Annotated in this window: 52 protein-coding genes and 1 pseudogene (1 of these 53 only partly in view); 20 read left to right on the forward strand and 33 right to left on the reverse strand. The window is 73.0% G+C overall.

The annotated features are described in order from the left end of the window. Positions 1-193 precede the first annotated feature (193 nt). Genes FE634_RS16275 through FE634_RS16300 form a run of 6 tightly spaced genes read left to right on the forward strand, consistent with a single transcriptional unit; the run spans position 194 to position 4949 of the window. Positions 194-841, forward strand: a complete 648-nt coding sequence (locus FE634_RS16275; RefSeq protein ID WP_138876497.1) for an amino acid synthesis family protein — start codon at positions 194-196, stop codon at positions 839-841. A 46-nt stretch (positions 842-887) separates the two neighbouring features. Continuing rightward, the gene (locus FE634_RS16280; RefSeq protein ID WP_148240774.1) at positions 888-1439 is read left to right on the forward strand and encodes an amino acid synthesis family protein; all 552 of its coding nucleotides are present in this window, start codon (positions 888-890) and stop codon (positions 1437-1439) included. Between the two features lie 7 nt (positions 1440-1446). Then, positions 1447-2184, forward strand: a complete 738-nt coding sequence (locus FE634_RS16285) for an alpha/beta fold hydrolase (RefSeq protein WP_148240775.1) — start codon at positions 1447-1449, stop codon at positions 2182-2184. After that, complete coding sequence (locus tag FE634_RS16290; protein ID WP_138876499.1) at positions 2177-3697, forward strand: aldehyde dehydrogenase; 1521 nt, start codon at positions 2177-2179, stop codon at positions 3695-3697. Before FE634_RS16285 ends, FE634_RS16290 begins: the two co-directional genes overlap by 8 nt. Continuing rightward, positions 3697-3909, forward strand: coding sequence for a tautomerase family protein (locus tag FE634_RS16295; protein WP_138876500.1), 213 nt, complete (start codon positions 3697-3699; stop codon positions 3907-3909). Before FE634_RS16290 ends, FE634_RS16295 begins: the two co-directional genes overlap by 1 nt. Beyond that, complete coding sequence (locus FE634_RS16300; protein WP_138876501.1) at positions 3906-4949, forward strand: LLM class flavin-dependent oxidoreductase; 1044 nt, start codon at positions 3906-3908, stop codon at positions 4947-4949. Before FE634_RS16295 ends, FE634_RS16300 begins: the two co-directional genes overlap by 4 nt. Positions 4950-5237: 288 nt before the next feature. Here the strand turns inward: FE634_RS16300 and FE634_RS16305 are convergent, their stop codons facing one another. Further along, complete coding sequence (locus tag FE634_RS16305) at positions 5238-5810, reverse strand: TetR/AcrR family transcriptional regulator (protein WP_148240776.1); 573 nt, start codon at positions 5808-5810, stop codon at positions 5238-5240. Between the two features lie 22 nt (positions 5811-5832). Here FE634_RS16305 and FE634_RS16310 point away from each other — a divergent pair, with 22 nt between their 5' ends. Next, entirely contained in the window at positions 5833-7074 is a 1242-nt protein-coding gene (locus tag FE634_RS16310) for an MFS transporter (protein ID WP_187366732.1), read from the forward strand. Between the two features lie 89 nt (positions 7075-7163). Then, positions 7164-7313 (forward strand): hypothetical protein, encoded by a 150-nt coding sequence (locus tag FE634_RS21165; protein WP_170981616.1) that lies wholly within the window; start codon positions 7164-7166, stop codon positions 7311-7313. 39 nt (positions 7314-7352) lie between these two features. Here the strand turns inward: FE634_RS21165 and FE634_RS16315 are convergent, their stop codons facing one another. Continuing rightward, complete coding sequence (locus FE634_RS16315; RefSeq protein WP_148240778.1) at positions 7353-8519, reverse strand: saccharopine dehydrogenase family protein; 1167 nt, start codon at positions 8517-8519, stop codon at positions 7353-7355. 122 nt (positions 8520-8641) lie between these two features. On the opposite strand from FE634_RS16315, the gene FE634_RS16320 reads away from it, so the two are divergent. Genes FE634_RS16320 through FE634_RS16330 form a run of 3 tightly spaced genes read left to right on the forward strand, consistent with a single transcriptional unit; the run spans position 8642 to position 11558 of the window. Beyond that, positions 8642-9235, forward strand: a complete 594-nt coding sequence (locus FE634_RS16320; RefSeq protein WP_137294324.1) for a SigE family RNA polymerase sigma factor — start codon at positions 8642-8644, stop codon at positions 9233-9235. Beyond that, positions 9232-11259, forward strand: a complete 2028-nt coding sequence (locus FE634_RS16325) for a beta-propeller domain-containing protein (RefSeq protein ID WP_148240779.1) — start codon at positions 9232-9234, stop codon at positions 11257-11259. The genes FE634_RS16320 and FE634_RS16325 overlap by 4 nt, the downstream gene beginning before the upstream one ends. A gap of 29 nt (positions 11260-11288) precedes the next feature. After that, positions 11289-11558 carry a DUF2277 domain-containing protein gene (locus FE634_RS16330; protein ID WP_138876506.1) on the forward strand — a complete coding sequence of 90 codons (270 nt, stop codon included), beginning with the start codon at positions 11289-11291 and terminating at the stop codon, positions 11556-11558. Between the two features lie 45 nt (positions 11559-11603). Here the strand turns inward: FE634_RS16330 and FE634_RS16335 are convergent, their stop codons facing one another. Beyond that, a complete protein-coding gene (locus FE634_RS16335; protein ID WP_148240780.1) occupies positions 11604-12485 on the reverse strand; it encodes a bile acid:sodium symporter family protein in 882 nt (293 codons plus the stop codon). A gap of 104 nt (positions 12486-12589) precedes the next feature. Here FE634_RS16335 and FE634_RS16340 point away from each other — a divergent pair, with 104 nt between their 5' ends. After that, positions 12590-13468: an NAD-dependent protein deacetylase gene (locus FE634_RS16340; protein ID WP_148240781.1), complete on the forward strand. Its 879-nt coding sequence runs from the start codon at positions 12590-12592 to the stop codon at positions 13466-13468. 72 nt (positions 13469-13540) lie between these two features. Here the strand turns inward: FE634_RS16340 and FE634_RS16345 are convergent, their stop codons facing one another. Then, positions 13541-14227 carry a metal-dependent transcriptional regulator gene (locus FE634_RS16345; RefSeq protein WP_137294329.1) on the reverse strand — a complete coding sequence of 229 codons (687 nt, stop codon included), beginning with the start codon at positions 14225-14227 and terminating at the stop codon, positions 13541-13543. Positions 14228-14288: 61 nt separating this feature from the next. Between FE634_RS16345 and FE634_RS16350 the strand changes: the two genes are divergently transcribed. Genes FE634_RS16350 through FE634_RS16360 form a run of 3 tightly spaced genes read left to right on the forward strand, consistent with a single transcriptional unit; the run spans position 14289 to position 18005 of the window. Beyond that, complete coding sequence (locus tag FE634_RS16350) at positions 14289-15629, forward strand: cryptochrome/photolyase family protein (protein WP_262347457.1); 1341 nt, start codon at positions 14289-14291, stop codon at positions 15627-15629. Positions 15630-15657: 28 nt separating this feature from the next. Beyond that, on the forward strand, positions 15658-16374 hold the full coding sequence (locus FE634_RS16355; RefSeq protein WP_222847602.1) for a hotdog family protein: 717 nt from the start codon (positions 15658-15660) through the stop codon (positions 16372-16374). Then, entirely contained in the window at positions 16371-18005 is a 1635-nt protein-coding gene (locus tag FE634_RS16360; RefSeq protein WP_262347458.1) for a glycoside hydrolase family 13 protein, read from the forward strand. The genes FE634_RS16355 and FE634_RS16360 overlap by 4 nt, the downstream gene beginning before the upstream one ends. Here the strand turns inward: FE634_RS16360 and FE634_RS16365 are convergent. From FE634_RS16365 to pdxH, 6 genes and pseudogenes are all read right to left on the reverse strand, one after another. Next, complete coding sequence (locus FE634_RS16365) at positions 17983-18435, reverse strand: MarR family winged helix-turn-helix transcriptional regulator (protein ID WP_138876508.1); 453 nt, start codon at positions 18433-18435, stop codon at positions 17983-17985. The genes FE634_RS16360 and FE634_RS16365 overlap by 23 nt on opposite strands. After that, a complete protein-coding gene (locus FE634_RS16370) occupies positions 18432-20081 on the reverse strand; it encodes an MDR family MFS transporter (protein ID WP_316043818.1) in 1650 nt (549 codons plus the stop codon). Before FE634_RS16370 ends, FE634_RS16365 begins: the two co-directional genes overlap by 4 nt. Before the next feature lie 384 nt (positions 20082-20465). Next, positions 20466-22415: pseudogene (locus FE634_RS16375) on the reverse strand (ABC transporter ATP-binding protein). After that, positions 22412-24154, reverse strand: a complete 1743-nt coding sequence (locus FE634_RS16380; protein ID WP_137294333.1) for an ABC transporter ATP-binding protein — start codon at positions 24152-24154, stop codon at positions 22412-22414. Before FE634_RS16380 ends, FE634_RS16375 begins: the two are co-directional and overlap by 4 nt. After that, complete coding sequence (locus FE634_RS16385) at positions 24148-24726, reverse strand: TetR/AcrR family transcriptional regulator (RefSeq protein WP_137294334.1); 579 nt, start codon at positions 24724-24726, stop codon at positions 24148-24150. The genes FE634_RS16380 and FE634_RS16385 overlap by 7 nt, the downstream gene beginning before the upstream one ends. Before the next feature lie 67 nt (positions 24727-24793). Continuing rightward, entirely contained in the window at positions 24794-25480 is a 687-nt protein-coding gene (pdxH, locus tag FE634_RS16390; RefSeq protein WP_138876509.1) for a pyridoxamine 5'-phosphate oxidase, read from the reverse strand. Positions 25481-25552: 72 nt separating this feature from the next. Here pdxH and FE634_RS16395 point away from each other — a divergent pair, with 72 nt between their 5' ends. Together FE634_RS16395 and FE634_RS16400 are read left to right on the forward strand one after the other, a co-directional pair. Next, on the forward strand, positions 25553-26656 hold the full coding sequence (locus tag FE634_RS16395; protein ID WP_138876510.1) for a citrate synthase 2: 1104 nt from the start codon (positions 25553-25555) through the stop codon (positions 26654-26656). Then, positions 26644-27219 carry a GNAT family N-acetyltransferase gene (locus tag FE634_RS16400; protein WP_222847603.1) on the forward strand — a complete coding sequence of 192 codons (576 nt, stop codon included), beginning with the start codon at positions 26644-26646 and terminating at the stop codon, positions 27217-27219. The genes FE634_RS16395 and FE634_RS16400 overlap by 13 nt, the downstream gene beginning before the upstream one ends. Before the next feature lie 56 nt (positions 27220-27275). Here the strand turns inward: FE634_RS16400 and FE634_RS16405 are convergent, their stop codons facing one another. Beyond that, a complete protein-coding gene (locus FE634_RS16405) occupies positions 27276-27857 on the reverse strand; it encodes a hypothetical protein (protein ID WP_137294337.1) in 582 nt (193 codons plus the stop codon). After that, complete coding sequence (locus tag FE634_RS16410; protein WP_137294338.1) at positions 27842-28351, reverse strand: GNAT family N-acetyltransferase; 510 nt, start codon at positions 28349-28351, stop codon at positions 27842-27844. The genes FE634_RS16405 and FE634_RS16410 overlap by 16 nt, the downstream gene beginning before the upstream one ends. A gap of 46 nt (positions 28352-28397) precedes the next feature. Here FE634_RS16410 and serC point away from each other — a divergent pair, with 46 nt between their 5' ends. Further along, positions 28398-29534: a phosphoserine transaminase gene (gene serC, locus FE634_RS16415; protein ID WP_187366733.1), complete on the forward strand. Its 1137-nt coding sequence runs from the start codon at positions 28398-28400 to the stop codon at positions 29532-29534. Between the two features lie 16 nt (positions 29535-29550). Here serC and FE634_RS16420 read toward each other — a convergent pair whose 3' ends face one another. The 6 genes from FE634_RS16420 to FE634_RS16445 form a co-directional block, all read right to left on the reverse strand. Then, positions 29551-30066 (reverse strand): O-acetyl-ADP-ribose deacetylase, encoded by a 516-nt coding sequence (locus FE634_RS16420; protein WP_138876511.1) that lies wholly within the window; start codon positions 30064-30066, stop codon positions 29551-29553. Further along, positions 30063-31076, reverse strand: a complete 1014-nt coding sequence (locus FE634_RS16425) for a DNA topoisomerase IB (RefSeq protein ID WP_137294341.1) — start codon at positions 31074-31076, stop codon at positions 30063-30065. Before FE634_RS16425 ends, FE634_RS16420 begins: the two co-directional genes overlap by 4 nt. A gap of 56 nt (positions 31077-31132) precedes the next feature. Continuing rightward, a complete protein-coding gene (locus FE634_RS16430) occupies positions 31133-31969 on the reverse strand; it encodes an SdiA-regulated/phytase-like domain-containing protein (RefSeq protein ID WP_138876512.1) in 837 nt (278 codons plus the stop codon). 9 nt (positions 31970-31978) lie between these two features. Then, a complete protein-coding gene (locus FE634_RS16435) occupies positions 31979-33031 on the reverse strand; it encodes an SMP-30/gluconolactonase/LRE family protein (protein ID WP_148240782.1) in 1053 nt (350 codons plus the stop codon). Positions 33032-33057: 26 nt separating this feature from the next. Next, the gene (locus FE634_RS16440) at positions 33058-34266 is read right to left on the reverse strand and encodes a class I SAM-dependent methyltransferase (protein ID WP_138876514.1); all 1209 of its coding nucleotides are present in this window, start codon (positions 34264-34266) and stop codon (positions 33058-33060) included. Between the two features lie 160 nt (positions 34267-34426). Next, entirely contained in the window at positions 34427-35704 is a 1278-nt protein-coding gene (locus tag FE634_RS16445) for a hydroxyacid-oxoacid transhydrogenase (protein ID WP_137294344.1), read from the reverse strand. A gap of 241 nt (positions 35705-35945) precedes the next feature. On the opposite strand from FE634_RS16445, the gene FE634_RS16450 reads away from it, so the two are divergent. Beyond that, positions 35946-36338 carry a hypothetical protein gene (locus tag FE634_RS16450; protein WP_138876515.1) on the forward strand — a complete coding sequence of 131 codons (393 nt, stop codon included), beginning with the start codon at positions 35946-35948 and terminating at the stop codon, positions 36336-36338. A 21-nt stretch (positions 36339-36359) separates the two neighbouring features. Here FE634_RS16450 and FE634_RS16455 read toward each other — a convergent pair whose 3' ends face one another. The 3 genes from FE634_RS16455 to FE634_RS16465 are packed head-to-tail and all read right to left on the reverse strand — an operon-like array spanning position 36360 to position 39300. Further along, on the reverse strand, positions 36360-37235 hold the full coding sequence (locus FE634_RS16455; protein WP_138876516.1) for an NUDIX domain-containing protein: 876 nt from the start codon (positions 37233-37235) through the stop codon (positions 36360-36362). Positions 37236-37244: 9 nt separating this feature from the next. Beyond that, positions 37245-38033: a lysophospholipid acyltransferase family protein gene (locus FE634_RS16460; protein WP_138876517.1), complete on the reverse strand. Its 789-nt coding sequence runs from the start codon at positions 38031-38033 to the stop codon at positions 37245-37247. Positions 38034-38052: 19 nt separating this feature from the next. After that, positions 38053-39300, reverse strand: coding sequence for a geranylgeranyl reductase family protein (locus FE634_RS16465; protein WP_137294348.1), 1248 nt, complete (start codon positions 39298-39300; stop codon positions 38053-38055). 164 nt (positions 39301-39464) lie between these two features. Between FE634_RS16465 and FE634_RS16470 the strand changes: the two genes are divergently transcribed. Further along, the gene (locus FE634_RS16470; RefSeq protein ID WP_138876518.1) at positions 39465-39758 is read left to right on the forward strand and encodes a glutaredoxin family protein; all 294 of its coding nucleotides are present in this window, start codon (positions 39465-39467) and stop codon (positions 39756-39758) included. A 10-nt stretch (positions 39759-39768) separates the two neighbouring features. On the opposite strand, the gene FE634_RS16475 is transcribed toward FE634_RS16470, so the two are convergent. From FE634_RS16475 to FE634_RS16530, 12 genes are all read right to left on the reverse strand, one after another. After that, positions 39769-40296 carry a DUF4232 domain-containing protein gene (locus FE634_RS16475; protein ID WP_187366734.1) on the reverse strand — a complete coding sequence of 176 codons (528 nt, stop codon included), beginning with the start codon at positions 40294-40296 and terminating at the stop codon, positions 39769-39771. Between the two features lie 186 nt (positions 40297-40482). Continuing rightward, the gene (locus FE634_RS16480; protein WP_137294351.1) at positions 40483-44370 is read right to left on the reverse strand and encodes a DNA-directed RNA polymerase subunit beta'; all 3888 of its coding nucleotides are present in this window, start codon (positions 44368-44370) and stop codon (positions 40483-40485) included. Between the two features lie 85 nt (positions 44371-44455). Continuing rightward, complete coding sequence (gene rpoB / locus FE634_RS16485; protein WP_148240783.1) at positions 44456-47983, reverse strand: DNA-directed RNA polymerase subunit beta; 3528 nt, start codon at positions 47981-47983, stop codon at positions 44456-44458. Positions 47984-48224: 241 nt separating this feature from the next. After that, the gene (locus tag FE634_RS16490; protein WP_138876520.1) at positions 48225-49118 is read right to left on the reverse strand and encodes a J domain-containing protein; all 894 of its coding nucleotides are present in this window, start codon (positions 49116-49118) and stop codon (positions 48225-48227) included. Beyond that, on the reverse strand, positions 49115-49819 hold the full coding sequence (locus tag FE634_RS16495) for a hypothetical protein (RefSeq protein ID WP_138876521.1): 705 nt from the start codon (positions 49817-49819) through the stop codon (positions 49115-49117). The genes FE634_RS16490 and FE634_RS16495 overlap by 4 nt, the downstream gene beginning before the upstream one ends. Next, on the reverse strand, positions 49816-51111 hold the full coding sequence (locus FE634_RS16500; RefSeq protein WP_148240784.1) for an MCE family protein: 1296 nt from the start codon (positions 51109-51111) through the stop codon (positions 49816-49818). The genes FE634_RS16495 and FE634_RS16500 overlap by 4 nt, the downstream gene beginning before the upstream one ends. Then, complete coding sequence (locus FE634_RS16505) at positions 51108-52547, reverse strand: MCE family protein (protein ID WP_222847604.1); 1440 nt, start codon at positions 52545-52547, stop codon at positions 51108-51110. The genes FE634_RS16500 and FE634_RS16505 overlap by 4 nt, the downstream gene beginning before the upstream one ends. Next, positions 52544-53737 carry an MCE family protein gene (locus tag FE634_RS16510; protein WP_148240785.1) on the reverse strand — a complete coding sequence of 398 codons (1194 nt, stop codon included), beginning with the start codon at positions 53735-53737 and terminating at the stop codon, positions 52544-52546. The genes FE634_RS16505 and FE634_RS16510 overlap by 4 nt, the downstream gene beginning before the upstream one ends. Beyond that, on the reverse strand, positions 53734-54732 hold the full coding sequence (locus FE634_RS16515) for an MCE family protein (RefSeq protein WP_138876522.1): 999 nt from the start codon (positions 54730-54732) through the stop codon (positions 53734-53736). Before FE634_RS16515 ends, FE634_RS16510 begins: the two co-directional genes overlap by 4 nt. Further along, positions 54729-55781 (reverse strand): MCE family protein, encoded by a 1053-nt coding sequence (locus tag FE634_RS16520; protein WP_222847605.1) that lies wholly within the window; start codon positions 55779-55781, stop codon positions 54729-54731. Before FE634_RS16520 ends, FE634_RS16515 begins: the two co-directional genes overlap by 4 nt. Then, positions 55778-57064 (reverse strand): MCE family protein, encoded by a 1287-nt coding sequence (locus FE634_RS16525; RefSeq protein ID WP_137294358.1) that lies wholly within the window; start codon positions 57062-57064, stop codon positions 55778-55780. Before FE634_RS16525 ends, FE634_RS16520 begins: the two co-directional genes overlap by 4 nt. Continuing rightward, positions 57064-57513, reverse strand: the 3' portion of a protein-coding gene (locus FE634_RS16530; protein WP_396954599.1) for an MlaE family ABC transporter permease. It continues 387 nt past the right edge of the window; only the last 450 of its 837 coding nucleotides appear in the window; the start codon falls outside the window, past its right edge; its stop codon occupies positions 57064-57066. The genes FE634_RS16525 and FE634_RS16530 overlap by 1 nt, the downstream gene beginning before the upstream one ends.

Genomic DNA, 57513 nt, shown 5'->3' on the forward strand with positions numbered 1-57513 from the left:
GCGCCTCCCTTCTGGACCTCTCACCTGTTACCGCAGGTCACGGGCGTCTATCGCGCGATTCGGTCGAGGAAACCCCTCCCCAGCCCCTCCTCTACGTCCCGCACGCCCGGTTTCGGACCCGACAGGGTTGACTGCCATACAACAGCCGCGTACGGTCCTGATGTATGCAAGACAACCGAGAGGGCGATGACTGATGACGCTGGACCTCCAGCCGGTCCCCACGCCGGCGCCGGCGGCGGCAGCGGGCGGGCGTGACCGCACCCCGTGGCTGCGCCGCACGACCGTCTACCGCGAGCTCGTGCTGCTCGAGAACGGCACCGCTCCGGCCCGCCCTGCGCTGCGCGCGACCGCGGCCGCCGTGGTGCGCAACCCCTGGGTCGGCACCGGTGCGGACCAGGACCTCGCCGCCGCGGTCGAGGAGATCGCACCGGTGCTCGCCCGCGAGCTCACCGACCGGCTCATCGACTGCCTCGGCGGGGTGGACGCCATCGAGGCGTTCGGCAAGGCTGCCCTGGTGGGCAGCGCCGGCGAGCTCGAGCACGCCGCCGCCCTCATCCACACGCCGTACTTCGGCAACCTGGTGCGCGAGTTCCTGGGCGGTGAGTCGATCATCTGCTTCGCCGACACCCGCGCCGAGGCCGGCGAGACGCTGGTCGTCCCCCTGTGGCACAAGACCCACGCGGCGACCCGCAGCCACTACCAGACCATCACCACGCGGGTCTCCGACGCGCCCCGCGCCGACGAGCTCGTCGTGGTGGCGGCCGCGTCCACCGGACCGCGCCCGCACGCCCGCATCGGCGACCGGCGCACCGACCCGTCGGTCTCCGCCGCCCAGCACTGACCACCCCACCGTCACCACCGACCCCAGCCGAGAGGGCACCCACCCCATGGACATCCGCAAGATCGTCACCATCGTCGACGAGGTCCACACCGAGGGCGGCCGGGCCGTCACCCCCGCCGCCCGGATCGCGGTGGTCGCCGCCGTGATCGGCAACCCCTGGGCCGGCCAGGGCTTCGTGGAGGACCTCGCACCCGGCATCGACGCCCACGCCTCCAACCTCGGCAAGCTGCTCGCCCCGCTGGTGCTCGAGGCGCTCGGCGCGCCGGCCGAGGCCTACGGCAAGGCCGCGGTCGTCGGGCTCGACGGCGAGGTCGAGCACGGCTCGGCGCTCATCCACACGCTCAAGTTCGGCGACCACTTCCGCATCGCGGCGTCCGCGACGACGCTGCTGCCGGCCGTGGAGAAGCGCGGCCCGGCCGGCGTGCTCTTCGACATCCCGCTCAAGCACATCACCGACGCCACGATCCGCTCGCACCACCAGTCCTTCGAGGTCCGGGTGCCCGACGCGCCGCACGCCGGCGAGATCGTCGTCGCGCTGGCCGCCGCCGCGCAGGGCCGGCCGCAGCAGCGGTTGGCCGCGCTCGCCACGGAGCAGTGAGCGACCCGTGGGCCGCCCTCGACCGGTCGTCGTCCTCCTGCACGGGGTCGGCCTCGACCACACCGTGTGGGACCGCGTCGTCCCCCTGCTCGAGCCGACCCACGACGTCGTCACCCCGGACCTGCCCGGCCACGGGTCGGGCCCGCGGGTCCCGGACGACGTCGACCTGGCCGGTCTGGCCGACCTCACCGCTGCCTCGGTCCCCGAGGGCGCCCACCTGGTCGGCTTCTCCCTCGGCGCGCTCGTCGCCCAGCACCTCGCGGCCCACCGGCCCGGCCTCGTCTCGTCGCTGGTCAGCGTGAGCTCGGTCTGCCGGCGCACCGAGGCCGAGCGGGACGCCGTCCTGGCCCGGCTGGAGTCCGCGGGCGCCGACCACCCCGGCAGCGTCGAGGCCTCGCTCGAGCGCTGGTACGCCGGCACCGACGTCGGCCCCGACACCGTCGACCGGACCCGCCGGGTGCTGCTGGCCAACGACCTCGCGCAGTACCTCGCCTGCTACCGCGTCTTCGCGACCGGTGACGCCGAGGTCTCCCCCGTGCTGGGCCGGATCGCCGTGCCCGCCGTCGCCGTCACCGGCAGCGACGACCCGGGCTCGACCCCCGACATGACCCACCGCCTCGCGGCGGCCGTGCCGGGCTGCCGGGCCGAGGTCGTGCCCGGTGTGCGCCACATGCTGCCGGTCCAGGCCCCCCGGGCGCTGGCCACCATCGTCAACGAGATCGTCGGAGGACGGATCCATGCCTGAGCACACGACATCCCCCAGCGCGCCGTCGTCCCCGACCCGGCGCCACCACCACATCGGCGGCGAGCAGGTCGAGCCGGCGTCCGGCGCGTGGTTCGAGAGCCACAACCCCGCGACCCGCGCGACGCTGTACCTCGCCGCCCGCGGCGACGCCACCGACGTCGACCGGGCGGTGCGGGCCGCGCGCACGGCCTTCGAGGACCCTCGCTGGCGCGACCTCAGCCAGACCCGCCGGGGGCACCTGCTGCGCCGGCTCGGCGACCTCGTCGCCGAGAACGCCGACGAGCTGGCCCACACCGAGAGCCTCGACAACGGCAAGCTGCTGCGCGAGATGCGCGGCCAGCTGGCCTCGCTCCCGGAGTACTACTGGTACTACGCCGGGCTCGCCGACAAGATCCAGGGCGACGTCATCCCGACGTCGGACCGCACGGTGCTCAACTACACGATGCGCGAGCCGCTGGGCGTGGTCGGCGCCATCACGCCGTGGAACTCGCCGCTCACGCTCACCACCAGCAAGCTCGCGCCCGCGCTCTGCGCCGGCAACACGATGGTGATCAAGCCCTCGGAGCACACCTCGGCCTCGGTGCTCCGGCTGGCCGAGCTGGTCGAGGAGGCCGGCTTCCCGCCGGGCACCGTCAACGTCGTCACCGGCTTCGGCGCCGAGGCCGGCCAGGCCCTGGTCGACCACCCCGACCTGGCCAAGATCTCCTTCACCGGCAGCACCGGCACCGGCTCGCGGATCGCCGCCAACGTCGCCGCCCGCTTCCTCGGCTCGACGCTCGAGCTCGGCGGCAAGTCGCCCAACATCGTCTTCGGCGACGCCGACGTCGACAACGCCGCGATGGGCGTCGTCGCCGGGATCTTCGCCGCCGCCGGCCAGACCTGCATCGCCGGCAGCCGGGTCTTCGCGCACCGCTCGGTCTACGACGAGCTGCTCGAGAAGGTCGCCGCCCGCGCCCGCACGATCAAGATCGGCGACCCGCTGGACGCCGCCACCGAGCTCGGCCCGCTCGCCTTCGGCGACCAGCGCGACAAGGTGGCCGGCTACGTCGACCTCGGCCGCAGCGAGGGCGCCCGGGTGCTCACCGGCGGCCGCGCCTCCGACGGCGGCGGCCTGGGCGGCTACTTCTACGAGCCGACCGTGCTGGTCGACGTCGACAACGACATGCAGGTGGTGCGCGAGGAGATCTTCGGGCCGGTGGCCGCGGTGATGCCGTTCGACCACGAGGACGAGGTCGTCGCGCTGGCCAACGACACCGAGTACGGCCTGGCCGCCGGCGTCTGGACCCGCGACCTCGGCCGCGCGCACCGGATGGCGAACCGCCTCGACGCCGGCACCATCTGGGTCAACACCTACCGCGCGATGTCGCCGATGTCGCCGCGCCAGGGCTTCAAGAACAGCGGCGTCGGCGTCGAGCACGGCCAGGAGACGATCAAGGAGTACACCCGCCTCAAGAGCGTGTGGATCAACACCTCCTCCGAGCCGGTGGCCGACCCGTTCGTGATGCGGTCCTGATGCCGCTCGTCGACGTCACCCTCACCGAGGGCCGCGACCCCGCGCAGGTCCGCGCGCTGATCCACGCCCTGCACGCCGCCGTCCACGACACCGTGGGCGCGCGGCCCGAGCACATCCGAGTCATCGTCCGTGAGGTGCCACGCACCCACTGGGCCACCGGCGACGTCACCGTCGCCGAGATGCACACCACCGCCACGAAGGAGCAGAAGTGAAGTTCTCGTTGTTCGCCCACATGGAGCGCTGGGACGACTCGGTCAGCCACACCCAGCTGTTCGAGAACCTGGCCGAGCTCACCCTGATCGCCGAGGCCGGCGGCTTCAGCACGGTGTGGGTGGGCGAGCACCACTCGATGGAGTACACCGTCTCGCCGAGCCCGATGCCGATCCTGGCCAACCTCGCGGCCCGCACCTCGACGATCCGGCTCGGTGCCGGCACCATCATCGCCCCGTTCTGGCACCCGCTGCGGGCCGCCGGGGAGTGCGCGCTGCTCGACGTCATCAGCGGCGGGCGGATGGAGGTCGGCCTGGCGCGCGGCGCCTACCAGTTCGAGTTCGACCGGATGGCCGGCGGGCTGCCCGCCACCGAGGGCGGCAAGGCGCTGCGCGAGCTGGTGCCCGCCGTCCGGGCGCTGTGGCAGGGCGACTACGCCCACGACGGCGAGATCTGGCAGTTCCCGACGTCGACGAGCGTGCCGAAGCCGGTGCAGCAGCCGACGCCGCCGATGTGGATCGCGGCCCGCGACCCCGACTCCCACGACTTCGCCGTCCGCTCCGGCTGCAACGTCATGGTCACCCCGCTGATGAAGGGCGACGAGGAGGTCGAGGACCTGCACCGCAAGTTCCGGACCGCCTGCGAGGCGCACCCCGAGGTGCCCCGCCCGCGGCTGATGGTGCTGCGGCACACCCACGTGCACGCCGCCGACGACCCGGACGGCTGGCGTCCCGCCGCCGAGGGGATCAACCGGTTCTACCGCACCTTCGACGCCTGGTTCGGCAACAGGACGACGCCGGTCGACGGCTTCCTCGACCCCAGCCCCGAGTCGAAGTTCGCCGAGCGCCCCGAGTTCACCCCCGACTCGCTGCACCGCACCGCGATGATCGGCACTCCCGGCGAGGTCATCGACCGGCTGCGCCGCTACGAGGCCCTCGGCGTCGACGAGTACAGCTTCTGGGCCGACAACTCGCTCTCGCACGAGGAGAAGAAGGCCTCGCTCGAGCTGTTCGTCAACGAGGTCGTCCCGGCGTTCGCCTGACGCCGCCGTCACCGCCCGGACCGCCCGCCGACCCGTCGCTGATCACTGACGGGTCACCGCTCACCCGTCGCTGATCACTGACGGGTCACCGCTCACCCGTCGCTGATCACTGACGGGTCACCGCTGGCCCGTCGCTGATCACTGACGGGTCACCGCTCACCCGTCGCTGATCACTGACGGGTCACCGCTCACCCGTCGCTGATCACTGACGGGTCACCGCTCACCCGTCGCTGATCACTGACGGGTCACCGCTGGCCCGTCGCTGACCCGTCGCTGATCAGGGACGGGTCAGCGGGAGGGGGTGGGCGGGCGGTCGACCAGCACGGCCGCCACCGCTCGGGCGACGCCGGGCGGCGAACCCCCGCGCAGCCGCATGCCGAGCTCGCCGGTGACGACCAGCATCAGCTCCTCCGCGAGCAGCGCGGCCCGCTCCCCCGCGACCGGGACGGCGAGCTCGGTGAGCCGGGCGCGCAGGGCGTCGGTCTCCCGACCGAGCGCGGCGGCCACCGCCGGGACCGGGTCGGCGTGCTCGGCCGCCGTCCCGAGGAAGGCGCACCAGCGCGCGCCGTCGGGGCGCGCCCGGAAGGCGTCGAGCGCGTCGAGGACGGCGAGCAGGCGGGCCCGGTCGTCGGCGGCACGTGCCACGGCGGCGTCCCAGACCTCGAGCCAGACCCGGTGCCGCCGGTCGAGGGCGGCGGCGACCAGCCCATCCTTGCTGCCGTAGGCGCGGTAGAGGGTCGCGGGCGAGACGCCGGCGCGCGCCAGGATCGCGTCGACCGGCGTCGCGGCGACGCCGTGGGTGAAGAGGAGCTCGTCGGCGGCGTCGAGGAGCTTCGTCTCGGTGCGCTCGCGGACGGCCATGGCCGTAGTCTACGGTGGCAAAGTGAAACGCACGTTATCGTTTGGTTCGCGCGAGACCGGCCTCGTCCTGGCCGCGACCTGCCTCGTCGCCGGCACCTACGGCCTGGTCCGCCTGGCCTACGGGCTGTTCCTGCCCGACATCCAGGCCTCCCTCGGCCTCGGCGCGGCGGCCGCCGGCCGGATCTCCTCGGGCTCGTCGGTCGCCTACTGCGTCGCGGCCGGTCTCGGCCTGCTCGGCGCACGGTGGCCGCGCGCGCTGGTCGTCGGCGCGCTCCTCACGGCCGCGACCGGGTCCCTGGGGATGGCGCTGGCCCCGGACCTCACGGTCTTCGTGCCCGCCGCCGTCCTCAGCTCGGCCGGGGCCGGGCTCGCGTCGCCCGCCCTGGTGGCGGTGGTGGCCCGCTCGGTCGCCCCGGGCCGTGCCGACCGCGCCCAGGCGGTGGTCAACGCCGGCACCGGTCCGGGGCTGGTGGCCGCGGCGGCGCTCGCGCTCGTGCTGCTGCCCGGGTGGCGCACCGGGTTCGCGGTCAGCGCGGCGTTCACCGCGGCGGCGGGCGTCGCCGTCCTGCTCCTCGACCGGCCGGTCGTGCCGCGACCCGGTCGCGAGGTGGCCCACGAGGCGGCCCGCGAGGTGCCCCGCCCGGGCGGGACGCCGTCCTGGCGACCGCTGCGGACGCCGGCCGTCGCCGCCGCCCTGCTCGGCGCCGCCTCCGCCGTCGTCTGGACCTACGGGAGGTCGCACGTCGTCGCCCAGGGCGCCGGCGACACCGCCTCGACCCTCGCCTGGATGACGCTCGGCGTGGGCGGGACGGCGACCGTGCTGACCGCCCGGCCACTGAGCAGCCTCAGCCCGCCGCGGGCCTGGCTGCTCACCCTCACCGGCACCGCGGCCGCGATCGCCGCGCTCGGTCTCGGCGCCGGGGCCCTGCCGGTCGCGCTCGTCGCGTGCGCGCTCTTCGGGTGGGGCTTCGTCGCCGCCACGTCGGTGCTCATCGGGTGGGCCGCCGGCGTCGCGCCCCAGCGGACCGCCGCCGCGACCGCGGCGTTGTTCATCACCCTGGTGCTCGGCCAGGCGGCCGGCTCGACGGTGGCCGGGGTGGTCGCGGACCACCTGGGGATGTCCGCGGCCTTCGTCGCCTCGGCCGGGGTCGCCGTGGTCGGTGCCGGGTGCGGCTGGCCGGGCTCGCGTCGGGCCGGCGCCGACGGGGCACCGACGGCCCCGCCACGGATGCCGCACGGAGAAACTCCCCGGATCCAGGTTTGAGACCGCTCGTAGGTGGTCAGGGAGTGGTGGGGTCCACGACCAGGGTCCCCGGCCCCGTCGGGCCGTGACTCACGAGGAGAGGTCCCGCCGTGACCGCAGAGCAGATCGGGTTGCCGCCCACCCCCGCGGTCCCCACCGTCGAGAGCACCCTGGTGACCGCGCTGCGGGTCCGCCGGCTGATCGCGCGGCTGGTGCTCGGCGACTCCCGCGACGGCGTCGGCCGCCGCGAGGCCGCCTGACCGCTCGCCGCCGCCCGACAGCTCGCCGCGGGCCGGTCGTCAGTCGACGACGGCGAAGGTGATCCCCCGCGCCTGGAGCCGGGCGAGCAGGTTGTCGCCCATCGCCTGCGCGGTGGTGACGCTGCCGGCCGTGGCCGGGTTGTCGTCGAAGGCCAGGCACAGCGCCGACTCGGCCAGCATCTTCGCGGTCTCGTCGTAGCCGGGGTCGCCGCCGGAGACGCGGGTGTGCAGGGTGCGGCCGTCGGTCTCGGCGACGAAGTCGACGGTGAACCAGGACTTGGCGCGCTTCGCCTCGTCGGGCCCCGAGCCCTGCGGGACCTTCTTGAGCAGCAGGTTGCGCACCGGCGGCACCTGCGCGGCCACGCCGAGGGCGCCGACGCCGACCATCGCACCGGCGGTGTAGCGCAGGGTCTTCAGGCCCGCGAAGTGCGCGTAGCGGAACTCCGGGCCGTAGACCGGCAGCGCGGCGCCGCTGCGCGCGACCACCTGCGGGTCGATCGTCGGCAGCGGCAGCAGCCACCGGCCGAGCACCTTGTCGCGCTGCGGCTTGCCGCCCACCGGGCGCGAGGAGCGGCCGTCGGTGGGCCGGCCCTGCGCGGCGCGCCGCTCCTTGGCGGTCGCGCCCATCTGCTTGGCCCGCGAGAACGCGCCGAGGGCGGAGTGGAAGGTGCCACCGGAGAACGTGCCCGCGGCCCGGACGACGCCGCGCATCCGCACCGGGCCGGTGGGCCGCAGCTGCTGGACGGTGAAGTAGGCGCCGAGGTCGTGCGGGATCGAGTCGAAGCCGCACGCGTGCACGATCCGGGCGCCGGTGCGCACCGCGGTGGCGTGGTGGTCGAGGTAGGTGCGGTCGACGAACTCCGGCTCGCCGGTGAGGTCGACGTAGTCGGTGCCGGTCTCCGCGCACGCCGCGACGAGCGGGCCGCCGAGCTGCTGGTAGGGCCCGACCGTGGTCACCGCGACCTTCGCGCGGCGCACGACGTCGGCGAGCGAGGCCTGGTCGCTCGCGTCGACGACGAGCAGCTCCAGCTCGCCGTGGTCGGCGCCCAGCCGCTCGCGGACCTGCTCGAGCTTCTCCCGGTTGCGTCCGGCCAGCGCCCAGCGCAGCCCCGTGGGACCGTGCTCGGCGAGATACTGGGCGGTCAGGCCGCCGGTGAAGCCGGTGGCCCCGAGGAGGACCAGGTCGAGGTCGCGCGCGTCAGCCATGCCGCCCATCGTGGCAGGAGCGCGAGAAGTTCTCCTCACCTGGTGGAACCCACCGCGGGGACCGGCCCGTCGTACCCACGGATCCACCGTTCCCGCCCACCCACCGAGCGCAGCCGAGGCCCATGGACCACCACAGCGACACCGACGCCGACTTCGGCGACTACGCCCGCGACGCGTGGTCGTCCCTGGTGCGGTCGGCGATCTTCCTCGGGTGCACGCCGCACGAGGCCGAGGACCTCGCCCAGACCACGCTCGTGCGCTGCTACACGGCGTGGCCGAGCGTCGCCGGGGCCGACAACCGGGCCGCCTACGTCTACCGGATGCTGCTCAACTGCCTGCGCGACAGCAAGCGCCGGCGCTGGTGGGGCGAGCGGCCCACCGAGCGGCTGCCCGACCGGCCCGGCCACCACGGCGACGCCGACGAGACGGCCCGCGTCGACACCGCGGACGCCGTCCACCGGGCGATGGCCGGGCTGAGCAAGCCCAACCGCGACGTCGTCGTCCTGCGCTACTTCGCCGGGCTCACCGAGAAGCAGACGGCAGCCGCGCTGTCGATCCCGGCCGGCACCGTCAAGAGCCGGCTCTCGCGGTCGCTGGCCCAGCTCGCCGCCGACGACCACCTGCGGGACCTCGGTCCCGGCACCGACCTCTCCGCGCCCGACCTCTCGGCGCCGAACCCCTCCGCCCCCGACCACTCCGAGGGAGCCACCTCATGACCGACCTCGAACGCCAGTGGGACGACCTGCCCGTCGGGCCCGTCCCCCTCGACGCCATCCTCCGCGAGGCCCGCCGCGAGGCGGCCACCGAGACCCGACGCCGTCCGGAGCGGCGCCTGAGGCGATCCCTGACCGGCGTCGCCGTCGTCGGTGGCATCGCGGCCGCCTTCGTCGCCGGCACCCTCGTGGTCCAGCAGGACCCGCCCGGCGAGCCTCCGCTCGCCGGCGGGCCCGGCGGCGGTGCCGCCGCGCCCGACCTCACGCCGGCGGCGTTCCACGGCGAGCTGCAGGAGCCGGCGTCCTGTGACGACCTGCTCGAGCACTACGTCGGCGAGGGGCTCGACCGGGTCTCCCGCTGGGGCTGGGACGGCGGCTACGCCGGGCGGGGCCTGCCGGAGGAGCTGCGCCTGGACGACGCCTTCATCTCGAGCGAGCAGTCCATGCGGAGCGCCTCGGCCTACACCTCCGTCGCGAAGGCGACCGAGACCGGCACCAACGTGCAGGAGGCCGGGGTCGACGAGCCGGACCACGTCAAGACCGACGGCGAGGTGCTGGTGCGGCTCCGCGGCGCCGAGCTCACGACGTACGACGTGTCCGGCGAGGAGGTCGCCGAGCTCGGCAGCCTCGACCTCGACGACTTCCACGACGGCGAGATCCTGCTCACCGGCGACCGCGTCGTCGCCATCGGCAACGACGGCACCCGCGGGTCGACCAGCGACGGCGCGGCCTACCGCTACGCCTACGCCGAGGTGCCCTCGCCGCAGACCCGGGTGCTCACCGTCGACCTCACCGACCCGGCCGCGCCCACCCTCGAGCAGACCGTCGACTACGACGCCTCACTCGTCGCGGCGCGCCAGCACGGCACCGACGTCCGGCTGGTGCTGTCGAAGGGGCTGCCCGACCTCGACCTCCGGCGGGGCGGGAACGCGCTCGAGGCGAACCGGCGGGCGGTCGAGGACTCCACCCTCGACGACTGGCTGCCGCACGTGGCGGTCGACGGCGGCGAGCCCACCGACCTGCTCGACTGCGACCGCGTCGCGATCCCGCGCGCCGACCTCGGCCTGGCCACCATGGCCGTGGTCGGCTTCGGCGCCGACGCACCCGGCGAGGTCGAGTCGCTCGGGCTGGCCGGTGACGCCCCGCTGACCTATGAGTCGACCGACCACCTCTACCTCGCCTCGAGCGGCCCCGGCGCCGACTGCTGGGACCTGTGCGGGCCCTGGCCGACCGCCAACGGGTTCGACGGCACCACCCACGTCTACGACTTCGCGCTCGACGGCACCGGGGCGTCCTACGTCGGCGCCGGCGAGGTCGAGGGCACGGTGCGCGACCGGTGGTCGATGGACGAGGCCGACGGCGTCCTGCGCCTGGCCGTGGGCCCGTCGTCGGAGACCGGCCGCTGGAACTCGATCGTGACCCTGCGCGCCGAGGGCGACGCGCTCGTCGAGGTCGGCCGGATCGACCGGCTCGGCGTCGACGAGGACATCAAGGCGGTGCGGTGGTTCGAGGACCTCGCCCTGCTCGTCACGTTCCGGCAGGTCGACCCGCTCTACGCGATCGACCTCGGCGACGTCTCGAGGCCGACGCTGCTCGGCGAGCTGAAGATCCCCGGCTTCTCCACCTACCTCCACCCGCTCGGCCCCCGCCGCCTCGTCGGCGTCGGCACGGGACCGCAGGGACCGCGCGGCGCGTCCGGCGCCCAGGCCGGGCTCTTCGACGTCACCGACGTCACCGACCCGGTCCGGCTCGACGTCCGGTCCTTCGGCCGCGGCACCTACGCCCGCGCCGGCGACGACCCGCGCCAGTTCACCTGGCTCCCCGAGCAGCGGATCGCCCTGACGGTCGTCTCCCGGGGCCGCACCGGGTACGTCGCCGAGCTGCGGCTCGGCGGGGGCCGGATGCGCGAGGAGCTCACCCGCGTGGAGTTCGGCAGCGACGTCGCCGAGGTCCGCCTGGTCCCCCTCCCCGCCGGCCGGGTGGCCCTGGTGACCGGCGAGGACGTCGACTTCCTCGACCTCGGCTGACTCCGGCCGGTTCGTCGTAGCCTGGGGGCATGTGCCGCAACATCCGCCCGCTCAACAACTTCGAGCCGCCGGCCACCGGTGACGAGGTGCACGCCGCCGCGCTGCAGTACGTGCGCAAGGTCGCCGGCACGACCAAGCCGTCGGCGGCCAACCAGGCCGCGTTCGACCGCGCGGTCGAGGAGGTGGCCCACACGACGCGGCACCTGCTGGCCGAGCTGGTGACGACCGCGCCACCCAAGAACCGCGAGACCGAGGCGGAGAAGGCCCGCGCCCGGGCCCGGCTCCGCTACGGCGCCTGACCCCTCCCTGCCCCCCGCCCCCACCCAGGAGGCGGGTCGTCCGGCCTAGGACGCGGCGGTCGGCGCGGCCGCCGGGCGGCGTCCGCGCGTGATCAGGAAGCCGAACGCCGTCGCCAGCACGTACATGACGACGCTGTAGACCGCGCTCGGGATGGCGACCTCGGTGCTGTCGAGCACGCTGAGCGCGATCGTGAGCGCCACGGTGGTGTTGTGGATGCCGATCTCCATCGCGCACGCCACCGCCTGCCGCTCCTCGAGCCGGAAGACCCGCGCCCCGAGGTAGCCCAGCGTCAGGCTGGCCAGGCAGAAGAGGGCGGTGACGGCGCCGACCTGCTGCACGTAGTCACCGAGGTTCTCGCGCTCGCCGAGCAGCGCACCGACGGCCACGACGACGAGCACGACGATCGAGAAGATCCGCACCGGCTTGTCGGCCCGGTCGGCGAAGCCGGGGTCGCGGCTGCGCACGACCATGCCGATCCCCACCGGGACCAGGACGATCGCGATGACCTGGACCACCTTGCCGAGCTGCAGCCCGAGGTCGCCGTCGGCGTCGAAGTGGCCGATCGCGAAGTTCGTGACGAGCGGGATCGTGAACGCCGCCAGCACCGAGTTGATCGCCGTCAGGCTGACGTTGAGCGCGACGTCGCCGTGGAAGAGGTGGCTGAACAGGTTGGCCGTCGTCCCCCCGGGCGAGGCCGCCAGGAGCATCACGCCGACCGCGAGCAGCGGGTCGAGGTCGAAGGCCGTGACCAGGCCGAAGGCGATGACCGGCAGCACCAGGATCTGCAGGACGAGCGCGACCACGACCGCCCTCGTCGAGCGCGCGACCCGACGGAAGTCGTCGACGCGCAGCGAGAGTCCCAGGCCGAACATCACGATGGCCAGGGCGATCGGCAGCCCGACGGTGATCAACGCGGAGTCGTCCATGCATCCCCCTGGGATCCGGTGTGGATCGTGCTGTGACGGCGGTCACGGTGGCGCACAGTCAACAGGACCAGCGCCGGTTGTGCAGCCCTTCGTAGGCTGGGGGCATGACCGGAGCCGACACCGTGGCGCCCCCGGACGTCGATCTCGTCGACGCGGCCCTCGCGCTGCTGGCCGACCGGCCGCTCGTCGTCCTCACCGGCGCCGGGCTGTCCACCGACTCCGGCATCCCCGACTACCGCGGCCCGGGCTCGACGGCCCGGACGCCGATGACCTACCAGGAGCTGGTGTCGGGCCCCGCCGCCCAGCAGCGCTACTGGGCGCGCTCGCACCTGGGCTGGGGCCGCATGGAGCGGGCCGAGCCCAACGCCGGGCACCGCGCGCTCGCCGCGCTCGACCCGACCCTGCTCATCACCCAGAACGTCGACGGCCTGCACGAGGCCGCCGGCTCGCGGCGCCTCGTCGCCCTGCACGGCCGGATCGCCGACGTCGTCTGCCTCGGCTGCCGGGCCACCACCTCGCGCGCCGCGCTGCACGAGCGGCTCGAGGCCGCCAACCCCGGCTGGGGCGAGCGGCACGCCGCGGTCGAGTCCCGCCCCGACGGCGACGTCGACCTCGACGACCCCGCCCTGTACGCCGACTTCGTCGTCCCCGGCTGCGGTGGTTGCGGCGGCGTCCTCAAGCCCGACGTCGTCTTCTTCGGCGAGAACGTGCCCAAGCCGCGCGTCGAGCGCTGCTACGCCGCCGTCGACGCCCTCGCGTCGTCCGGCGGGGCGCTCCTCGTCGCCGGCTCCTCGCTGACCGTGATGAGCGGGTTCCGCTTCGTGCGCCACGCCGTCAAGGCCGGCACCCCCGTCGTGATCATCAACCGCGGCCTCACCCGCGGCGACGACCTCGCCACCCTCAAGCTCGACGTCGGCTGCTCCGCGTTCCTCGGGGCGCTGGCGGCCGGGGCGGGATTTCCCCGGTCGACCGGGGAAGTCTGAACTGGGGGGCCGGGATATCGGCCGACAAGTTCAGGGATCCCCGGTCGACCGGGGAAATCCCGGCCGGCCGGCTCAGAGGCGCTTGACGAAGATGTGCTCGGCGGCCTCGGGGACGATCTCGGCGGTCTCGCCGCCGGCGCCCACCAGGACGCCGTCGGCGGTGGCGATGACGGTGATGGTCTTGTCGGGGAGGGCGCCGACGCGGCGCATCGCGCTCATCAGCGCCTCGTCCTTCTGCATCTCCTCCGAGATCCGGCGCACCAGGACGCGGCCCTCGACGTCGCTGGCGACGCGCGAGAGCGGCTCGACGTCGGTCATGAACGACTCGGGCAGCTCGGTCTGGCCGAGCTCGGCGAGGCCGGGGATCGGGTTGCCGTAGGGCGAGGACGTCGGGTGGTCGAGCAGCTCGATGAGGCGCCGCTCGACGGTCTCGGAGATCACGTGCTCCCAGCGGCACGCCTCCTCGTGCACGAGCTCCCACTCGAGGCCGATGACGTCGGTGAGGAGCCGCTCGGCGAGCCGGTGCTTGCGCATCACGCGGGTGGCGAGGCGGTTGCCCTCGTCGGTGAGCTCGAGGTGGCGGTCGCCCTCGACGGTCAGCAGCCCGTCGCGCTCCATCCGGGCCACGGTCTGGGAGACCGTCGGCCCGCTCTGGTGCAGGCGCTCGGCGATGCGGGCCCGGAGCGGGACGATGCCCTCCTCGACCAGCTCGTAGATGGTCCGGAGATACATCTCGGTGGTGTCGATGAGGTCGCTCACGAGAACCATTCTTACCCATCGGGGCGTGGCGTGCCGGACCGCGCTGCACCAGGGTGGTCCGGTGCCCGACCAGACGACCTCCGTGATGTGGTTCCGCCGCGACCTGCGCACCGCCGACAACCCCGCGCTGCTCGCGGCCCTCGCCGACGGACCGACCCTCCCGCTGTTCGTCCTCGACCCCGCGCTGTGGGGTCCCGCGGGCCCCTCGCGCCGCTCCTACCTGGTCGACAGCCTGCGCTCCCTGGGGCGCGACGTGCCCGTCTCGGTGGTCCGCGGCGACCCCGCGCAGCAGGTGCTGCGGGCCGCGCAGGAGGTCGGCGCCACCCGCGTGCACGTCGCCGCCGACTACGGCCCGTACGGCGCCCGGCGCGACGCCGCGGTCGAGGAGGCCCTCCGCGACACCGGCATCGAGCTGGTCCGCACCGGCTCCCCGTACGCCGTCGCCCCCGACCGCGTGACCAACGGCAGCGGCGCGTCGTACAAGGTGTTCACCCCGTTCTCGCGGGCCTGGGCCGAGCACGGCTGGCGCGGCCCGGCGGACCCGCTGCCCACCGACGCGCGCTGGCGGCACCTGAAGGAGACCGTCGACCTCCCCGACGTCGCCCTCCCCGAGGGCCTCGAGCTCCCCGACGCCGGCGAGGCGGCCGCGCACCGGGCGTGGGAGGCCTTCCTCGACAAGGTCGTCGACTACGACGGCGCGCGCGACCTGCCGGGCGTCGAGGGCACCTCGCGGATGAGCCACCACCTCAAGTACGGAGAGATCCACCCGCGCACCCTGCTCGCCGACCTCGCCGGCCGCGGGGGGAAGGGCGCCACCACCTACCGCCAGGAGATCGCCTGGCGCGAGTTCTACGCCGACGTCCTCTTCCAGCGGCCCGACAGCGCCCGCGAGTACCTGCGCCGGGAGTACGCCGCGATGACCTACGACGAGCCCGGCGCCGACTTCGAGGCCTGGTGCGAGGGCCGCACGGGCTTCCCGGTCGTGGACGCCGGCATGCGCCAGCTCCGCGCGACCGGGTGGATGCACAACCGGCTCCGCATGATCACCGCCAGCTTCCTGGTCAAGGACCTGCACGTCGAGTGGCAGCACGGCGCCCGGCACTTCCTGCACTGGCTGGTCGACGGCGACCTCGCCTCCAACAACCACGGCTGGCAGTGGACGGCGGGCAGCGGCACCGACGCCTCGCCGTTCTTCCGGGTCTTCAACCCGACCAGCCAGGGACGCAAGTTCGACCCCGACGCCGCCTACGTGCGCACCTGGGTGCCGGAGCTCGTCGACGTCGAGGACCCGCACGACCCCAGCCCCGAGGCCCGCCGCCGGGTCGGCTACCCCGAGCCGCTGGTCGACCACGCGGCCGAGCGGCTGGAGGCCCTCGACCGCTACCAGGCCATCAAGAAGTAGCCCCCCGGCGGCCAGTAGCGTGGTCGACGTGTCCGACCTGCTCGCTCCCCTGACCATCGCGACCCGCCACCGCGGCCCCGCGTCCTCCGGCAACGGCGGCTGGACGGCGGGCGCGCTGGCCGCGTACCTGGCGCCTGGCCCGGCCCGGGTCGTGCTGCGCAGCCCACCGCCGCTCGAGGTGCCGCTCGACGTCGTCCGCGACGACGACGGCGGCGTCACGGCGTCCCGGGGCGGCGTCCTGGTGGGGCGGGCCGGGCCCGCCCCCGAGCCCCCCGGCGCCGTCGAACCGGTCGACGCGGCGACCGCCCGCGAGGCCGGGACCCGCTACCCCGGGCTGACGTCGCACCCGTTCCCGTCCTGCTTCTCCTGCGGCACCGACCGCGCCGCCGGCGACGGGCTGCGCATCTTCCCCGGCCGCGTCGCCGAGGACGCCGGGGGCCGGGTCCGCGTCGCCGCTACCTGGACGCCCGGGGCCGACGTCGACCTGCCCACCACCTGGGCCGCGCTCGACTGCGTCGGCGGCTGGGCCGGCGACCTGGAGGAGCGACTGATGGTGCTCGGCTCGATGAGCGCCGACGTCCGCGACCTGCCCCGCGCCGGCGAGGAGCACGTCGTCGTGGGCGGGGCCCGCGGCACCGACGGGCGCAAGACGTTCACGGCCTCCTCCCTGCACGCCGCGGACGGCCGCCTGCTCGCGACCGCCGCGCACGTCTGGTTCGCCGTCGACCCGAAGGACTTCGCGTGAGCACCCCCACCGACCCGCGGGCCCCCTGGTGGCGCGACGCGGTGATCTACCAGGTCTACGTGCGCAGCTTCGCCTCGTCCGGCACCCGCGCCGGCGGCCCCGGGATCGGCGACCTGCCCGGCATCACCAGCCGGCTGCCGTACCTGAGGGACCTCGGCGTCGACGCCGTCTGGATCACGCCGTTCTACCGCTCGCCCCAGCACGACCACGGCTACGACGTCGCCGACTACCTCGACGTCGACCCGCTGTTCGGCACCCTCGCGGACGCCGACGAGCTGGTCGCGACCGCCCACGACCTCGGCCTCCGGGTCATCGTCGACCTGGTGCCCAACCACACCTCCGACGAGCACGCGTGGTTCCGTGCCGCCCTGGCCGCCGCCCCCGGCAGCCCCGAGCGGGCCCGCTACCTGTTCCGCGAGGGCCGCGGCGCCGACGGCGCCGAGCCGCCCAACAACTGGCAGTCGGTCTTCGGCGGGCCGGCCTGGACCCGGGTGGCCGACGGCCCCGACGGCCGCTCCCAGTGGTACCTGCACCTCTTCGACACCAGCCAGCCCGACCTCGACTGGCGCAACCCCGAGATCGGCGACATGTTCGAGTCGGTGCTGCGGTTCTGGCTCGACCGCGGCGCCGACGGGTTCCGCGTCGACGTCGCCCACGGCCTGCTCAAGGAGGAGGGCCTGCGCGACCAGGTGCTGCCCGAGGGCACCGAGGGCCGCGACCCCAACCAGGTCCGCGAGGAGGCCATGGTCGCCCGCACCGACTTCGACGAGCCGATGTGGGACCAGCCCGAGGTGCACGACGTCTACCGGCGCTGGCGTCGGGTGCTCGACGAGTACGACGGCGACCGGATGGACGTCGCCGAGGCGTGGGCCAAGTCCCTCGAGGCCGGCGCGCTGTACGTCCGGCCCGACGAGATGAACCAGTCGTTCAACTTCCTGTGGCTGCTGGCCGACTGGTCGGCGCGGCAGTTCGCCGACGTCGTCACCGGCACCTTCGCCGCGCTCGACCCGGTGGGGGCGACCCCCACCTGGGTGCTGAGCAACCACGACGTCGTCCGCCACGTCACCCGCTACGGCGGCGGCGCGCGCGGCCTGGCCCGGGCCCGGGCCGCGACGCTCACGATGCTGGCCCTGCCCGGGTCGTCCTACCTCTACCAGGGCGAGGAGCTCGGCCTCGAGCAGGTCGACGTCGCCCCGGAGCACCGGCAGGACCCGTCCTGGTTCCGGACCGGCGAGGTCGGGCGCGACGGCTGCCGGGTGCCGATGCCGTGGTCGGGCGACGCCGCGCCGTTCGGCTTCTCCCCCGGCGGCACGGGCCAGCCCTGGATCCCGCAGCCGGCCTCGTGGGCGGCCCTGAGCGTCGAGGCGCAGTCCGGCGACCCCGACTCGACCCTCGAGCTCTACCGGGCGGCGCTGGCCGCCCGGCGGAACCTGCCCGGCGACCGCCGCGTCGACGTCCGGGTCGAGGGCGAGGTGCTGCTGGTCGAGCGCGGCGACGTGACGATCGCCCTCAACTGCGGGGCGGGTGCGGCCACGCTGCCGGACGGCGACCTCCTGCTGGCCAGCGGCCCCCTCGGCGGGGTGCTGCCGGCCGACACCGCGGTGTGGGTCAGGCGTCGATCGTCGCGTTGAGCGCGGAGTTGTAGCGGCTCAGCTCGCCCACGAAGCTCGCGAGCTCCTCGTCGCTCCACTCGGCGAGGCGCTCGCTGAGCCCCTTCTGCCGGTGGGCGACGACGTCGGCGAGCCGGGTGCGGGCCTCGTCGGTCACCGTGAGCAGCGTGGCGCGGGCGTCGGCGGGGTCCTTCTCGTCGGCCAGGAGGCCCAGCGAGATCAGGTGCTTCACGTGCCGGCTGACGGCGCCCTTGTCGAGGTCGAACTGCTCGGAGATCGCCGAGGCCCGCACCGGGCCGTCGCGCTCCACCGAGGTCAAGATCAGGTAGGACGCCGGCTGGAGCTCGTCGTGCACGGCGCGAGCCCGCACCCCGATCACCCGGCGGACCCGGCGGATCAGGACGCCGACCTCGGACTCGAGGGCGCGCAAGGTGTCCTCCCGGGCCGTCATCGGACCTGGTCGGCCGGGACCGACACCGTCGCGCCGGGCTCGCTGCCGGCGACGCCCTTGCCGGCGGCGTCACCGAGGGTGGTCCGCAGCGGGACCTCCTTGATGAACACGACGCAGAGCAGGGCCAGGGCCGCGAACGGCACCGAGATCAGGAAGATGTGGCCGATCGCCGTGCCGAAGGCGTGCTCGTAGAGCTCGCGGAACGGGGCCGGCAGCGCGCCCAGGTCGGGGATCGCGCTGGTCTGGTGCTCCTGGGCGGGCAGCCGGACGCCCTGGCGGGCCAGCTCGGTGGCGCCGTCGGTGACCTCGCGGGTCACCTGGTGCGACAGGACCGCGCCGAGGACCGACACGCCGATCGAGCCGCCGAGCGAGCGGAAGAAGGCCACGACCGAGCTGGCCGCGCCCATGTCGGCCTGGCTGGTGTTGTTCTGGACGGCCAGGACGAGGTTCTGCATGGTGGCGCCGAGGCCGACGCCGACCAGGGCCATGTAGAGCCCGACCACGACGAGGGCGGTGTCGGCGTCGATCGTGCCGAGCAGGGCGAAGCCGGCGACGACGAGCACGAGCCCGCCGACCAGCCAGCGCTTCCACACGCCGGTGTTGCTGATGATCCGGCCCGAGATGATGCTGGAGACCAGCAGGCCGCCGACCATCGCGACCGACATCAGGCCGGCCTCGGTCGGGCTCATGCCGCGGGCGAGCTGGAAGTACTGGCTCAGGTAGACGGTGGCGCCGAACATCGCGACGCCGATCATCACCGAGGCGGCGGTGGCCAGCGCGGTGGTGCGGTCGCGGAACAGGCGCAGCGGGATGACCGGCTCGGCGGCGACCCGGCCCTCGACGTACAGGGCGGCACCGATGACGACGAGACCGCCGACGACGAGCAGGACGCTGGTCGTGGAGACCCAGTCGAACGAGGAGCCGGCCAGCGAGACCCAGATGAGCAGCAGGCTGACGCCGCCGACGATCAGGGTGGCGCCGAGGTAGTCGATCCGGACGTCGTCGCGCTTGACCACCGGCAGGTGCAGGCGGCGCTGGAGCACGAAGAACGCGGCGACCGCGAACGGCAGACCGACGAAGAAGCAGCCGCGCCAGCCCAGCGGGCTGTCGACGACCAGGCCGCCGATGAGCGGGCCGCTGACCGTCGCGGTGGCGAAGACGGCGCCGATGTAGCCGGAGTACCGGCCGCGCTCGCGCGGGGAGACCATCGAGGCGATCACGACCTGCACCAGCGCGGTGAGGCCACCGACGCCGAGGCCCTGGATGACCCGGCCGCCGATCAGCACGCCCATGCTCGGCGCGAACGCCGCCACGAGGGAGCCGGCGGTGTAGATGACCAGCGCGCTCTGGACGAGCAGCTTCTTGCTGAACAGGTCGGCGAGCTTGCCCCAGATCGGGGTGGTCGCCGTCATCGCCAGCAGCGTGGCGACCACGACCCAGGTGTAGCCGGACTGCGACCCGTTCAGGTCGGTGACGATCCTCGGCAGCGCGTTGGTCACCACGGTGCTGGAGAGCATCGCCACGAACATGGCGAGCAGCAGCCCGCTCAGCGCCTCCAGGATCTCGCGGTGCGTCATCGGCACCGGCTCCGCGGCCGAGGCCGCGCTCTTCGTGCTCTCGGTGTTGCTCACGGTCGTCGACTCCATGCGAACTAGAAGGTTGTCAGTGGCAACTGTATTCCTTGATCGTTGACGACGACAACCAACCGTGACCCGGGTCTCATGCCAGTCTCATGCCAGGCCCGGAAAAACGGACAACCCGCAGGCGTGGCCTCCGTGGGGAGGCCGCCCCCGGGGACATGGTCCGGGTTCGCCTGCGGGTCGGGTGACTGCGGTGGATTGACCAGCAGCCTCGTCGGGTAGTCGGTCCCGACGCGTTGCTGGGCTGCTAGTGCGCAGCCACCTCACTTGTCCTATGAGAATGCATTGTGTAGGACCACCTCCCTTCCGTGTACGACGAGCGTAGGTCGCCGCGGCACGGCACTCAAGAGGTATTTCCGGTGCGGCCCACCGCCCGGTCGGGGCCGGGCCTCACTCGTGGACGGCGGCCGCGAACTGCGACTGGTACAGCCGGGCGTAGGCGCCCCCGACGGCCAGCAGGTCGGCGTGCGTGCCCTGCTCGACGATGGCCCCGTCCTCCATGACCAGGATGAGGTCGGCGTCGCGGATCGTGGAGAGCCGGTGGGCGATCACGAACGACGTCCGGTCGCTGCGCAGCGCGGCCATCGCCTGCTGCACGAGCAGCTCGGTGCGGGTGTCGACCGAGCTCGTGGCCTCGTCGAGGATGAGCAGGGCGGGGTCGGTCAGGAAGGCCCGGGCGATCGTGACGAGCTGCCGCTCGCCGGCGGACAGGTTCGACCCCTCCTCGTCGACCACGGTGTCGTAGCCCTCGGGCAGCGAGTGCACGAACCGGTCGACGAACGTGGCCCGCGCGGCCGCGAGGACGTCGTCCTCGCTCGCGCCGGGGCGGCCGTAGGCGATGTTGTCGCGGATCGTGCCCCCGAAGAGCCAGGTGTCCTGGAGCACCATGCCGATCCGGCCGCGCAGCGCGGCGCGGGGGAGCGCGGTGACGTCGACGCCGTCGATGGTGATCCGGCCGCCGTCGAGCTCGTAGAAGCGCATCACCAGGTTGACCAGGGTGGTCTTGCCGGCCCCGGTCGGCCCGACGATGGCCACCGTCTGGCCCGGCCGCGCGACCAGCGAGAGGTCGGTGATCAGCGGGCGGTCGGCGTCGTAGGCGAAGCTGACGTGCTCGAAGGCGACCTCGCCGCGGGTGACGACGCCGGCCGCGGTGGGCTCGGCGTCCGGGACCTCCTCGTCGGCGTCCAGGAGCTCGAAGACCCGCTCGGCCGAGGCGACGCCCGACTGCAGCAGGTTGGCCATCGAGGCCACCTGGGTCAGCGGCTGGGTGAACTGGCGCGTGTACTGCACGAAGGCCTGGACCTCGCCCAGCGTCAGCGAGCCGCTGGCCACGCGCAGCGCGCCGATGACGGCGACGACGACGTAGTTGAGGTTCCCGATGAACATCATCGAGGGCATGATCAGCCCGCTCACGAACTGCGCGCGGAAGCTGACGTCGTAGAGCTCGTCGTTCTGGCGGGCGAACTCGGTCTCGACCTCGTGCTGCCGGCCGAACACCTTGACCAGCGCGTGCCCGCTGAAGGTCTCCTCGATGTGGGCGTTGAGGGTGCCGGTCCGGCGCCACTGGGCCACGAACTGGCCCTGGGAGCGCCTCATGATCGCCCGGGTCACCAGCAGCGACAGCGGCACGCTGACCAGGGCGACCAGCGCGAGCAGCGGCGAGATCCAGAACATCATCGCCAGCACCGCGACCACCGTGGTGAGCGAGGTGAGGAGCTGGCTCATCGTCTGCTGCAGGGTCGTGGAGATGTTGTCGATGTCGTTGGTGACGCGGCTCAGGAGCTCGCCGCGCGGCGACCGGTCGAAGTAGCCGAGCGGGAGCCCGGTTGATCTTCTCCTCGACGTCCTGGCGCATCCGCCGCACGGTGCGCTGGACGACGCCGTTGAGGACGTACCCGGCCAGCCACCCGACGAGCGCGGCGACGGCGTACAGGGCCAGGACCCACACAGCAGCACCTGGCCGACGGCGCCGAAGTCGACGCCCTCGCCGGCCACGACGCCCTGCCCGCGGACGGCGTCGGGCAGCTCGGCGTCGGGCGTGCCGGCCGGGAACTGGCGGCCGATGAAGCCGTTGAACACGAGGTCGGTGGCGTGGCCGAGGATCCGCGGCCCGATCGACACCAGCACGACGGAGGCGACGGTCAGCACCGCCACGGCGACGGTCGGCCACCGGTCGGGGGTCAGCCGGGTCAGCAGCCGCCGGGCCGACGGCCCGAAGTCCATCGCCTTCTGGCCGACCATGCCGCCCCCCATGGGGCCGCGACCGGGCCCGCCGGCGGGGGCCTCGATGCGCTCGGTGGCCTTGAACTCCTGGGCCCTGCCCGGGGTCTGCTCGCTCATCGGGCGCCCACCTCCTCGGCCGACAGCTGGGACGCGACGATCTCCTGGTAGGTCCCGCACCCGGCGAGCAGGTCGTCGTGGGTGCCGCGGCCGACGACGCGGCCGTCCTCGAGCACCAGGATCTCGTCGGCGTCGCGGATGGTCGAGACGCGCTGGGCGACCACGACGACGGTCGCCTCGGTGGTCACCGGGGCGAGCGCGGCGCGGAGCCGGGCGTCGGTGGCGAGGTCGAGGGCCGAGAAGGAGTCGTCGAAGAGGTAGATGCCCGGTCGCCGCACGACGGCGCGGGCGATGGCCAGGCGCTGGCGCTGGCCGCCGGAGAAGTTCGTGCCGCCCTGCGCGACGGGCGCGTCGAGCCCCTCGGGCAACGCCGCGACGAAGTCGCGCGCCTGGGCGACGTCGAGCGCGGTCCAGATCTCCTCGTCGGTGGCGTCGGCCCGGCCGTGGCGGAGGTTGGAGCGCACCGTGCCGGAGAACAGGTAGCCGCGCTGCGGGACCAGCCCGATCTGCTCCCACAGCAGCGCCGGGTCGAGGTCGCGGACGTCGACGCCGGCGACCCGCACCGTGCCGGACGTCGCGTCAAACAGGCGCGGGACGAGGTTGACCAGGGTCGTCTTGCCGGCCCCGGTGGAGCCGATGACGGCGACCGTCTGGCCCGGCCGCGCGCGGAGCGAGACCTCGGCGAGCACGGGCTCGTCGGCGCCGGGGTAGGCGAAGGTGACGGCGTCCAGGTCGAGCTCGCCGCGACGGGCGGGGTCGGGGGCGACGGGCTCGGTGGCCACCACCACGGAGGTGTCGGTGTCGAGGACCTCGACGATCCGGTCGGCGCACACCGCCGAGCGCGGGACCTGCATGAGCATGAACGTGGCCATCATGATCGACATCAGGATCTGCATGAGGTAGCTCAGGAACGCGGTGAGGGCGCCGACGCCCATCTGGCCGTCGTCGACGCGGTGCCCGCCGAACCAGATGACGGCCACGCTGGCGACGTTCACGATCAGCATCACCAGCGGGAACATCGTGGCCAGCCAGCGGCCGGCCCGGACGGCGACCTCGGTGAGGTCGTCGTTGGCGCGGCCGAAGCGCTCGGCCTCGTACGGCTCGCGGACGAAGGCGCGCACGACGCGGATGCCGGTGATCTGCTCGCGCAGCACCCGGTTGACCTCGTCGATGCGGCCCTGCATCAACCGGAAGCTCGGCACCATCCGCGAGATCACGAACCCGACCGCCACGAACAGGGCGGGCACGACGACGGCGAGGATCCAGCCGAGGCCGGCGTCCTCGCGCAGCGCCATCACGACGCCGCCGACCATCATGATCGGCGAGGACGCCGCGATCAGGCAGGCCATCAGCACGAGCATCTGCACCTGGGTGACGTCGTTGGTGCCGCGGGTGATGAGCGACGGCGCCCCGAAGTGCTGCAGCTCGCGGGTGGAGAAGGTGCCGACCCGCGCGAAGAGGTCGGCGCGCAGGTCGCGGCCGAACGCCATGGCCGTGCGGGCGCCGTACCAGGCGGCGCCGACCGAGCCGACGATCTGCACCAGCGAGACCGCCAGCATCGTGGCGCCGAGGCGCAGGATGGTGCCGGTGTCGCCGACGGCGATGCCCTCGTCGATGATCCGGGCGTTGAGGCTCGGCAGGTAGAGCATCGCCAGCACGCTGAGGAGCTGGAGGACCACGACGGCCGCCACCCAGCCCCGGTAGGCGCCGAGGCGTTCGCGGAGCAGGCGGATCAGCATGCCGGTGCCCTCCTCAGGCCGACCAGGACGGTGTCGACGACCTGCTCGGGGGTGAGCAGCCGGCCGTCGGCGATGAGCTCGTGGCTGCCGGCGAAGGTGAGCAGCCGCAGGACGTGGGCGACGTGGTCGACCGGCTCGGTGAACTCCTCGTCGTCCCCGACGACGCCGGCGACGAGCTCCTCGAGCCGGGCCCGCCAGGCCTGGTGGTCGGCGGAGTCGTGGTGCGGCGGGCCGACCAGGCCGACCTGGCGCATCAGCGAGAACGTCGCACGGAAGCGCTGCTGGAAGATCGAGACCAGCAGCACCAGCCGCTCGCGCAGCGGCAGGTCCGGGTCGATCTCCTCGATCCGCGCCACCAGGTCACCGGGCTCGAAGGCCCGGGCGATCGCGGCGTCGACGAGCTCGTCCTTCGAGTCGACGACCCGGAAGATCGTCCCCTCGGCGACCCCGGCCGCCTCGGCGATCTGGCGCGTCGTCACCTGCCGGCCGTGCTCGCGCAGCAGGCGCAGCGTGGCGTCGACCAGCACCTCGCGCCTCTCGTCGGGCGCCATCGCCCGGGCTCGTGTCCTCACCCGGGCAGCATAGTGAGTGAGTACTCACTCACCAAGGGATTTCCGTGGCTGAGCGCCGGACCCCCGCTCAGGGGGCCAGCCGCTCGGTCGTCCACCCACCGGGGCCGCCGGGGTCGGTGGAGTCGGCGGAGCGGCGGTAGACGAGGCGGTCGTGCATCCGGCCCGGGCGACCCTGCCAGAACTCCACGACCTCGGGCCGGACCAGGTAGCCGCCCCACTCCTCCGGCACCGGGACGGCGTCGTCGGGGAGGTCGGCGAAGCGTGCCTCGACCTCGTCGTAGGACGCCGCCAGCTCCTCGCGCCCGGTGACGACCCGCGACTGGTGCGAGGCCCAGGCGCCGAGCTGGGAGCCGCGCGGGCGCACGGCGAAGTACGCCGCGACGTCGGCCGGCGGCAGCGGCGTGGCGACCCCCTCGACGCGCACCTGCCGCTCGAGCGGGTGCCAGGGGAAGAGCAGGGCGCAGCGCGGCTCGGCCGCGAGGTCCTCGCCCTTGCGGGAGGCGGTGTTGGTGAAGAAGCGGAAGCCGTCGTCGCCGTAGCCCTTGAGCAGCACGAACCGCGACGACGGCTGCCCGGACGGCGCCACGGTGGCCACCACCATCGCGTTCGGCTCGTGGATGCCGGAGTCGCGGGCCTCGGCGAACCAGCGCCCGAACATCGTCACCGGGTCGGGGGCGAGGTCGGCCTCGACGAGGCCACCCGCGGCGTACTCGTGGCGGAGGGCGCGGATGTCGTCTGCGGAGGCGTCGGCCATGCCCCGACGGTAGTGCGGCAGAATGCGTCGGCGGACCACCCACCCGTGGTCCCCCGTCGCGAAGGAGCGAGCATGACCGAGGTACACCACGGACTCGAGGGTGTCGTCGCCTTCGAGACGGAGATCGCGGAGCCCGACAAGGAGGGCTCGGCGCTGCGCTACCGCGGCGTCGACATCGAGGACATCGTCGGTCGCGTCCCGTTCGAGAACGTCTGGGGCCTGCTCATCGACGGCGCCTACACCCCGGGTCTCGCGCCGGCGGAGCCCTACAACCTCCCGGTGCACACCGGCGACGTCCGCGTCGACGTCCAGGCCGCGGTCGCGATGCTCGCCCCGGCCTTCGGCTTCGGCCAGACCTACGACATCAGCGACGAGCAGGCGCGCGAGGACATCGGCCGGCTCGCCGTGATGGTCCTCTCCTACGCCGCCCAGTCCGCGCGCGGCCTGACCCAGGCCGTCGTCCCGCAGCGGGTCGTCGACGAGGGCTCCACCCTCGCGGAGAAGTTCCTCATCCGCTGGAAGGGCGAGGCCGACCCGCAGCACGCGCACGCGATCGACGCCTACTGGAGCTCGGCGGCCGAGCACGGCATGAACGCCTCCACCTTCACCGCCCGCGTCATCACCTCCACCGGCGCCGACGTCGCCGCCGCGTTCTCCGGCGCCATCGGCGCGATGAGCGGCCCGCTGCACGGCGGCGCCCCGGCCCGCGTGCTGACCATGATCGAGGCGGTCGAGAGGTCCGGCGACGCCACGGCCTACGTCAAGGGCCTGCTCGACTCCGGCGAGCGGCTGATGGGCTTCGGCCACCGTGTCTACCGCGCCGAGGACCCGCGCGCCCGCGTGCTGCGCCGCACGGCCAAGGAGCTCGACGCCCCGCGCTACGCCGTCGCCGAGGCGCTCGAGCAGGCCGCGCTGAAGGAGCTGCGCGAGCGTCGTCCCGACCGCGTCCTGGAGACCAACGTCGAGTTCTGGGCCGCGATCGTCCTCGACTTCGCCGAGGTCCCGGCGCACATGTTCACCTCGATGTTCACCTGTGCCCGCACCGGCGGGTGGTCCGCGCACATCCTCGAGCAGAAGCGCACCGGCCGCCTGATCCGCCCCTCCGCCGTCTACACCGGCCCCGCGGCCCGCCAGGCCGACGAGGTCGACGGCTGGAACGCCGAGTGGGCCGGCTGACCCGCCCGACGCTGCGCACCGCGCGCATCGTGCTCGAGCCGCTGACGCTCGAGCACACCGACCTGCTGGTCGGGCTCGACTCCGACCCCGAGGTGCTGCGCCACATCTGGGGCCGGGCCCTGAGCCGCGAGGAGGTCGTCGGCACCTGGATGGCGAGGCGGACCCGCCCGGACGCCGACGCGCGCGCCCTGGGCTACTGGGTCGGCCACGACGCCACCGACGAGCCCGGTCGGTTCCTCGGGTGGTGGAGCCTCGGCGTCGACGACGACCCGACGACCGCCGAGCTCGGCTACCGGCTGCGCCGCGACGCGTGGGGTCGCGGCTACGCCACCGAGGGCGCGCGGGCCCTGCTGGCGCACGCCTTCGACACCGTCGGCCTGGCCTCGGTGTGGGCCGAGACCATGGCCGTCAACGCCGGGTCCCGCGGCGTGCTGGAGAAGCTCGGGCTCACCCACGTCGGCACCGAGGTCCGTCGGTGGGCGGACCCGCTGCCGGGCTGGGAGCAGGGCGAGGTGCGCTACGAGGTCCGGGCCGAGGACCGGCGCGCGAACCACGACGTCTGAGCCGGCGCCGCGCGGCGCCGCCGGCACGCCGACCCGCCCCTGCGGCCGGGGCCGGGTCAGCGCCGGGTGCGCTCCAGGTAGGCCGCGCCCCGCGGAGAGAGCGAGTAGCCGACGGCGTGGCTGGTCGTCAGGCCGAGGTTCTTCAGCTTGCGGACGTCGATCTTGAACGGCGCCGTCTCGCGACCCACCGACGCCGCGAGGTCGGGCGCGCGGACCTCCGGCCGCTCGCCGATCATCCGGAGGTAGGCGAGCGTCCACGGGCCGTGGGCGGCCGCCCGGTCGAGCCGCTCGAGCCGCCGGTCGAGCTCGGCGACGTCGTCGTCGGTGAGGTCGGCGCTCTCGCGCAGCGCGATCCGCGGGTCCTCCCCCGCCCACGCCAGGCGCACCCGGTAGGTCGGGAACGACTCCTCACCGGCCAGGCGCGCGCGGAGCCGGTCGGCGTCGGGCCACCCGGCCGCCAGCGCGTCGGCGTCGGTGATGGCCGCGGGGTCGACGACGGCGACGTCCTCGACCCGCACCAGCCCGGCGACGGTGGTGAAGACCCGGCCGGGCTCGACGTCCTGGCGGCGCCAGCGGCGGTAGGCCAGCGACACGGTGCCGTCGCGGACGCCGTGCGCGACCTTCACCGGGAGGAGCACCGCAGGTCCTTGCCGTAGCAGCGGCTCAACGGCGAGTCGCGGTAGTGGCCGAACCCGGGCACCCGGGTGTAGCCGGAGGACTCGTAGAGGGCGATGGCCTCGGGCTGGGCGATGCCGGTCTCGAGCACCAGTGCCTCGGCGCCGGCGGCGGCCGCGGTCGCCTCCAGGTGGGCCAGGACCAGCCGCGCCAGGCCCCGCCCGCGGGCCGACTCGACGACGTACATGCGCTTGACCTCGGCGGTCCGGGCCGTGCCGAGGACGACGACGTCGCTGCGCCGCCAGGCGCCGGTGGCGACCGGCCGGCCGGCGTCGGCGTCGTCGTAGGCCACGAAGAACGACCCGGTCGGCGGCACGAACATGAGCGGGTCGAGCGGGGTGTCGTCGGGGCTGCCGTAGCGGCGGACGTACTCCTGCTGCACCTCCGCGACCAGCCGCACGGCGTCGGGATCGCCGTAGTCGACGCGGGTGATGCGCACGGCGGTGGTCTCAGCCACGTGCCGACCTCTCTCTCCGGTGGGGGACGCTGACAGGATAGGGAGCGTGACCGACGCCCTCCGGATCCCCTCCGACCTGCTGCCCGTCGACGGCCGGTTCGGCGCCGGCCCGTCGAAGATCCAGCCCGCGCACCTCGACGCCCTCGCCGCCACCGGCGCCTCGCTGATGGGCACCTCGCACCGTCAGGCGCCCGTGCGCGACCTGGTCGGCCGGGTGCGCCGGGGCGTCTCGGCGCTGTTCTCGCTGCCCGACGGCTACGAGGTCGTCCTCGGCAACGGCGGCGCGACGGCCTTCTGGGACGTCGCCACCCACGGGCTCGTGCAGCGGCGCAGCCAGCACCTGGTCTTCGGCGAGTTCTCCTCGAAGTTCGCCGCCGCGGCGAAGGCGGCGCCGTGGCTCGACGACCCGTCGGTCATCGCGGCCGACCCGGGCTCGCGCCCGGTGGCGGTCGCCGAGGACGGCGTCGACGTCTACGCCTGGGCGCACAACGAGACCTCGACCGCGGTGATGGCTCCCGTGGTCCGGCCAGCCGGCACGAGCGCCGAGGGGCCCGACGGCGCGCTGGTGCTGGTCGACGCCACGTCGGGGGCCGGCGGGCTGCCCGTCGACGTCGCCGAGTGCGACGTCTACTACTTCGCCCCGCAGAAGTCCTTCGCCTCCGACGGCGGCCTCTGGCTGGCCCTGATGTCGCCCGCGGCGCTGGAGCGCGCCGCGTCCGTCGCCGCGAGCGGGCGCCACGTGCCCGCGTTCTTCGACCTGCCGACGGCGATCGACAACTCCCGCAAGGACCAGACCTACAACACGCCGTCGGTGGCCACGCTGTTCCTGATGGCCGAGCAGCTCGACTGGATGCACGCCCACGGCGGCCTGGCCGGCATGGTCGAGCGCACCACCGCGTCCTCCGACGCCCTCTACGGCTGGGCCGAGGCGTCGTCGTTCGCCCGTCCCTACGTCGCCGAGCCCGCGCACCGCTCGCTGGTGATCGGCACGATCAACTTCGAGGAGTCCGTCGACGCCGCCGCGGTGGCGGCGGTGCTGCGCGCCAACGGCGTCGTCGACACCGAGCCCTACCGCAAGCTCGGGCAGAACCAGCTGCGGGTCGCGATGTACCCCGCCGTCGACCCCGCCGACGTCGAGGCCCTCACCCGCTGCCTCGACTGGGTGGTCGAGCACCTGTCCTGACCGGCCCCGGCCGCGACTAGCGCCGCAGCGCGTCCTCGACCAGGGCGAGGGTCGCCTCGTCGAGGGCGACCAGGCGGGCCTCGGTGACGGAGGTCGGTGTCGACCGGAGGGTCTCGGTCGCCGCCGCGACGGCGTCCTCCCGCGGCCAGCCGTAGACGCCGGCGGAGACGAGCGGGAGGGCGAGGGTGCGGGCGCCGAGCTCGTCGGCGACGGCGAGGGCGCGCGCGTAGCAGGAGACGAGCAGGCGCCGGTCGGTCTCGCCGGCGCGGTGGTTCGGGCCGACGACGTGGATCACCCAGCGGGCCGGCAGCTCCCCGGCCGTCGTCCAGCCGGCGTCGCCGGTGGCCAGGCCGTCGGGGAAGCGCCGCCGGCAGTCCTCGAGCACCGCCGGACCGCCGGCGCGGTGGATGGCGCCGTCGACGCCGCCCCCGCCCCGCATCGCCCGGTTGGCGGCGTTCACGACGGCGTCCACGTGCTGCGTGGTGATGTCGCCCCGGACGACGGTGACCCTGGCGTGGGACGGGCCGCTCACGAGGCGACCTGCTTGATCAGCTTCAGCGTGGCCCGCTCCAGCGCCGCCTGCCGGACGTCGGGGGTGTCGAAGCGACGTCGCGTGGTGCGCTGGATCGTCAGCCCGCGCTCGTAGGCCTCGATCACCCGCGGGTCGACGTAGGAGGAGCGGGCCAGCGTCGGGGTGTTGCCGAGGAACTCCGACACCTCGCGCATCGCGCCGGCCACCGCGCGCTTGCGCGACGCCGACGTCTTCCCCGGCTCGGGCGACTCCGCCAGGGCCGCCGCGGCGAGCACGGTCGCGTGCCAGGTGCGGAAGTCCTTGGCGGTCGCCTCGAGACCCGTCGTCTCGCGCACGTAGGTGTTGACCAGGTCGGGGATGATCGAGCGCCACGACCGCCCGTGGCGGTAGGCCATCAGGCCCGGGTCGTCCTTGGCGCGTCGGCGGCGCATGATCTCGATCGCCTCGACGACGGTCGCGTCGTCGATCTCGATGCGGTGGTCGACCCCCGACTTGCCGGTGAAGGTGAACACCAGCCGGTCCTGGTGCCGCTTGACGTGGCGCCGCTCGAGCGTGGTCAGCCCGAACGAGCCGTGGGTGTCGGCGTAGACGTCGTTGCCGATCCGGAAGTAGCCGAGGTCGAGCAGCCGGACCGCCGCCGCGCAGGCCCGCTCCAGCGGCATGCCCTCGCGGCCGAGGTCGGCGAGCACCCGCTCGCGCGCCTTGACCAGCCCCTTGCCGAACAGCAGCATCCGCTCGAACTTCTCGGCGTCGCGCCGGGTCCGCCACTCCGGGTGGTAGAGGTACTGGCGCCGGCCGGCGTCGTCGGTGCCGACGGCCTGCAGGTGGCCGTTGGCGTACGGGGTGACCCAGACGTCCTTCCAGGCGGGCGGGATCACCAGGTCGCGCACCCGCTGGGCGTCCTCGGGCGCGAGCCGCTCCCCGTGCTGGTCGAGGTAGACGAACCCCGTGCCGGCCCGGCGTCGGGTCCAGCCGACCTGGTCGGGCGACGTCCGTCTCAAGCGCACCACGCGGGCCACCCTAGGGACGACGGCGCGGCGCCGACCTCACCCGCGCGGGCTGGTCGCTACGACCGCACCGCCCGGGCCAGCCACCGCGGCAGCCGCACGCGGAGCAGGGGTGCTCGCACGCCCTCGCTGCTGAGGTAGACCCGGCCGTCCCGACCGACCGCGATCCCCTCGCCCTGCTGCTGGGCCGGCAGGTCGAACCGGCCGAGCAGCCGGCGCCCGGGCCAGGTGTAGACGGCGGCGTCCTCGTAGCCGCGGACCACGACGTGGCGTCCGTCGGGGAAGAACGCGCCGTCGGTGGCGACGGCCGGTGCCGCGCCGGCGTCGACCAGGCGGTTCGGGCGGTCGCGGCGCAGCGTGCGGGGTGCCAGCAGGAACCGGCCCCCGCCGGCCTCCTTGGTGACCAGCACCAGCCGCCCGCTCCGGGGCCGGACCATCATCGTCTCGACGTCGACCGGCCCTCCGGGGAGCCGCAGGACGAAACGGCGCGGGCGGACGCGGCGATCGCCGGGGCCGAAGGGCACCCGCACGACCGTCAGCCCGGTGCGGGCCGCGACGTTGCCGCCGACGTCGCCGACCCAGACGCGGCCGCGGCCCGCCGGGGCCAGCGCCTCGACGTCCACCGGACGCCGTCGCCACGACGTCACCCCGACGGTCGCGCCGTCGCGGTCGACGGTGAAGACCTGCCCGCCGTCGCCGGAGTCGTTGACCGTCACGAAGGTGTTGCGCCGGGCGACGAGCCCGCTGGACTCGGTGATGGCCGGGTCCTGGAGGACGGTGACGACGCGCGCCGGCGGAGCAGCGCCGCCGCTCCCGGCGGCATCGCCCGCGGGAACGGCGAGGGCGCTCCCGCCCAGCACCAGCGCCAGCAACGGGACCAGTGGTCGCGACCTCATCCGGCCACGCTACGGGCGCGGGCGCGGGCGCAGCGACCGGACCAGCGCGACGACGGCCACGAGGCCGACGACCCCGCCGAGCGCCCACGGCCACGCGGACCGCTCGCCGGCGGCGTCCTCGGTGACCTCGTTCGCCTCGCGGACGCCGTCGCCCTCGGCGGCCGGTTCGGACGCCGGGGGCGTCGGGGGCGCCGGGGGCCTCGTGGGGCTCGCGGGCGTCGTGGGGCTCGAGGTGGGGTCGGGCGCGACCGCCCGGGCGACGCCGCGCGGCAGCGCGACGCGCAGCACGTCCGAGCGCATCCCCTCGGAGCTGACGAAGACCGCGCCGTCCTCGTCGACGGCGATGCCCTCGCCCTGCTGCTGGGCGGGCAGGTCGAAGCGGCCGACCTCGTCGAGGCCGGGCCAGGTGTAGACGGCCGCGGAGCCGTAGCCGCGCACGACGACGTGCCGGCCGTCGGGGAAGAACGAGCCGTCGGTGGCGATCCCGAGCGCGACGCCGGCCCGGCGCATCGGGTTCGGCCCGTCGGGGTCGAGCACGTCGGGACCCACGAACACCTCGCCCCCGAAGACGCCCTTGGTGACGACGACCAGGCGACCCGAGCCCGGCTCGACCATCAGCGTCTCGGCGTCCTGCGGTGGACCCGGGTAGTCGAGCTCGTAGGCCACCACGTCGACGTCGCGGTCGCCGCGCCCGACGGGCACCCGCGAGACGGTGACCCGCTGGCGCGCGGCGAGGTTGTCGCCGATGTCGGCGACCCACACCTCGCCGTCGCCGGCCGGGGCGACCGCCTCCACGTCGGTGGGGTCGCCGGACCAGGTGGTCACGCCCACCGTGTCGCCGGTGGCCGGGTCGACGGTGAAGACCTGACCGGTGTCACCGGAGTCGTTGACCGTCACGAAGAGGCCGTCGCGCGCGACCAGGCCGCTCGACTCGACGATCTCGGGGTCGGTGAAGGTGAGCTCGACGGTCGCCTCCGGTGTCGCCGCCGCGGCCGACAGCGCGACCACGAACGGCACGGCGACGGCGATCCCCAGCAGCCTCGTCACCGGCAGCCTCGTCATCGCCAGCCTCGTCATCGGGAGCCGCGTCACGAGCCGAGCAGCGTGGCCAGGCGCGGCTCGAGGCCCCAGGCACCGACCAGCCCGTCGTACTCCTCGCGGACGCCGTCGGGCACCGCACCGGTGCGCACCGCACGCAGCATGGTGTTGCGCGGCGTGTGCTGGCTCTCCACGAACTGGACGACGTCGACGCGGTAGCCCTGCTGCCGCATCAGCGAGGCGCGCAGGCCGTCGGTGAGGGTGTCGGCGAGCCGCTCGCGCAGGATGCCGTGCCGGGTCAGCTCGCCGTAGGGCGCCGGCGTCTCGACGCGGCGCAGCTGGGCGGCGACGTCGTGGTGGCAGCAGGGCGCGGCCAGCACCACCGACGCCTGCCACCCGACGGCGCGGGCGAGCGCCTCGTCGGTGGCGGTGTCGCAGGCGTGCAGCGCCAGCACGATCTCCGGGTCGTGCTCGAGGACGGCGTCGCCGATCGTCCCGACCACGAACGTGGCGTCGAGGCCGAGCCCGGCCGCCACCGCGGTGTTGTGCTCGCGCGACTGCTGCTTGACGTCGACGCCGGTGACCGCGACCGGCAGGCCGCGCACCTCGCCGAGGAAGCGCTGGGCGGCGAAGGTGAGGTAGGCGTTGCCGCAGCCGAGGTCGACCACCCGCAGCGGGTCCTCGGGCGTCGGGCGGCGCAGGTGCCCGCCGGCGCGGGCCTCGGCGACGGTGGCGTCGAGCAGGCGCAGGAACTCCTCGACCTGGCGGTACTTCGCCATCCGGCTCGGCTTGACCCGGCCGTCGCCGCCGGTGAGGCCGAGCGCGGCGAAGATCGGGTCGTCGGGCGGCAGCAGCCGGTGCTTCTCCCGGTCGTGGTCACGGGCCACGGCGACCGGCGCGGCGCGCGACGTCGTGTGCACGAGCGCCTCGCCGCGCTTGGTGACCCGCAGCTGGTGGGTGTGCTCGGTGGTGTCGACGTGCCACGTCGCGAACGGCTCGGCCAGCAGCGCGTCGACCGCGGCGGCGGCCTCGTGGCTGTCGGGGCCGGCCGCGTGGTTGGCGGTGTGGGCCTGGGTGGCGTCGTAGGAGGTGACCTGGAGGTGGCGCCCGGCCTTGAGGTCGACGTAGCGCAGCTCGACGCGGCGCCACCGCGGCTGCGTGCCCCGCCGCCGTCCGCCGGCCACGGCCCGGACCAGCGCGGCGTCGTCGAGCAGGGCGGCGCGGACCGTCTCGAAGCCGGCGGGGAGCGCGCCGGTCACTTCAGCACCGCCGCCACCACCACGATCACCAGCAGGGCCAGCAGCGCCACCGGGATCACGAGTCGACGGTGCCGCGGGTTCATCCCCTCAGCCTACGGACGACCGGCGGGACCGGCGCGACCGGCGTCGTCGGTCCCTCAGGACGGGCGGGCCGGAGGGGTCACCAGTGCTCCATCGACCCGCGGAACACCCCGGCCAGGTCGTCGGGCGTGACCTCCTTCGGGGCGGTGGCCAGCAGCCGCTGCTGCTTGAGGGCGCCCTCGACGAGGACGTCGACGTCGGCGTCGACGTAGCCGACCTCGGCCAGGCCGTTGGGGATGCCGATGTCGCGCATCAGCCGGCTCAGGACGCCGGGCAGCACGTCGGGCCCGGAGCCCTCCGCGGCGGGGTCGAGCAGCCGGGCCGCGCGCAGGTGCCGCTCGGGCGCGGCGTCGAAGGTGAACCGGAACGCCTCGGGCGCGGTGAGGGAGACCGCCATGCCGTGGGGCACGATCGCCTCGTCGTCGGGGTAGCCGGCCGGGCGGTAGTCGCGCACCCGGCCCGCGATCGGGTAGGCGTTCGCGTGCGGCACGTGCACGCCGGCGTTGCCGAACCCGAGGCCCGCGAACGTCGCGGCCAGCGCCATCTCCTCGCGCACCAGGCGCTGCTCGTCGCCGTCGCCCTGGCCACCGGCCACGGCCCGCCGGAAGGAGCCGGCCAGCAGGCCCATCGACCGCTCCGACCACATGTCGGAGACCGGGTTGGCGCCGCAGTAGGGCACCCGCTGCTCGGGGCGCTTGGCGTCGAAGTCGCCGAACCACCGCGCGGTGTAGCTCTCGAGGGCGTGGCACAGGATGTCCATCCCGGCCGCGGCGGTGACCATGGTCGGCTGGGTCGCGGTGAGCGCGGGGTCGACCACGGCCAGGGTCGGGCGCAGCGCGGGGTGGCTGATGCCGGTCTTGACCTTGAGCGCCAGCACGTCGAGCACGCAGATCGTCGTGCTCTCGCTGCCGGTGCCCGTGGTCGTCGGCACCGCGATGAGCGGCAGCAGCCGCTGGGTCGGGGCCTGGGCCCTGCCGACCGGGGCGTTGATGTAGTCGAGCAGCTCGCCGGGGTTGGTCGTGAGCAGGTTGACCGCCTTCGCGGTGTCGATGCTCGACCCGCCGCCGACGGCGACGACCGCGTCGAAGGGACCGGCGTCGCGCGCGAAGTCGATCGCCTCCTGCAGCGACTCGTCGGTCGGCTCCACGTGCGCCCGGTCGAAGATCGTCACCTCGATGCCGGTCGCCCGGACCTGGTCGGCGATCCGGGCCGGGTGGCCGGTCGCGGCGACCCCCGCGTCGGTCACCAGGATGACGCGGCGGGCGCCGTAGGTGGTGAGGTCGTGCCCGATCTCGGCGGAGGAGCCGGAACCGAACTTGAGGGCGGGGGCGGCGTAGGTGAACACGGTCTCGGTCACCTGGTCACCCTAGGGCGGGGGCGGTGGTCCCACCAGGCGTCGGTCGGGAACGTCGCGAGCTGATTGTTACCGCCCTCTGGTTGAACTGTGCATCACTCCTGTGGCCTACTGGGAGTCCGTCGCAACTCGGGGGATGTCACGTGCCTGCTCACACCACCGACCGATCGTCGTCCACCGCGACGCCCGTCACGGCTGCGCGCCCGGGTGCCACCTGCGCCGCTCCGGTCGTCTGCGTCGTGCCGTGAAGCGCCCCTCCCCCGAGCACGACGGCGCCGCACCCGCGGTGCCCGAGGCCACCACCGCCGACCGCGTCGAGTCGGTCGCCAGCGTCGCCACGGCCGTCGTCGACGCGGTGCGTGCCCTCCAGACCGCCCACGAGCGGCACGTCGAGGCCGCCGAGGTCGCCACCGCCCGGCGGCTGGAGGTCATCACCGCCCAGGCCGAGCTCGACGCCCACCTCATCCGGCTGCACGCCCGCCAGGAGGCGCACGACATCGTGGCGGCCGCCGCGCGCGACGGCGACGCCGCGCCGCTCGACCCCGACGAGCCGGCCCGGCTGCAGGCGATGTCGGACCACCTGACGGCGCTCGCCCGGTCGATCGAGCCGCTGGTCGGTCCGACCCCGCACGACTGACCCGCCCGACCGACCCGTCGGTCAGCCGGCCGCGAGCGCGGTCCGCACGACGTCGAGCACGTCGACCCGGCCGGCCTCGATGTCGGCCACCGGCACCCACGCGGCGGCGTCGGTCGTGCCGTCGACGTCGACGACGTGCGGCTCGCCGTCCGCGACCTCGGCTGCGAAGACCAGGTGCACGCCGTGGAAGTCCTCGTCGCGCCCGGTCGGGCCGTTGCCGCGGATCGTGACGTCGTCGACGGCCAGCACGTCGCCGACCGTGCAGTCCAGGCCGCACTCCTCGGCGACCTCGCGGGCCAGCGCGACCTGAGGACGCTCGCCGTGGTCGATGCCCCCGCCCGGCAGGGTCCAGGAGCCGACGTGGTGTCCGCGGGCCGAGATCCGGGTCAGCAGGACGGCGTCCTCCGGCTCCGCCCGGCGCACCCAGGCGTAGGCCGCGACGCGCTGCACCCGCCGCGGGCGGTGGGCGGCCAGCGCCTCCTTGACCAGCGAGACGGTCGGGATCGTGCCGTCGAGGACGCCGGCGAGCGGCCGCCAGGCCGCCTCGATCGTCGAGCCGTCGACCTCCAGCACGCGCGGCTCGGGCGCGTCGAGGGCGACCCACCCCTCGTAGACGATCCGCAGCGAGTGCGCGTCGACCCGGCGACCGCGCCGCCAGGTGTCGGGCAGGTGGAGGGAGAAGGTGCGCGCGGTGTCACCGATCGTCACGTCGAGACCCGTCTCCTCGTGCACCTCGCGGACGACGGCGTCGCGGGGGTCCTCGCCGTGGTCGAGCCCGCCGCCGGGCAGCGTCCACAGCTCGGTGCGCGAGACCCGGGGAGCCAGCCGGCTGAGCAGGATCTGCCCGTCGCGCACGATCACGGCGTACGCCGCGACCCGCTGCACCTGGGTGACCATGGTCCAACCCTAGACAAGGCTCCCGGGCCCCCACGTGGGTGCCACCGCCCAGCGCGGCATCGCGTCCAGCGCGTAGGACGCCGTCCGCTCGACCGCGTCGCCGCCGAGGTGGGCCGGGTACCACGGCGCGGGCTCGTCGGCGCGCGGGCGGTGCCCGGGCAGCCGCTGCACCGACTCCAGGCCGTCCTGGAGGACGTGACCGAGCCGGCGGGTGACCTCGGTCAGGTCGGCGTCGCGCGGCACGGGGAGCGGCGCGTGCACCCGCACGTCGACCAGCCGGCCCCGGCTCGGGGTCGGCCGCGGAAACGGACCGTCCGCGGTCCGGCGCTGGGGCCACAGCCGCTGCCCGCCCCACACGGTGACCGGCAGCAGCGGCGCACCCGTCTCGCGGGCCAGGGCCACGGCGCCGGGCATCAGCGCCCGCACGACGTAGGCCGCCGAGATGCCGGCCTCGGGGAACGCGCAGACCACCTCGCCCTCGCGCAGCAGCCCGCGGGCCTGCAGGTAGGCCGCCGCCGGTGCCGCCCGGTCGACCGGGACGTGCCGCATCGCCTCCATCGCGCGGGCGACCGGTGAGTCCCAGATGTCGGCCCGGCACAGGAACCGGACCCGCCGCCGGGTGGGGAGCAGGGCGTCGCCGAGGAACAGGAAGTCGGGGAACGACACGTGGTTGCTGGCCAGGATCACGGGGCCGGACGTCGGCAGCCGCTCGGCGCCCTCCACGCGGACCCGCAGCCCGAGCGCGGCGAACACGAGCTTGCCGGCGACGATCGCCGCACGGTAGACCGGTTCGGGCACGTCGGTGGTTCGGAGCCGGCTACGAGAACGGCGGGCGGTGGTCGGCGGCGAGCGAGCGCCGTCCGGCCCAGCGCCACACGCGCGCCGCGCGGTCGCGGTCCTCGTCGGTGACCAGGTTGCCCATCCACCGCAGCGCGAGCGTCATCATCCAGTCCGAGCGCATGCCGACCGGGCCGAGGGCCGGCAGCAGGCGCGGCACGGTGACCAGCCCGGCGAGGCGGCGGGCGATCGAGAACGCCTCGCCGTAGTGCTCGGTGAGCAGGGCGGGCCAGGTGGCGGACAGGTCGGCGTCGGGGTCGCCGTCGTTCATCACGTCGACCAGCACGCGGCCGGTCTCGAGGCCGTAGTCGATGCCCTCGCCGTTGAGCGGGTTCACGCAGCCGGCGGCGTCGCCGATCAGCGCCCAGTTGCGGCCGGCGACGTTGCTCACCGCGCCGCCCATCGGCAGCAGCGCCGAGGTCTTGGCCCGCAGGTCGCCGGTGAGCGCGAACTCCTCGCGGCGCTCGGAGGCGTAGAACTCCATCAGCGGCTTGACCGCGATGTCGGTGGGCCGCTTGGCCGTCGCCAGGGTGCCGACGCCGAGGTTCACCTCGCCGTTGCCGAGCGGGAAGATCCAGCCGTAGCCCGAGAGGATCTTGCCGTCCTGGCCGCGCAGCTCGAGGTGGCTGCTGATCCACGGGTCGTCGGCCTTCTCGGAGGTCACGTAGGACCGGCCGGCGACGCCGTACACGGTCTCGCGGTGCCAGGCGCGCCCGAGCACCTTGCCGAGCGGCGAGCGGACGCCGTCGGCCACGACCAGGCGGCGGCAGGCGATCTCGAAGGTGTCGTCGCCCTGCTTGAAGACCACGGCGGCCACCCGGTCGCCGTCGCGGCGCACGTCGACGGCCCGGGCGCCGTCGATGCCGGTCGCGCCGCTCTTGAGCGCCGTCGTGCGGAGGTGGTCGTCGAGCTCGGTGCGCGCCACCGCGCTCCCCCAGGCCGGCAGGGTGCCGCCGGGCCACGGCAGGTGCAGGGTCTGGCCGAAGCCGTGGGCGCGCAACCCCTGGTTGACGGCGTGGGCCCGCAGCCAGTCCTCGAGACCGAGGCGGGCGAGCTCGTGGACGGCGCGCGGGGTGAGCCCGTCACCGCAGGTCTTGTCGCGGGGGAACACCGCCGCGTCGGCCAGCACGACGTCGAGTCCGGAGCGGGCGGCCCACGCCGCGGCGGCCGACCCGGCCGGCCCCGCGCCGACCACGAGGACGTCGGTCTCGGTCGGGTGCGCGCTCACCCCCCGATTCTCTCAGGCACCTCCACAGATCGCCGAGTCGGCGTGGAGGTGAAGTCGGGACGGGTCGAGTCGGCGCGGAGGTGAAGTCGGGACGGGTCGAGTCGGCGTGAGCGTTGAGCGCCCGCGCCGACTCGGCAGGCCGGGCACGGGCCTAGGCTGGGGTGATGCCGGTCCTGAGTCGCACGTCGTCCGCCACGCACGCCCGGGCCTCGCTCGGCCGCGGCGACGGGGTGACGATCTACTGGCGGCCCGGCTGTCCGGTGTGCGCGAAGCTGCGCACCGCCCTGCGCGGCCACGGCGACCGGATCACCTGGGTGAACATCCGCGAGGACGCCGACGCCGCGGCCTTCGTGCGCACCACCAACCGCGGTGGCCAGGAGATCGTGCCGGTCGCCGTCATCGACGGCGTCGCGCACTCCCGCCCCACGCCGCGCCAGGTCCTCGCCGCCCTGCGCTGAGGGCCCGGGCTCAGGCGCGCCGGAAGGGCCGGTGGCCGAGCAGGTGCACCGCGTCGCTCGCGCAGCCGGTGGTGCGGTGGGCGACGAACTGCGAGCGGGTCGCGTTCGGCACGTAGACGCGGAAGCCGTCGACCGCGGTGGGCCGGCACTCGCGCCGCGGGAAGTTCTGCGCCACGACGGCGTCGACGCGGCTGACCGCGCTCCCGCCCGGCTCCAGGACGAACGAGCGCGTCCGGCCGGGGTCGCGGTCGGCGGCGGCCCCCACCTGGGTGCCGTCGCCTCCGCCCACGTAGGACAGGCCGCCGTACCCGCCCGTGCGGCAGGCCTCGTCGGAGGTGTTGGTGAGCCGGACGACGCCGTAGCGGTGGCCGGCCCCCGCACCCCGCGCCTGGTAGCTCGCGGTCAGGTCGGCGTCGGTGCACCGAGCGGCCTGTGCCGCGTGCGACACCTCCGCCCGGGCGACCCCGGCCGGGACGACCGACGTCGTCGCGCCCACGGCCAGCACCGCGGCGACCAGGGTGAGGCTGAGCTTGTTCATGGTCTTCTCCTTCGTGGGCCCCCGGGCGGGGCCGTCAGGAGTGGGACGGGTCCGCCCCGGCCCGGGTTGTGCCCAGCCCCTGAGAAGTGGCTGAACATCGTGCGCCACCCACGGGAGCCGACGGGACGCAGAAGGGCCCGCCCCGTCCCGAGACGTGGTCTCGGGACGGGGCGGGCCCAGCATGCGTCAGTTCTGGTACGACCCGAAGTCGAAGTCGTCCAGGGCGACGGCCTGACCCGAGCCGGTGCCACCGAACTCGTAGTCGTAGCTGTCGTAGCCGGTCACGGAGTACGCCGCGGCGCGGGCCTCCTCGGTCGGCTCGACCCGGATGTTGCGGTACCGCTCGAGGCCGGTACCGGCCGGGATCAGCTTGCCGATGATCACGTTCTCCTTCAGCCCGCGCAGGCTGTCGGAGCGACCGTGGATCGCCGCGTCGGTGAGCACCCGGGTGGTCTCCTGGAAGGAGGCCGCCGAGAGCCACGACTCGGTCGCCAGCGAGGCCTTGGTGATGCCCATGAGCACCGGACGACCCGAGGCCGGCTTGGCGCCCTCGGAGACGACCCGACGGTTCTCCTCCTCGAACCGGGCCCGGTCGACCAGGTCGGAGGGGAGCAGGTTCGTCTCGCCCGACTCGATGACCGTCACCCGGCGCAGCATCTGCCGGACGATGATCTCGATGTGCTTGTCGTGGATCGACACACCCTGCGAGCGGTACACCCGCTGGACCTCGTCGACCAGGTGCTCCTGCGCCTTGCGCACACCGAGGATCCGCAGGACGTCCTGCGGGGACTCGGTGCCGACGATCAGCTTCTGGCCGACCTCGATGTGCTCGCCGTCGGCGACCAGCAGGCGCGACCGCTTGGAGACCGGGTACTCCTGGACCTCCGAGCCGTCGTCGGGGGTGACGAGGATCTTGCGAGCCTTGTCGGTCTCGTCGATCTCCACGCGGCCGGCCGCCTCCGAGATGGGCGAGAGGCCCTTCGGGACGCGGGCCTCGAACAGCTCGACGACGCGGGGCAGACCCTGCGTGATGTCGTCGGCCGAGGCCGAACCACCGGTGTGGAAGGTACGCATGGTCAGCTGCGTGCCGGGCTCACCGATCGACTGGGCGGCGATGATGCCGACCGCCTCGCCGATGTCGACGAGCTTGCCGGTGGCCAGCGAGCGGCCGTAGCACTTCGCGCAGGTACCGGTCTTGGCGTCGCAGGTGAGGACCGAGCGGACCTTGACGGTCGGGATGCCGGCCGCGATCAGCTCGCCGATCTTCACGTCGCCCAGGTCGCCGCCCGCCTCGACCAGCACGTCGCCGGTCTCGGGGTGGGTGACCTCGGTGGCCGCGGACCGGGCGTAGGCCGCGGTCTCGGCGTTGTCGTCCTTGCGGACCACGCCGTCCTCGCCGAGGACGCCGATCACCTTGGGCAGACCGCGCTCGGTGCCACAGTCGTCCTCACGGATGATGACGTCCTGCGACACGTCGACCAGACGACGCGTCAGGTAACCCGAGTCGGCCGTCCGCAGCGCCGTGTCGGCCAGACCCTTGCGGGCACCGTGCGTGGCGATGAAGTACTCGAGGACGGTCAGGCCCTCGCGGAAGTTCGACTTGATCGGGCGCGGGATGATCTCGCCCTTCGGGTTGGCCACGAGACCACGCATGGCCGCGACCTGGCGGATCTGGTTCATGTTGCCGGAGGCGCCGGAGTTGACCATCACGAAGATCGGGTTGGTCCGGTTGTTCTCCTCGAAGTTCACCTCCATGGCCTTGCCGACCATGTTGGAGGCCTCGGTCCAGATCTCGATGAGCTCCTGGCGACGCTCCTCGTCGGTGACCAGACCGCGCTCGAACTGCTTCTGGATCTTCGCGGCCTTGACCTCGAACTCCGACAGGATCTCGATCTTGTTGTCGGGGGTGACCACGTCGTCGATCGAGACGGTGACGCCGGAGTGCGTGGCCCAGTAGAAGCCGGACTCCTTGAGGGCGTCGAGCGAGGCGGCGACCTCGACCTTGGTGTAGCGCTCGGCGAGGTCGTTGACGATCGCGCCGAGGGCCTTCTTGCCCACCTCGTAGTTCACGAAGGGGTAGTCGGCCGGCAGGGTCTCGTTGAAGAGCGCCCGGCCCAGCGTGGTCTCGAGGGTGACGGTGGCGACCTCGCCGGTGAAGTCGGGGTGCTCCATCGGCGGGACGACGTCGTCGAGACGGATCTTGATGACGCTCTGCAGCGCGATCTCGTGCTTGTCGTAGGCCATGATCGCCTCGGCGACCGACGAGAACGCGCGGCCCTCGCCGCCGCCGCCGGGGCGGTCGGAGGTCATGAAGAACAGCCCGATGATCATGTCCTGGGTCGGCATGGTGACCGGCCGGCCGTCGGACGGCTTCAGGATGTTGTTGGTCGAGAGCATCAGGATCCGGGCCTCGGCCTGGGCCTCGGCCGACAGCGGCAGGTGCACCGCCATCTGGTCACCGTCGAAGTCGGCGTTGAACGCCGTGCAGACGAGCGGGTGGATCTGGATGGCCTTGCCCTCGATCAGCTGGGGCTCGAAGGCCTGGATGCCGAGGCGGTGCAGCGTGGGCGCACGGTTCAGCAGCACCGGGTGCTCGGTGATGACCTCCTCGAGCACGTCCCAGACCTCGGGACGCACGGCGCGCTCGACCATCCGCTTGGCGGACTTGATGTTCTGCGCGTGGGAGAGGTCGACGAGCCGCTTCATGACGAACGGCTTGAACAGCTCGATCGCCATGTTCTTCGGCAGGCCGCACTGGTGCAGCTTGAGCTGCGGGCCGGAGACGATGACCGAGCGGCCCGAGTAGTCGACGCGCTTGCCGAGCAGGTTCTGGCGGAAACGACCCTGCTTGCCCTTGAGCATGTCCGACAGCGACTTCAGCGGCCGGTTGCCCGGGCCGGTGACCGGACGACCGCGGCGACCGTTGTCGAACAGCGAGTCGACGGCCTCCTGGAGCATCCGCTTCTCGTTGTTGACGATGATCTCGGGCGCGCCGAGGTCGAGCAGCCGCTTGAGGCGGTTGTTGCGGTTGATGACGCGGCGGTACAGGTCGTTGAGGTCCGACGTCGCGAACCGGCCACCGTCGAGCTGCACCATCGGGCGCAGGTCCGGCGGGATGACCGGGACGGCGTCCAGCACCATGCCGCGCGGCTCGTTGCCGGTCTTGCGGAAGGCGTCGACGACCTTGAGGCGCTTGAGGGCGCGGACCTTCTTCTGGCCCTTGCCGGTCGCGATGGTCTCGCGCAGCGACTCCACCTCGGCCTCGATGTCGAAGTCCTGGAGGCGACGCTGGATCGCCATGGCGCCCATGTGGCCCTCGAAGTACTTGCCGAACCAGTTCTTCATCTCGCGGTAGAGCAGCTCGTCGCCCATGAGGTCCTGGACCTTGAGGGACTTGAAGGTGTTCCACACCTCGTCGAGCCGGTCCAGCTCGCGCTGGGCCCGGTCGCGCAGCTGCTTCATCTCGCGCTCGGCACCGTCGCGCACCTTGCGGCGCTGGTCGGCCTTGGCACCCTCGGCCTCGAGGGCGGCGAGGTCCTCCTCGAGCTTCTTGGTGCGGTCCTCCAGCGAGCCGTCGCGACGCTTCTCGAGCATCTCGCGCTGCTGCTGGACCTTGCCCTCGAGGGAGGTCAGGTCGCGGTGACGCGCGTCGGCGTCGACCGAGGTGATCATGTAGGCCGCGAAGTAGATGACCTTCTCGAGGTCCTTCGGGGCGAGGTCGAGCAGGTAGCCCAGCCGCGACGGCACGCCCTTGAAGTACCAGATGTGGGTCACGGGAGCGGCGAGCTCGATGTGGCCCATCCGCTCGCGGCGGACCTTGGAGCGGGTCACCTCGACGCCGCAGCGCTCGCAGATGATGCCCTTGAAGCGCACGCGCTTGTACTTGCCGCAGTAGCACTCCCAGTCCCGGGTGGGACCGAAGATCTTCTCGCAGAAGAGACCGTCACGCTCCGGCTTGAGCGTGCGGTAGTTGATCGTCTCCGGCTTCTTGACCTCGCCGTGGCTCCACGTACGGATGTCGTCCGCGGTGGCCAGGCCGATCTTCAGCTGGTCGAAGAAGTTCACGTCGAGCACGATGGCTGCAACCCTTCGTAGTACTTAAGAAAGAAAAGAATGGGGGGGCGGAGGCCGGCGCCCCTGGTGCAGGGGCGCCGGCGACTCACACCTCTTCGACCGAGCTGGGCTCGCGACGCGACAGGTCGATCCCGAGCTCCTCGGCGGCGCGGAAGACGTCCTCCTCGGCGTCACGGAGCTCGATCTGCGAACCGTCCTGGCTGAGCACCTCGACGTTCAGGCACAGCGACTGCATCTCCTTGACGAGCACCTTGAACGACTCCGGGATGCCCGAGTCGGGGATGTTCTCGCCCTTGACGATCGCCTCGTACACCTTGACGCGACCGGGCACGTCGTCGGACTTGATCGTCAGCAGCTCCTGCAGGGCGTAGGCGGCGCCGTAGGCCTCCATCGCCCAGACCTCCATCTCGCCGAACCGCTGGCCGCCGAACTGGGCCTTACCACCCAGGGGCTGCTGCGTGATCATCGAGTAGGGGCCGGTCGAGCGTGCGTGGATCTTGTCGTCGACGAGGTGGTGCAGCTTCAGGATGTACATGTAGCCCACCGAGACCGGGTCCGCGAACGGCTCGCCGGAGCGGCCGTCGAACAGGTCGGCCTTGCCGGTGCCGTCGATCATCCGGACGCCGTCGCGGTTGGGGATCGTCGAGCCGAGCAGGCCGATGATCTCGTCCTCGCGGGCGCCGTCGAAGACGGGCGTCGCGAGCTTGGTCCCGGCCGCGGCCTTGTCGGCGTGGATCGAGATCAGCCGCTGCTTCCAGTCGGCGTCGCCGGTCTGGTCGCTCAGGTCGAGGTCCCAGCCCTGCTTGGCGAGCCAGCCGAGGTGGAGCTCGAGGATCTGACCGATGTTCATCCTTCGCGGGACACCCAGCGGGTTGAGCACGACGTCGACGGGGGTGCCGTCCTCCATGAACGGCATGTCCTCGATCGGCAGGATCTTGGCGATGACGCCCTTGTTGCCGTGGCGCCCGGCGAGCTTGTCGCCCACCGAGATCTTGCGCTTCTGGGCCACGTAGACGCGGACCAGCTGGTTGACGCCGGGCGGCAGCTCGTCGCCGTCCTCGCGGTCGAAGACCCGGACGCCGATGACGGTGCCGGACTCGCCGTGCGGGACCTTCATCGAGGTGTCGCGCACCTCGCGCGCCTTCTCGCCGAAGATCGCGCGGAGCAGCCGCTCCTCGGGGGTGAGCTCGGTCTCGCCCTTGGGCGTGACCTTGCCGACCAGGATGTCGCCCGTGGTGACCTCGGCGCCGATGCGGATGATGCCGCGCTCGTCGAGGTCGGCCAGCATCTCCTCGGAGACGTTGGGGATGTCGCGGGTGATCTCCTCCGGGCCCAGCTTGGTGTCGCGGGCGTCGACCTCGTGCTCCTCGATGTGGATCGAGGTGAGGACGTCCTCCTGCACCAGGCGCTGGGAGAGGATGATCGCGTCCTCGTAGTTGTGGCCCTGCCACGGCATGAACGCGACCAGCAGGTTCGTGCCCAGCGCCATCTCGGCGTTGTCGGTGCACGGACCGTCGGCGATCGGCGAGCCGACCTCGACCCGGTCGCCCTCGGCGACCAGCGGGCGCTGGTTGATGCAGGTGCCCTGGTTGGAGCGACGGAACTTCGCCAGCTTGTAGGTGGTGTAGGTGCCGTCGTCGTTCATCGTCTCGACGAGGTCGGCGGAGACCTCCTTGACCACACCGGCGTGGTCGGCGACGACCACGTCACCGGCGTCGACGGCGGCGCGGTACTCGATGCCGGTGCCGACCAGGGGCGAGTCGCTGGTGATGAGCGGCACGGCCTGGCGCTGCATGTTGGCGCCCATGAGCGCGCGGTTGGCGTCGTCGTGCTCGAGGAACGGGATCAGGGCGGTCGCGACCGACACCATCTGGCGCGGCGAGACGTCCATGTAGTTGACCTCGGCGGCCAGGATCTCCGAGACCTCGCCGTCGCGCTGGCGGACCAGCACGCGCTCCTCGACGAACCGGCCGTCCTCGTCCAGGATCTGGTTGGCCTGGGCGATGATCTGGCGGTCCTCGTCGTCGGCGGTCAGGTAGTCGATCTGGTCGGTGACCTGGCCGTCGGTGACCTTGCGGTAGGGCGTCTCGACGAAGCCGAACGGGTTGATCCGGCCGTAGGAGGCCAGCGACCCGATCAGGCCGATGTTCGGGCCCTCCGGGGTCTCGATCGGGCACATGCGGCCGTAGTGCGACGGGTGCACGTCGCGGACCTCCATGCCGGCGCGGTCACGGGACAGACCACCGGGGCCGAGCGCGGAGAGGCGACGCTTGTGCGTCAGCCCGGCGATCGGGTTGGTCTGGTCCATGAACTGCGAGAGCTGCGAGGTGCCGAAGAACTCCTTCAGCGCCGCCACGACGGGGCGGATGTTGATCAGCGACTGCGGCGTGATCGCCTCGACGTCCTGGGTCGTCATCCGCTCGCGGACCACGCGCTCCATGCGGGCCAGGCCCGTGCGGAGCTGGTTCTGGATCAGCTCGCCGACCGTGCGCATGCGGCGGTTGCCGAAGTGGTCGATGTCGTCGGGGCCGACCTCGATGGTGCCGCCCGGCGCCTCGGTCTGGTCGGCACCGTCGTGCAGTAGCACGATGTACTTGATGGCGTTGACGACGTCGGAGATCGTCAGCGTCTGCTTGTCGAAGGCCTCGACCAGGCCGAGCTTCTTGTTGATCTTGTAGCGGCCGACCTTCGCGAGGTCGTAGCGCTTGGGGTTGAAGTAGTAGTTCTTCAACAGCGTCAGCGCGGCCTCGCGCGTGGGCCGCTCGCCCGGGCGCAGCTTGCGGTAGATGTCGAGCAGCGCGTCGTCGGGACCCTGGGTGTGGTCCTTCTCCTCGGTGAGCTGGATCGACTCGTACTGGCGCAGGTCGGCCATCACGGCCTCGTAGTCGTACTCCTCGCCGGTGTCCTCGGCGACGGCCTGGAGGGCCTTGAGCAGCACGGTGATGTTCTGCTTGCGCTTGCGGTCGAGACGGACGCCGACCAGGTCGCGCTTGTCGATCTCGAACTCGAGCCAGGCCCCGCGCGAGGGGATCAGGCGCGCGGTGTAGATGTCCTTGTCGGACGTCTTGTCGGCGTTGCGCTCGAAGTACACGCCCGGGCTGCGGACGAGCTGGGAGACGACGACCCGCTCGGTGCCGTTGATGACGAAGGTGCCCTTGGGGGTCATCAGGGGGAAGTCGCCCATGAAGACGGTCTGGCCCTTGATCTCACCGGTGTCGTTGTTGGTGAACTCGGCCGAGACGTAGAGCGGGGCGGAGTAGGTGAAGTCCTTCTCCTTGCACTCGTCGACGGAGTACTTGGGGTCGTAGAAGACCGGGTTCTCGAACGAGAGCGACATCGTCTCGGAGAAGTCCTCGATCGGCGAGATCTCCTCGAAGATCTCGGTCAGACCGGACTTGCGCGAGGTGTCCTCGCCGGCGGCGAGGCGACGCTCGACGACGGCGTCCCAGTTCGCGTTGCCGACGAGCCAGTCGAAGGCGTCGGTCTGCAGGGAGAGGAGCTTGGGAACCTCGAGCGGCTCATCGATCTTCGCGAACGAGATGCGGCGAGGGTTGCCGGTGTTGGGGTGGGCGGTGCTGGTGGAGCGGGTGGCAGAGGTGCTGCGCGCGGCCAAGAGAGATCCTTCGACGTCAGACGCGGTGGAGAGCGCCGGACCACCACAACATCGCCACCAGACAGGCAGATGCGTATTTGAGGGCAGGCGCAAAGCGCCACGATACACGATCGGAGGGCGCGCCACAATACCGGCAGACGCCGTGTCGACGAGCGTGCACCGACTATGACCCGCGGACGGCGCCGGGTCAAGCACCGACGCCGAAGTGCGCCGCCCGGGCGGGTCGCGGCCGGCGCCCGGATCAGGGTGCGTCGGCGCTCTCGCAGGTCCCGCCGGGTGCGGTGATGAGGCAGTCGACGAGCCAGTCGCCGGCGACGTCGACCATCTGCATCGTGACCTGGTCGCGCGAGACGTCGTCGCGCGTGGCGTTGCGCGTGGGCCGGTCGATGAAGAGCAGCACGTCGACCCGGTCGACGCCGGTGCGCACGATCCCCGACGACAGCACCTGGGTCGTCACGACGGTCTGGGTCGAGGTCGCGTTGGGCTCGATCACGCCCTCGAAGAGCCGCGTGTACTCCTCGGCGTAGGCCGAGGTCAGGTAGGGCAGCGCGGCCTGCTGGGTCGCCTCGATCGAGCGGAAGTCGTAGGAGAGCATCGGCACGATCGCGGTCTCGGCGGCGGCGCGGGCGGCCGCGACCTCGCGGGCGTCGGGCAGGTCGCCGCCCGCCGCGGCCGAGGAGTCGGCACCGGCCGGCTCTCCCGCTCCCCCGACGAACGACCACACGGTCGCCACCACGACGAGCAGCGCCAGGACGCCGAGCGCGGCCACGACCAGCAGCGCCGGGCCGGCGCCGCGAGCCTCCTCGTCGGTCGGCTCGTCGGCCTTCTCGTCGGCCTTCTCGTCGGTCGGCTCGATCGGCTCGTCGGTCGGCCCGTCGGGTCCGGCGGTGGCGGGGTCGGCGGCCGGGCCGGCGGCGTCCGCGGGGTCGAGGTCGTCCTCGTCGTCCGCGGCGAGGTCGGCGTCGTGCGCCGCGCGGCGGGCGGGGTCGAGGAGCACCTCCGCGGCGCGGTTGCGCTGGCGGAAGCGCCGGTCGGCGGGGTCGAGGTCGGCGATGGACTCCTTCCACGCCGCGCGGACCTGCTCGGGCGTGGCGTCCGGCTCGATGCCCAGGACGTCGTACCAGCTCGGGGTCACCGTCGTCCCGCCTTCCCGCCGGCCGGGTCACCACCGGTGGACCCGGCGGGCGGCTCGGTCGTCCCGGGGCTCGCCCCGGGGTCCGCCGGCGTCGCCGGCTGCGCCTGGTCCTCGACGCCCTGGACCGGCGTGAAGCTGTCGACCAGCCACTCCCCCTCGGTCCTGACGAGGCTCAGCTGGTAGCGGAACTGGAGCGGCTCGTCCTCGATCCGGCCGTCCTGCTCGGGGTCGGGGTAGGAGCCCGACACCGCCCCGGTCACCAGCACCGAGGCGCGGTCGCCCTCGAGCGACTCCAGGCCGGTGGCGTAGAGCTGGGCGGTGCGGGCGTACCCGGCCTGGGCGACCGACTGCTCGGCCAGGGTCAGGTTGTCCTCGAAGCCCGCCGCCAGCTTGGCCGTCATCAGCTCGCGGACGCCGTCGGCGTAGCCGGGCAGGGCGTTCTGCTCGTCGAGGTCGGAGGGGCCGTAGGTGTTGGTGCGGAGCACGAACTGGTTGGCCCGGCTCATCACCAGCTCGCGGGTCCGGGCGTCGTCGGTGGCGGCGGCCTGCGCGGCCGGCTCCCGGCCGGAGAAGAGCTGCTGGACGCGCTCGCCGGGGCCGCCCTCGGTCTGGGTCGCGAGGCGCACGCCCAGCACGCCGAGGCCGGCGACGACGACCAGCGCGAGCACGAGCGTCAGGAGCCGGAGGCGCCGCGCCGTCACGGCCCGGTCATCGGCTGGAGGTACAACCACTTCCACGACTCCCTTCCGAGTGACGGCGGAGCCACGCTACCGGTGCTGGGGAGCGGGCCGGCACCGTCGCCGGTCCACGTGACCTCGCCGGTCCCCGGGTCGTAGGACGCCACCGTGGGGGCGTCGTACCCGGGCGCCGCGCGCGGCGGGAGGTTCTGGGCGCCCCGGGCGTTGGTGACCGACGCGGGCTCGGTGCAGCGGGCGTCCTCGTTCATCGGCGGGTCCTCGAAGCGGTCCTGCGGGCTGCGCCGGTCGGTGCCCTCGTAGCCGGCCGTGCAGGGCTTGGCGTCGGTGATGACCAGGCCGAAGTGAGCGTCGTACAGCCCGGTGACCGGGTCCTTGGAGGCGACGGTGACCCCGCCCTCGACGATGTAGGGGTAGAGCACCAGCACCTGCTCGATGCCGTCGAGGTGCTCCACCACGATGGAGCCGGTCGTGACCAGGTTGTTGAGCAGGTCGCCGAGCTCGACGCGGTTGTCCTCGATCAGCCCGCGCAGCTGGTTGGCCGCGAAGGACCCCTCGTCGATGACCCGGCGCAGGTCGGGGTCGGCGTCGGCCAGCGTGCCGCTGAACCGGGAGAGCTGCCGGGCGAAGGTGCGCAGGGAGCTCTCCGAGAACACCTGGGTCGACAGCACCGTGTTGCTGTCCTCGATCAGCCGGGTGGTGATGTCGAAGTTCTCGTTGGCGGCGTCGATGAACGAGGTGCCGGTGTCGATGATCTTCTGCAGGTCCGGCCCGGAGTCCTCGAAGGCGTCGCCGAGCTCGGTCACCGTGGTGCGCAGCGCCTCGCGGTCGACGGAGCCGACCGTCGTCGCGAGGTCGGCCAGCAGCGTCTCGGTGGCGATCGGCGTGCGGGTGTTGGTGTTGGCGATCTCCGCGCCCTCCTCGAGGACGGCGACGCCGTCGCCCGGGTCGACCTGGGGCTGGAGCTCGACGTACTGCTCCCCGACCGCGGACCGGTTGCCGACCAGCGCGACGGCGTCGGCGGGGATGTCGTCGTGCTCGTCGTCGATCTCGAGGACGACGTCGACCCCCTCCTCGGTCAGCTCGAGCCGGTCGACGGTGCCCACGCCCACGCCGCGGTAGGTGACCTCGGCCCCGGCGAAGATGCCGCCGGCCTCGGAGAAGTGGGCGGTCACGGCGTAGGCGTCGTCGCGCACCACCTTGTCGAGGCGGGCGTAGCGCGCGCCGACGTAGGTGACGCCGACCAGGGTGATGATCACGAAGACCACCAGCTGGGCCTTGGTGCGACGGGTGATCATCGCGTCACCATCCCGGGTGTCAGCAGGGTCACGAGGGCCGGGTCGTAGTACTCCGACAGCTCGCCGAGGGTGGTCCGCCGCGTCCGGTCGGGGCCGCCGGGCGCCGGGCGGGGGTTGAGCAGGCCGTCGAGGATGTCGCCGAGGTCGGGCACCTCGGGCAGCGGCGGCAGTCCGGGGACGCCGGGCAGGCCCGGGGTGCCCTCGCCGCCGCCGGTGACGCCGCCGAGGATGCCGCACAGCACCGGGAGCGTCACGTTGGCGCACACCGCCTGGATGACGCCGGCGGGCAGGTCGCGGCACTCGCGCAGCGACGGTGCGTTGAGGCACTCCGCGATCGCGTCCTGGGCGTCCTGGCACAGCCCGTCGAGGTCGATCTGCACCAGCGGCAGGTCGTCGGGGACCGAGCTCAGCGGGTCGCACGGGATGCCGGGGAGGTCGGGCAGGTCGGTGAGGTCGAGGTCGAGCTGCACCGACAGGTTCACGTAGTCGCCCATGTGCAGGTTCCGGGCGACCTGCGGGTCGCGGCCGACGACCTCGTCGACGAAGGGGTAGGTCAGGATCGCGTTGAACGAGTTCACGAGGTCGTCGCCGGAGTTCGCGAGCTGCTCCAGCACCGGGTCGAGCAGCCGCAGCGCCGTGACCGTGTCGTCCTTTGACCGGTTGATGACGCGGACGCCGACGTCGCCGAGCCGCTCGAGCGCGGTGAGCATCCGGACCAGGTCGCCGCGCTGCCGGTCGATCGAGAGCAGGGCGCTGGGCAGCTCGTCGAGGGCGTTGTCGATGCTCGGCTGTTGCCGGCGCACCTCGACGGAGAGCTCGTTGAGCGAGGTGATCGCAGCGACGATGTCGGTCTTGTTCGCGTCGAGCTGGGCCATCAGGTCGGCCACCTGGGTGAGCACCGAGCGGAAGGAGCCCTCCCGGCCCTCGAGGGCGTCGTTGACCTCGGTGGAGATCGTGCGGAGCTTCTCGAGGCCGCCGCCGTTGAGGACCAGGCTGAGGGCGCCGAGGACCTCCTCGACCTCGGGGTTGTTGCCGCTGCGCTCGAGCGGGATGACGGCGCCGTCGGCCAGCCGGCCCCGCCCGCCGCCCGCGGGGGCGGCCAGCGAGACGAACTTCTCGCCGAGCAGGCTGGTCTGGCGGATCGAGGCGACGGCGTCCGCGGGCAGCTGGGTGTCGTTGCGGAGCAGCAGGGTCACCTCGGCGTGGTAGCCCTCCAGCTCCACCGCCGTCACCCGGCCGACGGCGACGTCGTTGACCCGCACGTTCGACTGGGGCACGAGGTCGAGCACGTCCTCGAACTCGACGGTGACCGTGAGGGGGTCCTCCCCCACGTCGGTGCCACCGGGGAGCGGCAGGTCGTAGACGTCGAAGTCGCAGCCCGACAGCACGACGCTGCCCAGCAGCAGCGCGACCAGGGTGCGCACGAGGCGGTTCACCGCTGGCCCCCCGAGGTGGACGTGGTGGTGGCGGGGCCGGTCGCGCCGCTCGGCACGAAGCCGCCGAGCGTCGGGTCCGACGGGTTCTCGTACAGCGAGCCGGTGCCGGGCCCGAAGGTCGCGGCCCGCGGGAGCGGGAGCGTCTGGATCAGGTCGCACACCTTGCCGTCGTCGTCGTTGGCGCTCACCAGGGCGCACAGCACGGCGGCCGGGTCGGAGGTGATCTCGTTGACCAGGTTGGAGATGTTGGCGTTCGTGTCGAGGGTGCCGGTGTCGGGGTTGTAGGTCAGCTGGAGGTTGTTGAGCGCCAGGGGCGCGATGCGCAGGGTCTCGTCGAGGGCCTTGCGCTGCTTGACCAGGACCTTGGCGACGCGGTTGAGGCCGGTGATGTCCTCGCTGAGGATCTCGCGGTTCTCCCGGACGAAGCCGGAGACCTGGTCGAGGGCGATCCCGAGGTTCCTCAGCGACCCGGCCAGCTCCTCGCGCTCGCCGGCGAGCAGCGTGGAGACCCGGCCGAGGGAGTCGTTGAAGTCGCGCACCGTCGTGTCGTTGTCGGCGAGCGTGGTGATGAACTTCTGCAGCTCCGCGGCCGCGCCGAAGAGCTCCTCCTTGTTGTCGTCGAGGGTCTCGCTGAGCCGGCCGACGTCCTTGACGGTCTGGTTGAACTGCTCGCCCTGGCCGCCGAAGTTGTCGGCGGTGACCTGGAGCAGGTCGGTGAGCGCGCCGTCGGCGTTCGCGCCGTTCGGACCGAGGGCGACGGTGAGCCGGTCGAGGCTGGAGTAGATCTCGTCGAGCTCGAGCGGCACCTGGCTGAGCGCCTCGAGCTCGGCGCCGTCGGCCATCTCGGCGCCCCCCGTGTAGGCCGGCGTGAGCTGCACGTAGCGGTCGCCGACGATCGCCGGGGAGACGAGGACGGCCTTCGCGTCCCTCGGCAGCTGCACCTCCGGGTCGTAGGTCATCACGACCTTCACCCGGGTGCCCTCCGGGGTGATCGACTCGACCTTCCCGACCGGCACGCCCAGCACCCGGACGTCGCTGCCCTCGTAGAGCGAGACGGTGCGCGGGAACCAGGCGGTGACCGTCTTGTCCTCCTCGCCGTCCTGGAACAGCGTCAGGCCGGCCGCGACCACGAGCATCAGCAGCACGAGCGGGACGACGGCGCGTCGCAGGCTCAGGGGTCCGTCACTCATCCGCCCAGCCCTCCGTTCGGGATGTTGGGGATCGGGGGCAGGTTCTGGATGTAGGTGTCGAACCACGGCCCGGTGCCCAGGGTGTTGGCGAAGACGCGGTAGAAGGGCGCCATCAGCCGCAGGCTGTTGTCGAGGTTGTCCTCGTTCTTGGTGATCACGTCGAGGACGCTGTCGAGCTGCTCGAGCGCCGGCTTGAGGTCGGTGCGGCTCTGCCGCACCAGGCGGGTCAGCTCCGTCGAGAGCGTCCGGGTCCCGACGAGCAGGTCGTGCAGCTGCTGGCGGCGCTGCAGGAGCGCCTCGAACAGGGTGTCGGCGTCCTCCATGAGCGCGACGATGTCCTCGTCGCGGTCGTCGAGCACGGTCGAGACCCGCTTCAGGTTCTGCAGCAGCGAGTTCAGCTCGTCGTCGCGGTCGGCGAGGTTCGAGGAGAGCCGGGACAGCCCGTCGAGGGCTCCGCGGAACTCCTCCGGGGTGTTGCGGGTCAGGTCGGCCAGCACCGAGAGGGACTCGGCGAGCTGGTCGGTGTCGATGCCGGGGTCGCTCTCGCCGTCCCCGATGGTGTCGGCCAGCCCCTCGAAGGCCTTGGTGACCGAGAACGGCTCGCTGGTGCGCTCGACCGGGATCACCGAGTCGGCCTCGAGCTGGTCGTCGCCGGCGGGGTCGAGGGAGAGGTACATCGACCCCAGGAGGGTCTTGACCTGGATCGAGGCGCCGGTCTCGGTGCCGAACTCGGCGTCGGTGTCGACGCGGAAGGTCACCTTGACCTTCCCCTCGGCCAGCGCGATCTCCTCGACCTTGCCGACCCGGACCCCGGCCAGGCGGACCTCGTCGTTGGCCTTGAGGCCGCCGGCGTCCTCGAACAGGGCGTGGTAGGTGTCGCCGCCCCCGATGAGCGGGAGGTCCTGGGCACGGAACGCGGCCAGGAGCAGCAGCACGATCACCATGAGGCTGGCGGCGCCGATGACGACGGGGTTGCGGTCGCGGAAGGGCTTCATCCGAGGTCACACCTCTCGGCGCCGAGCTGCACGTTCACCGGCGGCAGGTCGAGACCGGGCAGCCGGACCCGGCCCTTGAAGTCGCACAGGTAGAAGTTGAACCAGGAGCCGTAGATGGCGGTCCGCCCGATCTTCTCGAGCTTGATCGGCAGCACCTGGAGCGCCCGGTCGAGCTCGGCCTTGTTGTCGTCGATGTTCTTGGTGAGCCGGCGCAGCTCCTTGATGTCCTCGACGAACGGCGGGCGCACCCCCTGGACGAGGTCGGCGGTGGCGGTGGTGAGCTCGGTGATGCCCTCGAAGGAGTCCAGGATGGCGCGGCGGTCGCTCTTGAGGCCGGCGACGAGGGTGCGGAAGTTCTCGATCAGCGCCGACAGCTGGGTGTCGCGGTCGGCGATGTGGTCCAGGACGTAGTCGAGGTTCTCGAGGAGCTGGCCGATGACGGCGTCCCGGTCGGCGAGGGTCGAGGTGACCGAGGCGGTGCTCTGGAGCAGCCCCTCGAGCGTGCCGCCCTCGCCCTGGAAGACCTGGATGACCTCGAAGGACAGCTTGTTGACGTCGTCGGGCGAGAGGGCCTGGAAGAGCGGCTTGAAGCCGTTGAACAGCTGGGTGAGGTCGAGGGCCTCGTCGGTGCGCGAGGCCGGGATCGTGGCGCCGGCGTCGAGGACGCCGGCGTCGCCGATGCCCTGGCTCAGCGAGACGTAGCGCTGGCCGACGAGGTTGCGGAAGCGGATCGCCGCGAACGTCGACTCGGTCAGCTCGGTGCCCTCCTCGACGGTGAAGCTGACCTGGGCCATCTTGTCGGGCCCGCCCCTGGTTCCGTCGACGATCTCGATGTCCTTGACGGTGCCGACCCTCACCCCGGCGATCCGGACGTCGTCGCCCTCGACCACGCCGGTGACGTCCTCGAAGACCGCCTTGTAGTCGCGCGAGCCCTGGAAGCTGATGTTGCCGATGACGATGACCAGCAGGCCGGTCGCCATGATCGTGACGAGCATGAAGATGCCGAGCTTGATGGTGGCCGAGAGCGTCTTGGCGTCGAGGATCCTCACTGGAGCGACACCGCCGCCCCACGGGCCATCGGGCTCATCAGCAGCGGCCCGAGGTCGCCGACCTCGTCGGCGGTGACGCCGAGACCGGGCGCGAGCAGGTCGCGGTAGAGCGCGTACTCCCCTGCGCTGCCCTGGAACCCGGTGCCGTCCCGCAGGAGGTACGGCGTCCCGACGCGGGTGGTGCCCTTGCCGGTGGGCCGGTCGACGCCGTCGTCGAAGTCGGGGATCCGCTTGACGGGGTTGGCCTGGTCCCACGGCGGGTCGGGGAGGTTGAGGCAGGTCGGGCCACCGCTCACCGAGACGCGGGGCCGGTCGTCGACGTCGTACGTGCGGGGCTGGCGCGGCAGCGTCTCCAGCACGATGTGCAGCTTGAAGTTGCGGAACGCCTCGGCCTGGCCGGCGCCGGCCCGCACGATGCCGCCGGTCAGGCACGGGAACTCGGTGGAGTAGCGGGCCAGGAGCCGCAGCTGGGCCACCCCGAGCTCACCGAGCCGGACGATGTTCTCCTCGTTGTCGGCCAGGAACGTGCGGGCGCTGTCGGAGAAGCCGGCGACGTCGACGAAGAGGGCGTTGAGCTTCTTCTCGCGGTCCTCCAGGGTGCCGGTGGTGACCACGGTGTTGTCGAGGGTCTCGGCGACCTCGGGCAGGATCTGGGTGTAGATGTCGGCGACGTCGGAGGTCAGCCGGAGGTCCTCGACCAGCTCGGGGATGCGCGGGTTGAGCCGCTGCAGGTAGCCGTCGAGGATCTCGACGCTCTCGCCGATCTGCTCGCCCCGGCCCTCCAGGGCGGTCGCCAGCGCCGTCAGGGTCGTGTTGATCTCGGCCGGCTGCACCGTCTCGAGCAGCGGCAGCAGGTCGTTGAGCACCGCCTCGACCTCGGTGGACACCACGGTCCGGGAGATCGTGTCGCCCTCGGCGAGGACGCCGTCGGCCCGCTCGGGGATGACGAGCGAGACGTACTTCTCGCCGAACAGCGTCTTGGGGACGATCGAGCCGGTGACGTTCGCCGGGATCATGTCGATCTTGTCGGGGTAGATGCCGAGGGTGACCGAGGCCCCGTCGGCGTCGGCCTCGTAGTCGAGGACCTCGCCGACCAGGACGCCGCGCAGCTTGATGTCGGCGCGCTTGGGCAGCTGGAGCCCGATCGAGGTGGTCTGGAGCCGCACCTCGTCGTACTGGACGAACTTCTTGGTGAAGATCGCGAACGTCAGGTAGACGCTGGCCAGCAGCAGCGCCAGGAAGACGATGCCGAGCACGCGGGGCCGGGAGAGCGCGGAGGTCATCAGCCCGCCAGCCTGACCGTGGTGGTGGTGCCCCAGATCGCCATCGACAGGAACAGGTCGATGACGTTGACCGCGACGATGCTCGAGCGCACCGCGCGACCCACCGCGACCCCGACGCCGGCGGGCCCGCCGGAGGCGTTGTAGCCGTAGTAGCAGTGGATCAGGATGACCACGACGGCGAAGACCAGCACCTTCCCGAAGGACCAGAGCACGTCCCCGGGTGGGAGGAACTGGTTGAAGTAGTGGTCGTAGGTGCCGGTGCTCTGCCCGTAGAACTGCGTCACGACCAGCCGGCTCGCGACGTAGGAGGAGAGCAGCCCCACGACGTAGAGCGGGATGATCGCGATCAGGCCGCCGATGATGCGGGTCGTCACGAGGAACGGCATCGACGGGATCGCCATCACCTCGAGGGCGTCGACCTCCTCCGAGATCCGCATCGCGCCCAGCTG

This window comes from Nocardioides sp. S-1144, from assembly GCF_005954645.2.
Lineage (GTDB): Bacteria > Actinomycetota > Actinomycetes > Propionibacteriales > Nocardioidaceae > Nocardioides > Nocardioides dongxiaopingii.

Excerpts from the sequence above, each read along its gene's own strand:
- FE634_RS16330 (WP_138876506.1), top strand. The coding sequence starts at position 11,289 with ATGTGCCGCAACATCCGCCCGCTCAACAACTTCGAGCCGCCGGCCACC.
- FE634_RS16295 (WP_138876500.1), top strand. The coding sequence starts at position 3,697 with ATGCCGCTCGTCGACGTCACCCTCACCGAGGGCCGCGACCCCGCGCAG.
- FE634_RS16275 (WP_138876497.1), top strand. The coding sequence starts at position 194 with ATGACGCTGGACCTCCAGCCGGTCCCCACGCCGGCGCCGGCGGCGGCA.
- FE634_RS16325 (WP_148240779.1), top strand. The coding sequence starts at position 9,232 with ATGACCGACCTCGAACGCCAGTGGGACGACCTGCCCGTCGGGCCCGTC.
- FE634_RS16305 (WP_148240776.1), bottom strand. The coding sequence starts at position 5,810 with ATGGCCGTCCGCGAGCGCACCGAGACGAAGCTCCTCGACGCCGCCGAC.
- FE634_RS16455 (WP_138876516.1), bottom strand. The coding sequence starts at position 37,235 with ATGGTCACCCAGGTGCAGCGGGTCGCGGCGTACGCCGTGATCGTGCGC.
- FE634_RS16365 (WP_138876508.1), bottom strand. The coding sequence starts at position 18,435 with ATGACGGCCCGGGAGGACACCTTGCGCGCCCTCGAGTCCGAGGTCGGC.
- FE634_RS16430 (WP_138876512.1), bottom strand. The coding sequence starts at position 31,969 with ATGAGGTCGCGACCACTGGTCCCGTTGCTGGCGCTGGTGCTGGGCGGG.
- FE634_RS16475 (WP_187366734.1), bottom strand. The coding sequence starts at position 40,296 with ATGAACAAGCTCAGCCTCACCCTGGTCGCCGCGGTGCTGGCCGTGGGC.
- FE634_RS16515 (WP_138876522.1), bottom strand. The coding sequence starts at position 54,732 with ATGAAGCCCTTCCGCGACCGCAACCCCGTCGTCATCGGCGCCGCCAGC.
- FE634_RS16525 (WP_137294358.1), bottom strand. The coding sequence starts at position 57,064 with ATGACCTCCGCGCTCTCCCGGCCCCGCGTGCTCGGCATCGTCTTCCTG.
- FE634_RS16395 (WP_138876510.1), top strand. The coding sequence starts at position 25,553 with ATGACCGAGGTACACCACGGACTCGAGGGTGTCGTCGCCTTCGAGACG.
- FE634_RS16290 (WP_138876499.1), top strand. The coding sequence starts at position 2,177 with ATGCCTGAGCACACGACATCCCCCAGCGCGCCGTCGTCCCCGACCCGG.
- FE634_RS16510 (WP_148240785.1), bottom strand. The coding sequence starts at position 53,737 with ATGAGTGACGGACCCCTGAGCCTGCGACGCGCCGTCGTCCCGCTCGTG.
- FE634_RS16335 (WP_148240780.1), bottom strand. The coding sequence starts at position 12,485 with ATGGACGACTCCGCGTTGATCACCGTCGGGCTGCCGATCGCCCTGGCC.
- FE634_RS16470 (WP_138876518.1), top strand. The coding sequence starts at position 39,465 with ATGCCGGTCCTGAGTCGCACGTCGTCCGCCACGCACGCCCGGGCCTCG.
- FE634_RS16435 (WP_148240782.1), bottom strand. The coding sequence starts at position 33,031 with ATGACGAGGCTGCCGGTGACGAGGCTGCTGGGGATCGCCGTCGCCGTG.
- FE634_RS16315 (WP_148240778.1), bottom strand. The coding sequence starts at position 8,519 with ATGGCTGACGCGCGCGACCTCGACCTGGTCCTCCTCGGGGCCACCGGC.
- FE634_RS16340 (WP_148240781.1), top strand. The coding sequence starts at position 12,590 with ATGACCGGAGCCGACACCGTGGCGCCCCCGGACGTCGATCTCGTCGAC.
- FE634_RS16280 (WP_148240774.1), top strand. The coding sequence starts at position 888 with ATGGACATCCGCAAGATCGTCACCATCGTCGACGAGGTCCACACCGAG.
- FE634_RS16380 (WP_137294333.1), bottom strand. The coding sequence starts at position 24,154 with ATGCTGATCCGCCTGCTCCGCGAACGCCTCGGCGCCTACCGGGGCTGG.
- pdxH (WP_138876509.1), bottom strand. The coding sequence starts at position 25,480 with ATGGCCGACGCCTCCGCAGACGACATCCGCGCCCTCCGCCACGAGTAC.
- FE634_RS16500 (WP_148240784.1), bottom strand. The coding sequence starts at position 51,111 with ATGATCACCCGTCGCACCAAGGCCCAGCTGGTGGTCTTCGTGATCATC.
- FE634_RS16320 (WP_137294324.1), top strand. The coding sequence starts at position 8,642 with ATGGACCACCACAGCGACACCGACGCCGACTTCGGCGACTACGCCCGC.
- FE634_RS16370 (WP_316043818.1), bottom strand. The coding sequence starts at position 20,081 with ATGGAGTCGACGACCGTGAGCAACACCGAGAGCACGAAGAGCGCGGCC.